We start from the raw sequence: 55,018 nt of genomic DNA on the forward strand, positions 1-55,018 counted from the left end.
CTGATTGCGAACCATCCTTACGGCATTCTAGACGGGCTAATGATGGGACACATCCTGTCTCAGACTCGGACAGACTTTCGCATTCTCGCCAATCATGTTTTTCGCAAAGCTGAAGACCTGAACAGCATCGTGCTGCCAATTTCGTTTGATGCCACAAAAGATGCGATGAAGCTGAATCTTGCGACTCGCAAAACCGCTCTGAACTACCTAAGCGATGGTGGTGCAATCGGGATCTTCCCAGGTGGCACAGTCAGCACTGCGGCCAAGCCATTTTCTCATCCGATGGATCCGGGCTGGCGGGGATTTACAGCGCGGATGGTTGCCAAATCCAATGCGACCGTTGTGCCGGTTTTCTTCGATGGTCACACCTCGCGTTTGTTCCAGATTGCCAGCCATCTGCACAACACTCTGCGGATGGGGTTGCTGATCAAAGAGTTCAAGAAACGTGTCGATACCCCCGTCCGCGTGGTTGTAGGAGACCCCATTGGGCGCGACATTCTGGACCCGCTGGGCAAGGATACGCGCAAGATGATGGATTTCCTGCGCAAAGCCACGTATGAGCTGTCTCCAGAGCCATTGAAGTCTTATGACTATGGCTATGAATTCGAGGAACGGCATCGCGCCTGAAGGGGCAAATGGCAGTAGGTATCTTTGATTCCGGATTGGGTGGTTTAACCGTCCTGAACGCCGCGCAGAAACGTCTGCCCGACGTTGATTTCCTTTATTTCGCGGACAGCGCGCATGCGCCTTATGGTGTGCGCGATGCCGAGGATATCTTTAACCTGACACGAAACGCTGTGCAGGACCTTTGGGATCGCGGTTGCAATCTGGTGATTCTGGCCTGCAATACCGCAAGCGCCGCCGCCCTGCGTCGGATGCAAGAAGCGGGCGTGCCAGAAGGAAAGCGTGTACTGGGCGTATTTGTGCCTTTGATTGAGGCGCTGACTGAACGGCAATGGGGCGACAACTCTCCGCCGCGTGAGGTTCAGGTGCAGCATGTTGCGCTGTTTGCGACGCCCGCGACAGTGTCGAGCCGTGCGTTTCAGCGGGAGCTGGCGTTTCGGGCGATAGGGGTTGATGTCGAAGCGCAAGCCTGCGGCGGGGTGGTGGACGCCATCGAAGAGGGCGACATGATCTTGGCCGAGGCTTTGGTACGCAGCCATGTGGATGCTCTGAAGCGCAAGATGCCGGAACCGCAAGCAGCCATTCTGGGCTGTACGCATTACCCGCTGATGGCAGAGACGTTTCAGCAGGCGCTCGGACCGGATGTGAAAGTCTATAGCCAGGGTGATCTGGTTGCGGAAAGCCTTGCAGACTACTTGCAACGGCATCCGAATATGCTGGGTGAGAGCACCGATGGCTTCCTGACAACGGGTAAGCCGGGCGTTGTGACGGATCGCGCGACTCAGTTCCTGCGACGACAAATCACCTTTGAAGCCGCCTGACCTAGGTCAAGGACGGCGCTTTTCCGATTCCGTAATTCGTTGACCGTCACAGCGGCGGTCACCCCATGTGACACATGAATGAAAGAGGTCTGACATGACCCACAAAATCGCAATTCTTGGCGCTTCTGGTTACACCGGCGCGGAACTCGTGCGGCTGATCGCCGGGCATCCGAGTATGGAAATCAAAGCTCTGGCCGCCGAACGGAAGGCTGGACAGACAATGGCGCAGGTATTTCCGCATTTGCGCCATATGGATTTGCCGGTGCTTTGCAAGATTTCCGAGATCGACTTTAGCCAAATCGACCTGTGTTTCTGCGCTCTGCCGCACAAGACCAGTCAGGAAGTCATTCGCGAACTGCCCAACACCTTGAAAATTGTTGACCTGTCAGCAGATTTTCGACTTCGCGATGGCGACGAATACAAGAAGTGGTATGGGAATTCACATGCCGCGCTTGGGCATCAGGAAGAGGCGGTTTATGGTCTGACCGAGTTCTACCGTGACGAAATCCGCGGCGCTCGGCTGGTTGCCGGGACCGGATGCAATGCCGCGACGGGTCAGTATGTGCTGCGTCCGCTGATTTCGGCGGGTGTGATTGATCTGGATGACATCATTCTGGACCTGAAATGCGCGGTCTCGGGCGCAGGTCGGGCGCTGAAAGAGAATCTATTGCACGCAGAACTCAGTGAAGGGGCGAACGCATATGCCGTTGGCGGGACGCACCGGCATCTGGGCGAGTTTGATCAGGAATTCACGGAACTGGCTGGACGGACGGTGCATGTGCAGTTCACACCGCACCTGATCCCAGCCAACCGGGGTATTCTGGCCACAACCTATGTAAAGGGTGACCCGCAGAGCGTGTATGAGACACTTCAAGCGGCCTATGAAGCCGAGCCCTTCATTGAGATGCTGCCATTTGGCGAGACGCCCTCGACCCACCATGTGCGGGGGTCGAACTTCTGCCATATCGGTGTCGTTGGAGATCGGATCGAACGCCGTGCAATCGTGGTGGCAGCATTGGATAACCTGACAAAAGGTAGCAGTGGGCAAGCCTTGCAGAACGCCAACCTGATGTTAGGTGAGGATGAAACCCTGGGTCTGATGATGGCCCCCTTGTTCCCGTGAGGACGGTATGAAAACGCTTAAGAAACGTCGTCGTGTACAAGTCATTCTAGTGGCTGTTGCGGCCCTGATACTGGCGACGGGTCTGATCGGATATGCGATGCGTGATGGCATCAACTTCTTCCGCTCACCCAGTCAGGTGATTGCAGAACCGCCGAAACCGAGCGAGGTGTTCCGCATAGGTGGATTGGTCGAAGAAGGTTCGATCATTCGCGGGCAGGGTGAGACTGTGCATTTCGTCGTGACCGACGGCGGTGAAAGCGTAAAGGTCGCTTTTACCGGTGTTCTGCCTGATCTGTTCTCGGAAAATCAGGGTATGGTGGGCACCGGAAGTTATGTGAACGGAGTTTTTGAAGCCACTGAAATCCTTGCGAAACACGATGAAACCTACATGCCAAAAGAGGTTGTGGACGCATTAAAAGAGCAAGGCGTTTATCAGGAATCAGGCGATAGCTGAATGCAGCATCGCTGAATGCCATCGGCGTCAAATTTCTAAACAGAAGAAGCGGGGCGTTGCGTGCGAGAGGTAGGCAGCGCCCTTTGTTTTGCAGTGGTGTTAACGAAATTGTCCGACCGTTTGCCAAAGTTTGGCATAGGGTTGACGATGTTGACGGTACGACAGATTGCAAAAGGGATCGTGGCGCGGGAAGGTGGTTTTGTGGATGACCCCGATGATCCCGGCGGTGCCACGAAATACGGGGTGACGATCCATACCATGCGCCGATTGGGTCTCGATCTGGACCGAGATGGTTCGGTGACGCAACAAGACGTGCGCATGCTTAGCAAAGCGCAGGCCGTCGATATTTTTCTGGAACACTATTTTGAGAAACCACGCCTTCAGGTGCTGCCGAACGCCGTACAGGCATCCGTGTTCGACATGTACGTCAATGCAGGAGCTCAAGCGGTGAAAATCCTGCAGAACCTGCTGCGGCAGATGGAGTATGACATTACGGTTGACGGGGTCATCGGCCCTCAGACTGCGCAGGCGAGCCGGGAGGCGGCTAGTCCAAAGCCTCTGGTGTTTCGTGATGCCTATGGGGTCGCAAGACGAAACTATTACTTCCGTTTAGCAGACCGGCGGATGGCTCTTCGTAAATATGCCAGAACACGCGCGGGCGGCAAAGGCGGATGGATCAAGCGTGCCGAAGAGTTTTTATCGCCCAAGTATCATCTGAGCGAGGACGCGTTTCAGAAAAGGGTTTCGGGATGGGTTTGATCTCGGGTTTGTTGGCGCTCTTGTTTGGCGGAGGTCGCAATGTGGTTCGCGAAACTGCGGAAATGTTTCGCGAAAATGTAGAAAGCGGTGCCGAGCGTTCTGTCGAACTGCGCAGTGCGGCCATGGCGCAATTCGGCACTGAATTCCAAGCCCCAAGCAAAACCAGATTTGATCGGTTCATGGACGGGCTGAATCGCCTTCCGCGACCGGCGCTGGCTTTGGGAACATTGGGTTTGTTTCTGGCCGCCATGATCGATCCGCTGTGGTTCGCAGCACGTATGCAGGGAATTGCGCTGGTGCCAGAGCCACTGTGGTGGCTGTTAGGGGTGATCGTGTCGTTTTACTTTGGCGCGCGGCATCAGATCAAAGCGCAGGATTTTCAAAGAGAAATCAGCGCGACAATGCTGAGGGCGCCTGAGGTGATCGCCAATCTTGAAACGATCCGCGGGTTGCGCGATGACAGTCCGGGTGTCGCCGATACTGGCTCGGACGCATCGTTGGCCGAAGCAGTCAACCAGCCGGATTCGAACCCTGCATTGGAGGACTGGAAGCGGCTACGAAAGACCTGAGGCGCGACATTATGTGCGGTGATCCGAGGCGAATGTGAATGGCACTTGCACCGGTGCCGCAGTATAAGCAGGCCATGATTACAGAACTCGGCCATTTCGCACTTATCTTAGCCTTCCTCGTCGCCATCGTCCAAACTGTGGTGCCGTTGATCGGGGCTGCCAACCGTTGGAACGGGTGGATGGTTTTCGCTGAACCGGCCGCCATCACGCAGTTCATTTTGGCCGCCTTTTCCTTTGGTGCGCTGGTCTGGGCGTTTACCACGTCTGACTTCTCGTTGCGGATCGTGGTCGAGAATAGCCATTCGGCAAAACCGATGCTCTACAAGATCACCGGGACCTGGGGAAACCATGAAGGTTCGATGCTGTTATGGGTCCTGATTGTAGCGATATTCGGCGCGATGGCCGCCATATTCGGCGCTGGCTTGCCTCCGACCTTAAAGGCGCGGGTGCTGGCCGTTCAGGCCGCGATCGGAGTTGCTTTCTATGCCTTTATCCTCTTCACATCGAACCCGTTTGACCGACTGCCTGTTCCTCCGTTCGATGGACGGGACCTGAACCCGCTGCTGCAGGACCCCGGTTTGGCCTTCCATCCGCCATTCCTGTATCTGGGCTATGTCGGCCTCAGCATGGCGTTCAGTTTTGCCGTTGCTGCATTGATCGAGGGCCGGGTGGACGCGGCTTGGGGGCGTTGGGTACGGCCTTGGACATTGGCGGCTTGGGTCTTCCTGACGATCGGTATCGCGCTTGGATCCTGGTGGGCCTACTACGAATTGGGCTGGGGCGGGTTCTGGTTCTGGGATCCTGTTGAGAACGCTAGCTTTATGCCTTGGCTACTGGCGGCCGCTCTATTGCATTCCTCCATCGTGGTGGAAAAACGCGAGGCGTTAAAAAGCTGGACGATCTTGCTTGCGATCATCGCGTTTGGGTTTTCTCTGATCGGTACCTTTATCGTGAGATCGGGGCTGCTGACTTCGGTCCATGCTTTTGCCAATGATCCCGAGCGTGGCGTATTTATCCTGTTCATCCTGATCATCTTTACCGGCGGTGCGTTGACCCTGTTCGCTGCACGCGCGCAGGCGATGGAGGCGAAGGGTGTCTTCGGAATGGTCAGCCGCGAAAGTGCATTGGTTCTGAACAACATCTTGTTGGCAGTTAGCTGCTTTGTCGTGTTTTTTGGCACAATGTGGCCAATGGTGGCCGAGATGGCGTTCGATAGAAAACTCTCGGTGGGCGCGCCGTTCTTCAATGCGGCATTTACCCCATTCATGGTCGCCCTCGGAATCGTTCTTCCCGTTGGCGCAATGCTGCCGTGGAAGCGGGGCAAGCTAAGCCGGGCGGCATGGTCTTTGCGCTATGCATTTGTGCTGGCGGTCACGATCGCGATACTGGTCTGGGTGATGCAGACCGGACGCAGCGCATTGGGACCCGTGGGTTTGTTCCTGGGGGCGTGGATCACCTTCGGCGCCATCGTCGATCTTTGGAGCCGCACTGGCCGCAAAGGCAGTCTTGGACGCCTGTTTCGACTGCCCGGCGCAGACTGGGGTAAGGCGGTGGCCCATAGTGGTTTGGGCGTCACCATGTTTGCCATCGCAGGCCTAACCGCTTGGGAAGTCGAGGATATTCGTGTCGCTCAACCGGGTCAGCCTTTTGAAGTGGGGCAGTTTACGTTGACGTTGCAAGATGTGCGTCAGGTACAGGGGCCGAACTATTTCTCAACCATGGCGGATGTGCTTGTTGAGAAGGACGGGCGCTATATCGCGACTCTTAACCCGGAAAAGCGCGACTACCCTGTGGCACGGATGCCGACAACTGAGGCTGCAATCGACTACCGCTTTCTGCGCGATCTATATGTTGTGATCGGGGATCAACAAGCTGATGGCGGCTGGGTGATGCGAACCTATATCAAACCTCTGGCCAACTGGATTTGGGGCGGATGTATCCTCATGGCTCTGGGCGGTGTGCTCAGCCTGTCGGATCGCCGTTTCCGTGTTGCAGCCGGTGCACGGAAAACGCCTGCAAGCGGGGTTCCTGCCGAATGAAGCGCCTGCTTGTTATCCTGCTGCTGATTGCAACCCCCATCATGGCTATTCAGCCGGATGAAGTGCTTGACGACCCGGCGCTCGAGACACGAGCACGGGATATCAGTACCGGTCTGCGCTGCTTGGTGTGCCGGAACGAAAGCATTGACGAAAGCAATGCCGAACTTGCGCGTGATCTGCGTATCTTGGTGCGAGAACGTCTGGTTGCGGGGGATACTGATCAAGAGGTTGTGGACTTCATCGTTGATCGCTATGGCGAATATGTGTTGCTGAAACCCACCGCGACCGGCGCCAATCTGTTGTTATGGCTGTCGGCCCCTGTCATGCTGCTGATAGCGGCCGGCATGGGGTGGAACTTTTTGCGCAAGCGTTCGCAGCATCAGGAAGTAGCGCATTCAGAAGGCCTTAGTGAGGAAGAACAAGAGCGTCTGCGCCGAATTCTGGAAGACTGACGCGCGGTTCTTCTTTTCCTTTTTCCGCATTTGCGTCAGTGTTTTGCAGAACGCTGCGCAGCTGAGGTTTTGCATGGAATACGAAGCGGTCCTTCTGGACATAACTGATAATTTGGCGGTTTTGACATTGAACCGGCCGGATAAGATGAATGCGTTGACGACGCAGATGCGGGCCGAGATCACCTACGCAATGAAAGATGCCGCGCAACACGCTCGCGCGATCGTCCTGACCGGTGCTGGACCTGCCTTTTGTTCGGGGCAAGATCTTGGCGACGCGTCGAGCACAGGAAAGATCGACCTCGAACGCGCGCTTCGGGACGAATATGAACCGATGCTTGAGGCTGTCTATGATTGCCCCGTGCCAACAATAGCGGCTGTTAACGGGCCTGCAGCGGGGGCAGGGGCCAACCTGGCACTTTGTGCCGATGTGGTGATAGCAACCGAGAGTGCCTATTTCCTGCAAGCTTTCGCTCGGATCGGTCTGCTGCCTGATGCAGGCGGCACCTGGTTCATGCCGCGTCAGATGGGGTTTGCCAAAGCGATGGGTGCAGCGCTGTTTGCAGACAAGATCAGTGCGCGACAGGCGGATGAATGGGGACTGATCTGGGAAGCGGTTGCAGATGATGAGTTCGACGCTCATTGGCGCAAGAGAGCTGCGTATTTGGCGAATGGCCCAACCTCTGGGTTTCGCGCGATCAAACAAGCGATCCGGGGAACTTACGATAGAACATTACCTCAGCAACTTGCAGCCGAAGCCCACCTGCAGGGCGAATGCGGACGTACCCGAGACTTTGCCGAAGGCGTCGTAGCCTTTCTGGAAAAGCGCCCTGCGAAATTCGAAGGGCGCTGATCATTCAATCAGGCCCGGCGGCGGCGACGAGTGCGCCGTTCGGGAACGGCCTCGTCCCCAGTGCCATCTGAGGCTGAGGTAAACGGACCAAGTGCCGATACGATCTGATCCAGGGTCGGGCGTTCGCCGCGCGGGCCGTTGTCTAACGCCTCGCGCATTTTGCGCAAATGCGCAGGCATGGTGCCACAGCAACCGCCAATGATCGTTGCACCTGCGTCGCGCGCCATGGCGGCGTACTGGCCCATCAGTTCAGGCGTTCCATCATAATGGATATGACCGTCCACATATTTCGGGATCCCTGCGTTGCCCTTGGAAATCAGTGGACGTTCGTTTCCTTGGGCAGCGAACCCTAGCACCGTCCGCAGTATATCCGAGGCACCAGTGCCGCAATTCGCCCCGAACGCAACCGGAGGATTGGGCAGAGTTTCCACGATCATTGCCAGATCAGAAGATGTAACACCCATCATTGTGCGGCCAGCCGTGTCAAAACTCATGGTGCCGCACCACGGCATATCTGCCAGAGCGAACGCTTCTGCCGCAGCCCGGAATTCTTCTGGCGCGCTTATGGTCTCAAGCCACAGAACATCTGCGCCTCCAGCCTTTAGCGCTTCAGCCTGTTCATGAAACATCTCGACGGCTTCGGCGTGCGAAAGGCTGCCGACAGGTTCCATGATCTCGCCGGTCGGGCCAACAGAGCCGGCCACGATGATCGGGCGACCTGCCTTGTCAGCGACTTCGCGACCCAGTTCAGCGCCAATACGGTTCAGCTCGGCCACGCGGTTCTGGGCTTCGTGTAACTTCAAACGCGCGGCTGTTCCACCAAATGTGTTTGTCAAAAACAGATCACTGCCGGCATCGACCGAGCCCTGATACAGAGCACGAATCTTGTCAGGCGCATCGACGTTCCACAATTCCGGCGCATCGCCTGATTGCAGGCCCATGTTGAACAGGTTCGTCCCGGTTGCGCCATCCGCCAGAATGACGTCAACGGTTTCCAGAAGGTTGCTGAGCGCGTTTGTCATTGGAGTATTCCAAAATTGGGGCCACAGCCCGTCAAAATATGAGACGCCCCGTGTCTCATGACCGGGGCGTCAAATCAAATTCATAAAACTCATGAAGATCATGAGTTTTGCAGCTCAGGCATCAGGACTCGGCTTCCGCCATCACCTGCTCTTTGGCTTCGACCAGAAGTTCGACCATCTTCTCGCGGATTTTAGCCTCATCCGCGAGATCACCGAGGTACCCTTTGACCGCCTCGACAACATCGTCTTCGCTGACATTCTGCAGGTCGGTGTGGACCAGTTCCTGCCCGTATTTACGCGCCTGTTCCACAGTCTCGCCTTTCAGCGCCGAGGCCCATACAGCCATAAATCGATTGCGGCGCATCCGGGCGATGAACTGCATCTTTTCGTCATGAGCGAATTTGTTTTCAAACGCGGCTTCACGTTCGTCGAATGTGGTCATTGGTTGGGGACCTCTTGGGTTAGATGTTCTTTTCTGATGATATGACTATACGACGCCCTGTGCGCAAGGTATTTGCGCTGCGTCAAAGCCTCTCGGGGTTGCGAACTTGCGGGAAAGCGGGGCTTGCACTATGAGGGCGCCAACGTGAAGGGACTCATTCCCTTTCCCCAGACTGGAAAGGTCGCTCATGGCGCGTCGCAAGAAGATTTACGAAGGTAAAGCCAAGATCCTGTATGAAGGTCCCGAGCCGGGCACCATCGTGCAGTACTTCAAGGATGACGCCACAGCTTTCAACGCCGAGAAGAAAGACGTGATCGATGGAAAGGGCGTTCTGAACAACCGGTTAAGCGAATTCTTCATGACCGGTCTGGCCCAGATCGGAGTTCCGACGCATTTCATTCGCCGTCTGAACATGCGAGAACAACTTGTGCGGAATTGTGAGATCATTCCACTGGAAGTGATCGTCCGCAACTATGCCGCCGGATCGATGTCCAAACGCCTCGGTATCGCCGAGGGTACTCAACTGCCGCGCCCGATTGTTGAATACTGCTACAAGGACGATGCGCTGGGTGATCCGCTGGTGACCGAAGAGCACATTGCGGCATTCGGCTGGGCGAGCCAGCAGGATATGGACGATATCCTGAGCCTTGCACTGCGCGTTAATGATTTCATGAGCGGCGTGATGCTGGCGGTTGGTATTCGTCTGGTCGATTTCAAAATCGAGATCGGGCGCGTGTTCGAAGGCGATTTCCAACGACTGATCATTGCGGACGAAATCAGCCCCGATAGCTGCCGTCTATGGGATATCGAAACCGGTCAGAAGCTGGACAAGGATGTGTTCCGCCGTGATCTGGGTAGTCTGACTGATGCATATTCTGAGGTCGCCCGCCGTCTTGGCGTTCTGCCCAAAAGCAATGTCACAAAACCAACGCTGATCAACTGATCCTGTCTCATATCGACAGGGTTGTCCGACAAGCCCAAGCGGGGTATCCCGCGCCCAACGAAACGGATCGATGCGCGGTCCATCAGTGGAGTTCTCGAAAATGAAAGCACGTGTGCATGTGATGCTCAAGAACGGGGTTCTGGACCCGCAGGGCGAGGCTGTGCGTCACGCATTGGGTGCGATGGGCTTTGATCAGGTCGAAGGTGTCCGTCAGGGCAAGGTGATCGATCTGGAACTGGCAGACGGCGCGACCGAGGCGGACGTAACCAAGATGTGCGAAAAGCTGTTGGCCAACACGGTCATCGAACGCTTCGAGATCGAACTGCTCTGAGTTTTCCGACCTAGGAGGGTCCGCCATGCGCGCAGCCGTCATCGTTTTTCCTGGTTCCAACTGTGATCGGGACCTTGCCGTCGCCTTCGAGCAGGCCGGTTTTTCCGTCGATATGGTCTGGCATAAAGATGCCGCGCTGCCCGAGGGCATAGATATTGTCGGTGTTCCGGGTGGGTTTTCCTATGGTGACTATCTGCGCTGCGGCGCGATTGCGGCCCAATCGCCCATTTGCAAAGCGCTGGCCGCGCATACCGAGCGTGGTGGCTATGCCGTCGGTATCTGCAACGGTTTTCAGGTTCTGACCGAAACCGGAATTCTGCCTGGCGCGCTGTTGCGCAACGCCGGTCTGAAATACATCTGCAAAACGATCGGACTGAAGGTCGAAACCAGCGATAGCGCCTTTACTGAAGGGTACAATGCCGGGGATGTGATCGATATCCCGATTGCGCATCACGATGGCAATTATTTCGCAGACGATGAGACCTTGGCCGAGTTGAAGGATCAGGATCGCATTGCCTTCACATATGCCGAAAATCCCAATGGTTCGCGCGACGATATTGCAGGGATTTTATCGCACAACCGGCGCGTGTTAGGCATGATGCCCCACCCCGAGCGGGCGGCGGATTCAGGCCACGGAGGCACCGACGGAACGGCGCTCTTCCGCGCATTGGCCGGGGTGCTGACGCCCGCGTGACTTGAGGTCATCAGTCGGGACGCGTAGCGTCAGTACATGAGCGCGGAAGATCAAGCAGACAGCAAAGGGTTTCTGAACCGGTTTCGCGGCGCGCCTATGGGCTGGCGGCTGCGTCTTGCCGTGTTTTTGTTGCTGCTTGCTACCGTCGCCACAGTTTGGATCACCAACAGTCTGCTAACCAGTCGCTTCACCGAATCGACCAGAAACCGCGCCGAACTGCGGTTAGCCTTGTATTCCGGCAACCTGCTGAGTGAGTTGCGGCGCAACGCCATCGTGCCGCAGTTGCTTGCCCGTGACCCCACCCTGATTTCGGCCCTGCAATCCAGCGATTACACGCTGTCGAGCCAGCGCCTGATCTCTTTCGTTGAAGAAATCGGGGCGGCCTCGCTGGTTTTGCTGGATGGGGATGGCCTGACACGTGCTGCAACCGACCGGAACCGGTTGCAGGAAAGCCACCGGAACTCGCCATACTTCATCGATGCTATCCGGTCGAATGCCACGATATTCTCGGTCATTCCACGTGAATCCGGCGGTTACAGCTTTGTCTACTCGCGGCGAATCGAGGCGAATGCAGAGATCCTTGGCGTGATCGTTGTCGAAGTTGATTTGCAGAAATTTGAACGCGCCTGGGCTGGTATTTCTGACGCGGTGATGGTCACAGACAGCACTGGTACGATCATCCTCTCGACCGAGCCTCAGTGGCGGGGTCTGGATGAAAGCGGTGCCATGTTGCGCCAACCCCCTCAGAACGCGATCCAGCGCGCAATCCGGGCCACAACCGATTGGAGTGCTTTGCCCCCGGATGCCTATCTTCAGGGCGAGGCTGTGATGCGGATGGAGACCCGTATTCCGTTCCGGGGCTGGCAAATGACCTCGTTCACCACCTATTCATCGATCCGCGAGCGGGTGAACAGCGTTCTGGCGCTTGAGATCATGGCATTTGCGATTCTTCTGGCGCTGACCTTCTATGCGCTCAGCCGCAGGGCGACGTTGCGCATGACCTTGTTCCAGCGCGAGTCGGCGGAGCTTCGCGCATTGAACGTAAGGCTGCAGCGGGAAATCGCTGAGCGTGAACGTGTTGAAAAGACGCTGGAAGTTGCCGAACAAACCCTTGCCCAGAGCTCAAAACTGGCAGCACTTGGCGAGATGTCTGCGGCAGTCAGTCACGAGTTAAATCAACCTCTGGCTGCGATGAAAACTTATCTGGCCGGCGCGCGTCTGCTTTTGCGTCGAAACCGGCCCGAAGAGGCGTTGGCCAGCTTTGGGCGGATCGACGGATTGATCGAGCGGATGGGAGCGATCACGCGCCAGCTCAAATCCTATGCGCGCAAAGGTGCAGATGCGTTTTCGCCAGTAAATCTTGGCGAAGCGCTGGCCTCGTCTCTGTCGATGATGGAACCGCAGCTGCGTCAGCGGCATGTGAAGATAACCCAGATTTTGCCCGAAGAACCTGTTATAGTGATGGGTGATCGGATGCGGATCGAACAGGTTATGGTCAATCTCTTGCGCAATGCGCTGGATGCGACCAAGTCTGTGGATGAGCCGGATGTCGAGATCATTCTCGCTGCAGGTGAAACTGCGGTACTGACCGTGCGGGACAATGGCCACGGGATCGAGGATATCGAAAACCTGTTCGAGCCGTTTTATACGACCAAACGCCCGGGGGACGGCGTTGGTCTGGGGCTTGCCATCTCGTCCGGGATCGTGAACGACCATGGCGGACGGCTGACCGCGCGCAACGGCCAACAGGGTGGCGCGGTGTTTGAGATGCAATTGCCCATATTGGGAAGCGACGGCCTTGAGGCCGCGGAATAGAGGAAGTGACTATGGCACAGGCCATGAAAATCGCCATCGTGGATGATGAACAGGACATGCGCCAGTCGATCAGCCAGTGGCTGGCTTTGTCGGGGTACGACACCGAAACCTTTTCAAGCGCCGAGGATGCGCTCAAGGTCTTGGGGCCAGAATACCCCGGGATCGTGATTTCTGACATCAAGATGCCTGGAATGGATGGCATTCAACTGCTGAAAAAGCTGATGGGGGCCGATAGCACGCTTCCGGTGATCATGATCACGGGACATGGCGACGTGCCAATGGCCGTAGAGGCGATGCGTGTCGGGGCGTTCGATTTCCTTGAAAAGCCGTTTAACCCCGATCGCATGTCCGAACTGGCCAAACGCGCCAGCAATGCGCGTCGTCTGACGCTCGACAACCGAGCCCTGCGGCGTGAGCTGTCTGGCGGTACGCAGATCATGAACAAGCTGATCGGTGCCAGCCCCGTCATGGAGCGGTTGCGTGAAGATATTCTGGATCTGGGGCAGGCGGATGGTCATGTCCTGATCGATGGGGAAACCGGAACCGGAAAGACTTTGGTGGCGCATGCATTGCACGCGGTTGGTAGCCGGGCGGGTAAGAAATTCGTCCTGGTTTCTTGCGCAGCACTTGAGGAAGAAGCGCTGTCGAAACGCCTGTTTGGCCCGATGTTGCCCGAGGACACGCAGTTGCCCGCCATCGAAGAGGCCCGCGGCGGTACGCTGGTTCTCGAGGATGTCGAAGCCCTGAGTGATACGCTGCAGGCCCGTCTCTTGAGCGTTATGAATGAGCAGGGCACCCCTGCGGAAACGCGGATCGTTGCGATTTCGAACCTGCAGGAAGCGGGCAAAACCTCAGAAGATGTATTGCGTCCCGATCTGTTCTATCGGTTGGCGGCGCTGCGCATCACCATGCCTCCGCTGCGACAGCGGGGTGAGGACATCCTGACGCTGTTCACCCGTCTGAGCGAACAGTTCGCAGAGGAATATGGCTGCGACGCGCCTCAGGTCAGTGCGCAGGAAGCGGCTCAGCTGCTTCAGGCCCCGTGGCCCGGGAATGTGAGGCAGTTGATCAACATTGCTGAGCGTGCGGTGCTGCAGTCGCGGCGCGGGTCGGGGACAATTGCTTCGCTGCTGATGTCGGATCACGAAGAGATGCAGCCTGTGATGACAACTGAAGGCAAGCCGCTGAAGGAATATGTTGAAGCCTTCGAGCGGATGCTGATCGACAATACGATGCGCCGTCACAAGGGATCGATCGCCTCGGTGATGGAAGAACTCTGCCTGCCACGCCGGACACTGAACGAAAAGATGGCGAAGTACGGGTTGCAGCGTTCGGATTACCTGTGAAAGCGGAGGAGGGGGCTGGCCCCCTCTTGAGCCTGCGGTTCAATTCAACCCCTGGATATTTCTGAACAGATGAAGGGACTCTTCGGCGCGTTCTTGGGTCGCGATGCAGTTTGCCCATTGTCTTTTCCACAGGACTGCTTTTATTGTGATCGAACGGGCCGGGTATTTTGTGCCTGCAAGCCCCGTGTTTTGAGTTTCGCTGCTGAGCTGATGGTGAGGATAGATCCCGCGCGGCGCGGCAGACCGATTATGCCCCAATGGGGCAGATGAACGCCTGAACCCGTCTATGCGGGTGAAAGGAATAAATGGGCGGGCCGCATTTAGACGCGCCTGTCGGAGAAGAACCGCGATGACGCGCGCGCAACGATTGAGTATACGGGCAGGGGGCCAAAGCGCCAGACCCTGCCGCGCGCCGTCCGATATCGCCCGTACAAGACACCTCCCCAAAAGCGCCTGTCCGCCTGGACGGGTCAGGACAACGCGTTTGGCGCGGTGCACCAAGGACACATGGCTAAGAAAATGCTTATCGATGCCACCCACGCGGAGGAAACCCGCGTTGTGGTGGTCGACGGAAACAAGGTTGAGGAATTTGACTTTGAATCCGAAAACAAACGCCAGCTTGCTGGCAACATCTATCTTGCAAAAGTAACACGGGTTGAGCCGTCGCTACAGGCGGCATTTGTGGACTACGGCGGGAACCGGCACGGGTTTCTGGCGTTTTCTGAAATACATCCCGACTATTACCAGATCCCCGTCGCCGACCGTGAGGCGCTGATGGAGGAAGAGCGCGCCTATGCCGAGGCGATGAAGGCGCGGGATGAGGCCGAGGAAACAAAGCCCAAGAAGCGCCGGTCGCGTTCGCGCTCGAAGGCCGCTGACGTCAAGACGGACGATCCGGTTGAGACGCTGGAGGTTTCCTCAGAGCCGACCGGAATGGAAACCATCGATCTGGATGACGGTGAAGAGACGGAGGTGCCCGAAGGGACGTCTCCGATGGAAATCGTTGCCGAGACGCCGGTGGAAGAGCCAGAGGATGCCGCCGAGCCTGTTGCTGAAGAAGCTCCGACCGAAGAAGCCAAGTCCGAAGATGTAGATCAGCAGGCGGAAGCGCCAGAAGAGACTGCTGAGGTAGCGGAAGACGCGCCTGTCGAAGCAACTGATACCGACCAAGAAGAACCTTCGGATGAGGTCGAAGCCAAGTCTGACGAAGAAGAGGCGGAAGCTTCTGGTGACGAGCCCGAGGCGGATGGCGAGACAGAAAGCAAAAGCGCTGACGCGGCTTCGAAAGACGATACCATCGAGTCGGTCGCAGACGAAGACGATAGCGAGGATATCCGTCCTCCGCGCAAGCCACGCCCGCGCCGCTACAAGATTCAGGAAGTTATCAAGGTGCGTCAGGTCCTGCTGGTGCAGGTGGTCAAGGAAGAGCGCGGCAACAAGGGTGCGGCACTTACCACGTATCTGTCTTTGGCGGGTCGGTACTGCGTACTGATGCCCAATACCGCACGGGGCGGCGGAATTAGCCGCAAGATCACCAATGCCGCTGACCGGAAGAAACTGAAAGACATTGCCGCTGAAATCGACGTGCCCACGGGCGCGGGTCTGATCGTGCGCACGGCCGGAGCCAAACGGACAAAATCAGAGATCAAGCGCGACTATGAATACCTGCAACGACTGTGGGAGCAGATCCGCGAGCTGACGTTGCAATCCATTGCGCCTGCGAAAATTTATGAAGAAGGCGACCTAATCAAACGCTCGATCCGCGACTTGTATAATCGCGACATCGATGAGGTTCTGGTTGAAGGCGAGGGCGGGTATCGCATCGCCAAAGACTTCATGAAGATGATCATGCCGTCGCACGCCAAGAACGTGAAGCGATACGAAGACGCACTGCCGCTATTCGCGCGATATCAGGTGGAAAGCTATCTGGCCGGGATGTTCAACCCGACGGTTCAGCTGAAATCCGGTGGCTATATCGTGATCGGGGTGACCGAAGCGCTGGTGGCGATCGATGTGAACTCGGGTCGGGCGACCAAAGAAGGTTCGATCGAGGAAACCGCGTTGAAGACCAATCTGGAGGCCGCCGAAGAAGTGGCGCGCCAATTGCGTCTGCGCGATCTGGCCGGTCTGATCGTGATCGATTTCATCGATATGGACGAGCGCAAAAACAACTCGGCCGTTGAGAAGCGACTGAAGGACAAGCTGAAAACGGATCGTGCCCGTATTCAGGTGGGCCGGATTTCGGGCTTTGGACTGCTCGAAATGAGCCGTCAGCGTCTGCGTCCTGGAATGCTTGAGGCGACGACCCAGCCATGCCCGTCTTGCCATGGTACCGGCCTGATCCGGTCGGACGACAATATGGCACTGTCAATCCTTCGCCAGATTGAAGAGGAAGGCACTCGCCGCCGTTCGCGTGAGGTATTGGTGCGTTGCCCGGTTAGCATCGCCAACTTCCTGATGAACCAGAAACGCGAACACATCGCGCAGATCGAAGCGCGGTATGGTTTGTCGGTTCGGATCGAAGGGGACGTTCATTTGGTCAGCCCCGACTTCTCGATGGAGAAGTTCAAGACCGCTAGCCGCGTTGTTCCTGAAGCAACTGCGCCGGTGGTATCGGTTGATGCGTCGCTGATGGATATGGTCGACGCCACGGATGAGGACGAAAACGAAGAAGAAACTGCGGTTCAGACCGAGGAAGAGACTAAGCCCAAGCGTAAACGGCGTCGGCGCCGGCGCAAGAAGAGTTCGGGCAATGGTGACGCGCCGGATGGCAATGCAGACGAGTCTGACGCAGACAGTGTAACCGACTCGAGCAACGAAGCTGAGAGCGTCGATACCAAGCAGACCGAGGCTGAGCCTGTTGCTGAGGAAGATGCTGAGAAAGCGGCCAAACCGAAAAAGCGCCGGGCACCGCGTCGACGCAAAAAGGATACTGAGGCCACAGTCGAAGCAAGCGAGACGCAGACCGAAGCGGATAATGCGAACTCCGATCCGCAGAAAGAGCCGGTCAATGCTGAGGCCGCCGAGGCTGAACAGCAAGAGCCAGCCGATGAGTCTGAAAGCATCGAACCAGCCGCTGAGCCCGATAGTGCTGATGCACCATCAGAACTTGAGATCGCCGAAGCAACGTCGGCTTCTGAAGTCGATGAAGAAGTGCCAGAGGAACCTGCTGAAGCGCCTGAACCGGTTGCCGAAGTAGCCGAAGAATCGACCGTGGCAGCAGAACCCGAAGTCATTGAAGCAGCCACCCCAGAGCCGGTCTTGGAGGCAGTGGCGGACGAACCCGAACCCGCGCCGGCCAAGCCAAAGCGCCGAGGGTGGTGGTCATTGGGACAGTAAGAAAAAGGCGGGCCAACTGGCCCGCCTTTTTCATTAGGGTGCGTTCCAAAGAATCCTCAGGCCGATTTTTGGATCACATATATCTGATGACCATCCACTGTATCTTGCGAGACAAGTGTATGGCCAGATTCGGTACAGAAATGCGGTACGTCGATAATCGCGGCAGGATCATCGGCCAGCACGCGCAGCATACCCCCCGCAGGCAAGGATTTCAGGCGCTTCCGAGCCTTCAAAACAGGCAAGGGGCACAACAATCCCAACGCATCCAGTGTTTCAATCTCATTGGTCATGGGGCTGAGATATTTCTAACGAGCGATACTGTCCAGCGCGCAACCACGAGGATGTGACCGAATGGCCTCGTGACGAAACCCGCGCGATACCATATGTGCTGAGTCATGTTCGGAATTGAGATCATAGACGCGGGCCTTCTGCCTGCCATGTTTATCGCCATGCTGGGCGGGTTGATAAGTTTTCTGTCTCCCTGCGTGCTGCCGATTGTGCCACCGTACCTCGCGTATATGAGCGGTGTGACTATCAACGAGATGCAGGATGAGGCGCGCGCGCGGCGCAAGGCGACCCTGGCGGCACTGTTTTTTGTTCTGGGTCTGTCGACCGTGTTCCTGCTGCTAGGCTTTACAGCCTCGGTCTTTGGGGCGTTTGTTCTTCAGAATCAGGTGCTTTTCGCCAAACTCTCGGGCGCTGTCGTCATTGTCTTTGGCCTGCACTTTCTGAACGTGTTCCGTATTCCTTTGTTGGATCGTGAGGCACGCGTTGATACGGGTGACTCCAGCGGATCTGTGTTCGGGGCATATATTCTGGGACTGGCCTTCGCCTTCGGTTGGACGCCGTGTATCGGCCCACAATTAGGTGCAATCTTGTCGCTGGCCGCCTCCGAAGCATCAGTCACGCGTGGCACCGTATTGCTTGGCGTATATGCGGCAGGCCTGGGCATTCCATTCTTGCTGGCTGCGATGTTCCTGAACCGCTCGATGGCGGTTATGAACCGCATCAAACCGCATATGGGCACAATCGAGAAGGTGATGGGCGGGCTGCTGCTTTTTGTCGGCATCATGCTTGTCACCGGTTTGTTCACCGAATTCAGCTGGTGGCTGCTGGAAACATTTCCGGCTTTGGCAAACCTCGGTTAACCCTCTGGCTTTAAACACGGATGGATAGACGCCAGGTCTTACCTTGGCGTCAACGCTGCGCTAATCTTTGGCGCAGAGGGCCGGGTAATGAGCAGTCAGCAATCCAATCCGCAGGTGCGCAAACGCCGGGTGTTTTACATTCCCGGCTACGACCCGATTCATCCGCGCCGATATCGAGAGCTCTACCGCAAAGAGGGGGGCGCCCAGGCTGAGATATCGGGATACCAGATCGATATTAGCGCTAGGACGGGCGAAGGTCCCTACGGCTGGCAGGTGACTTCTCAGCAGGACGGCAGTCCTGTTGATGCAGATGTTCAGGTTCTGGTCTGGTCGGATATCGTGCGTGACAGCATGGCTCAATCGATACCGGCAACCTATCTGCAACTGGCGAGAACCGCCTGGATATATATCTCGACCGGTACGCTTTGGCGGCTGATGCAGCTGCGCAAGGGGCCCGTAATTGCGGCGCTATACCCGGTGGCAATGCTGCTGCTGCAGCTTTTTGCATCGTTGTTGATTGCTTGGGGTTTAGTCTCTGTATTGAAACCACTCGTTGGGTGGTGGTCTTTGGTACCTGCTGCCGGGGTAATCTATGCTCTGATGCAATGGTTCCGAAAGATCGATAATCGACTATTCGCTTATTACCTTATGCATGACTATGCCCACTCGGCGAAGCTATACGGCGCGTATTCGCAAGATCTGCAATCGAGGCTGCGGGAGTTTTCTGACCTGATCACCGAGACGCTGGACACAGACACCGATGAGGTGCTGGTCGTGGGTCACAGCTCTGGCGCCCATCTTGGTGTGTCGGTGTTGGCAGATGTTTTACGACGACGGGGCGGTGTACAGGATAAGCCAGTCTTATCCTTTCTGACCTTGGGACAGGTGGTGCCAATGGTTTCGTTTCTACCGCAGGCACACACGCTTCGCGCTGATCTTAAATATCTATCCGAACGCGCGGATATGACTTGGATCGATGTCTCTGCACCGGGAGATGGCTGCGCGTTTGCGTTGTGCGATCCGGTCGCGGTCAGCGGCGTCGCTGGCCCCAAAAAATGCGGGCCGCTGGTTCTTTCTGCCGCCTTCACCCAAACACTGTCCCCCGCGCGATGGCAGCAATTGCGTTGGCGCTTTTTTCGCCTGCACTTTCAATATCTTTGTGCGTTCGATCAACCTGGACTTTATGACTATTTCCGCATCACCGCAGGTCCTGAAACATTGAAGCAGCGGTTTGAAGGGCGCGCGCCATCTCGGTCGCGCATTGAACGGTCGGTTTCGAAATACATTGCGGTGGAAGCATGACGCCCCCAAAGCCCGAAGCACGACCGGATAAAGTCTCGCTGTGGCGGTATCTACGTCTGTTTCGGCAAGACTTGCTGTCTGCTCAGCCCCAGCGTCTATATCGAGCATGGATGGCTGAATTCCGAACGCCGTTCTTTCGCTCATATATGGTCAACCAACCCGATCTGATCCGCGCTGTTCTGAAAGAGCGCCCGGATGCGTTTCCAAAATCAAATCGCATCAGCGAAGGCTTACGCCCCTTATTGGGCCGGTCCGTGTTCCTGACCAATGGCGAAGTCTGGAAACGGCAGCGCAGGATCATTGATCCCGCCTTTGAAGGCGGACGTTTGAAAGATACGTTTCCTGCAATGTTAAATGCGGCGCAGGCTTGTGCGGATCGGCTTTCTGGCAGGGTTGGGCAGAAGGTGGAATGTGAAGAAATCACAAGCCATGTCGCGGCGGATGTGATTTTCCGCACCCTGTTTTCGGTTCCCATCGAACATGAGGTTGCCGCGCAGGTCTTCGATAAATTCAGAATCTATCAGCGCGAACAGCCCTTGCTGAACCTGGCCGCATTCGTTCCGGTTCCAAGCTGGATGCCCCGATTTCATTCTCGCAAAACTCGCCAAACCGCCAGCGAGATTCGGGATCTGATCAGCCGATTGACGGATGCACGCGCTATAGCAATCGAAAACGGGTCGGCCCCCGATGATCTGGCCACCAAGATCATGACGACAACAGATCCGGAAACTGGAGACCGGTTTGATGCGCAGGAAATGGTCGATCAGGTCGCCATCTTCTTTTTGGCGGGGCATGAAACCAGCGCGTCTGCACTGGCTTGGACGCTCTATCTGATAGCGATGTATCCGGACTGGCAGGAAAAGCTGGCTGAGGAAGCGAAAGCTCTGGACATGCCCGAGTTTTCAACCATGTCCCAACTAAAACTTAGCCGCGATGTGTTTCGTGAAGCTTTACGCCTGTATCCACCAGTTCCAATGATGGTGCGCGAGGCGACATGTCCTGAACGCTTCCGTGATCGGGATATTTTGCAGGGTTCTCAGATCGTTGTAAGCCCCTGGCACTTACATCGGCACGAAAGGCTTTGGGACCGGCCGGACGATTTCGACCCCACGCGATGGACGACGGAAAACGGAAAGAAATGCCAGCGCGAGGCCTATATTCCCTTTTCGGCTGGCCCCCGGGTCTGCACGGGCGCAGGGTTCGCGATGGTAGAAGGTCCTTTGATCTTATCGATGCTCTTGCGTCGTTACCGATTCGAAACAATACCAGACGAAACGCCGGTACCGGTCGCGCATTTGACCGTTAGATCGAAAGACGGAATTTGGTTGCGCTTGGTTGAGCGCTAACAAACTACCATCGCTCTTCGGCATGCTGTATGCGGATTGAAAACGCGGAATCATATTGAACGGGATTGAGTTATGTCGAAAGCAGAACAGCGCGCGCAGATGTCCGAAGGCGCAGGATTTATCGCAGCACTAGACCAAAGCGGCGGTTCAACCCCCAAAGCGCTGGCTTTGTATGGTGTTGAAGCATCGGATTACGGATCAGACGAAGAGATGTTCGGCGAGATTCAGAAGATGCGCGCGCGGATCATTCTGGCTGACGATTTCACCAAGGATAAAGTGATTGGCGCGATCCTGTTCGAACGGACTTTGGGTGAAGAAATCGACGGCAAGAAGGTTGCGGATTACCTTTGGTCCGAAAAAGGCATCGTGCCGTTCCTGAAAATCGACAAAGGACTTGAGGATCAGGCCAACGGTGTTCAGATGATGAAGCCAATTCCGGGGCTGGCTGAGACGTTGGCCAAGGCGGATGGTGTTTTTGGCACCAAGGAACGCTCAGTTATCCACGAAGCAAATGCTCAGGGCATTGCCGACGTTGTCGCGCAGCAGTTCCAGGTCGCACGCGTGGTCACTGATGCGGGAATGGTCCCAATTGTCGAGCCTGAGGTAAACATCCACTCGGAAACCAAGGCCGAGGCTGAGGACATTCTGAAATCAGAAATTCTGAAGAATCTGGATCAATTGGTCGAGGGGCAGGAAGTGATGCTGAAGCTGACCATCCCCAGCCAGGCCAACCTTTATGATGAGGTGGCGGATCACCCGCGCGTCCTGCGTGTTGTGGCGCTGTCCGGCGGATACTCGACCGAGCAGGCCTGCGACCTGCTTGGCCAAAACAGCAAGATGATCGCGTCGTTTTCGCGCGCACTGACCGAAGGGCTGTCCAAGCAGCAATCAGACGCGGAATTCAATGCAGCGCTCGGCGGGAATATCGACAATATCTTCCGCGCCTCGATCTGATCGTGGGGTAATCTATCCAGGTTTGATGAAATCGCGGCGCAATTGCGCCGCTTTTTCGCGCATAACACATCCGTTGGCGTGATCATTGATCAACCCCATGGCCTGGATAAAGGCAAAGATCGTGGTGGGGCCTACGAATTTCCAACCGCGTTTTTTCAGATCTTTCGACATCGCAATGGATTCTGCCGACGTGGAAGCGCTTTGCGGGGCGGGTGGCGCCGTAGGCTCGTACCTCCAGACATAAGCGGCCAATGATCCTTCGGAAGCGATTAGGTCCTGCACGCGGCAGGCATTGTTGATAACAGCTTCAATCTTGCCGCGGTGTCGCACGATGCCTTTGTCGTTCAGAAGTCGATTGATATCTGCATCAGAAAATTCTGCTATCTTGTTGAAATCAAAGTTTCTAAACGCTGCCCTGAAATTCTCGCGTTTTGACAGAATGGTGCGCCAACTCAAGCCTGACTGAAAGCTCTCGAGGCACAGTTTCTCAAACAATCGTCTGTCATCGGAAACCGGATATCCCCATTCGTTATCATGATAGTGAAAGAATTCGGGGGCGGCGTTGCACCACGAACACCGAGGTTTTCCATCTGGGCCCGTTGCCAAATCGTTCATGAATGTACCCTTTTTGTTCTCCGCGAGGATAAGCGACGCGATTGTTTGAAATCAAGTACTCAATCGGTTTGTCGATACCAATTCAGAATGAAGACACGAATGGCCGAAGCCAGTCCGGTTTCCGGGTCGCGCTCTGCATCAATATTTGCCGCCAGGACATTGATTGGGATATCTTTTTCCCGCGCGATATCACGGAAGGCTTGCCAGAACTCATCCTCAAGCGAAACGGATGTTCGATGACCTTGCAAGGTCAGGGAGCGTTTGACAGGACGTCCACTCATTCGTCGACCTTGTGACCGTCAAGGTCCCGGCGCTGCCGGTCTTGCTGCAGCTTTACAACGGTCCTGTCGGCTTTGGATTGTCCGTGTTTCGCAGCGTTTGCATCCGCGCGGGCCTTTTTTTCAGCCCGCGCTTTTTCTTTTCGAAACCGGTTCAGGTTAACCGGTTTACCCATCAGTCCTTGGGTCCAATCATATGCTCGGGCCGTACAACCGCATCAAACGTCGCCTCGTCCACAAAGCCCAACGCAATGGCTTCTTCCTTAAGTGTTGTGCCGTTCTTGTGCGCTGTTTTGGCGACGGTCGTGGCGTTGTCATACCCGATTGTCGGTGCCAGGGCAGTCACCAGCATCAGGGATTCCTTCATCAGCTTGTCGATGCGTGGCTCGTTGGCTTTGATGCCCAACAACATCCGCTCCGTAAAGCTGTCGGTTGCATCGCCGAGCAGCTGGATCGACTGCAGCAGGTTATAGGACATCATCGGGTTGTAGACGTTCAACTGGAAATGGCCCTGCGAGCCTGCAAACTTCATTGCTGCGTCGTTGCCCATCACATGCGCGGCCACCTGAGTCAGCGCTTCGGCCTGTGTCGGGTTCACCTTTCCGGGCATGATGGAGGAACCGGGCTCGTTTTCGGGCAGGATAAGCTCACCCAATCCTGAGCGGGGCCCCGAACCCAACAGACGGATATCGTTGGCAATCTTGTAGCAGGAACCGGCAATCGTGGCCAAAGCGCCCGACAAAAAGACCATGGCATCATGTGCGGCCAGAGCTTCGAATTTGTTCGGCGCGGTCACAAAGGGCAGGCCGGTGATATCGGCCATATTCTTGGCGACAGCCTCATCCCAGCCGCCATGCGTGTTCAAACCGGTACCCACAGCAGTACCGCCTTGAGCCAGTTCATGGATACCGGGCATTGCAGCTTCTACACGCGCAATGCCCTGACGAATTTGATGCGCATACCCGCCGAATTCCTGTTCCAACGTCAACGGCGTGGCATCCTGCGTATGGGTGCGGCCGATCTTGATGATACCGGCAAACTCTTTTGCCTTGGCTTCCAGCGCCGAGGCGAACTTCTCAAGCCCGGGCATCAACACATCCCGCACACTCATCGCTGTGGCGATGTGCATCGCGGTGGGGAAAGTATCGTTCGAGGATTGACCCATATTGCAGTGATCATTCGGGTGAACGGGATCTTTCGAGCCAATCTCGCCACCCATAATCTCAATCGCGCGGTTCGCAATGACCTCGTTCGAGTTCATATTGGATTGCGTGCCCGAGCCGGTTTGCCATACGACCAGAGGAAAGTTGTCGTCAAACTTGCCTTCGAACACTTCACCGGCCGCTTGTATGATCGCGTCGGCGATCTTGGCGTCCAGCTTGCCGATGGCTTTGTTTTCAATTGCACAGGCCTTTTTGATCACACCCAACGCGCGCACGATGGCGACGGGCTGCTTTTCCCAGCCGATGGGGAAGTTCATGATCGAACGCTGCGTTTGCGCGCCCCAGTACTTATCGGCAGGCACCTCAAGCGGGCCAAAGCTGTCGGATTCAGTGCGGGTTTGAGACATCGGTCGCTCCGGTCTGGTATGCAGTCGTATGCCGTTTACCCGCAGCAAGGCTGTGGCGCAATCGGCCAGTTGAGCGCACCTTAAACTTGGGCCGCGCAAAGGTATAGACGCGGCACAGCTACAAATAATTTCTGTTAGCGAAAACAGTGCCATTGTACGTCGGCGGGCTAAAGTTAAGATGGGACAATAACCCTGACGGAGGCAACCATGCGCGTGTCACTTCTCAAAAGCCCTTTGTATACGCTTGCGTTATTGTTTGCCGCGAGTTTTTGGCTGGCAGTATTTGTGCAACACGCTCAGGCGACGGGAATCGAGCCGTTCGTGGGCGACTATACCGGTTCGGCCGACGTTGTTGATGCGGATGGTACGGCGACCCCTCGGGATATGAGCGTTTCAATTCAGGAAATCAAAGGGGGCTTCAACGTGAGTTGGACCACCACGACTTACAAAGCCGACGGTCGCATCAAGGATGAGAAATACTCGGTTGATTTTCAAAGCTCGGATCGGCCCGATGTTTATTCTGCGGCCATGAAGCGTAATGTTTTTGGCCACGAGGTGCCGCTTGACCCGATGAAAGGGGAACCCTTTGTTTGGGGGCGGATCGAAGGCGATACTCTGACGGTGTTTTCGTTGTTCATAGCCGAAAACGGTGGCTATGAGCTTCAGCAATTTGATCGGACACTAGCTGATGGCGGGCTCGAGCTGTCATTTTCCCGGTTTCGCGATGGGGTTAAGTCGCGCTCGGTCGAGACATTCCTTCAAAAAGATTAAACCCCGCATCAAGCGGGGTTTTCTGATCATTTCCGGAAGCTGTCCAGCGAGACCACGTCCGCATCATGCTGCGGTTCTGCCTCTTCGGCCTCAAGCTCAATCGGGGCCTCTTCCGTCACATGGATCTCTTCGTCCTCGTCTTCCGGGCTTTCAAAGCGCAAGCCAAACTCAACCGAAGGATCCACGAAGGTTTTGATCGCCAGATAGGGGATGTAAAGCGGTTCCGGCGCATCCCCGAAATTCAGCGTAATCGAAAAGCCATCGTCACCGACTTCGAGGTTTTCGAACCAGTGCTGCATGACAATCGTCATCTCGCCTGGATAGCGCTCACGCAGCCAATCGGCCAACTCAACGCCCTCATGCCGTGTATCAAAAGTGATAAAGAAATGATGCGAACCGGGCAGGCCGGTTTCGGACACGTCGGTCAGGACGGTCTTGATCAGGCCTCGCATGGCCGTGTGCATCAGATTCCCGTAGTCGATGTCTTGCGACATGGTTGATCCTCGAAAGTGGTTAATCCCAGCATAGTTCATTCGGACGGAAACGAAAGGCTGTGCTGGGCTGTATTGATTACAAAATCTGCATGCCTAGTCCGGCCAGAACCATGATACCAAGTGTGGTTGCTAAACCGGATTTCATACGGAAAATCAACAGGCCAGCCAGAACGGTCAACACAAGTGCGCTGAATTCAAGCGACGAAGGGTCGGGTAGGGGGAGAGAAACTGGTCCCCAATGCCACCCCGGAATTGAGGTGAACAAGACGTTTAGCCCGAACCACACGGAAAGGTTGAGAATCACTCCGACGACCGCAGCTGTGATTCCGTGCATCGCGGCCCCAAGACGCGGACGCTCGGCGATTCTGTCCAGATGCGGGGCTGCAAGAAAAATCCACAGAAAACACGGTACAAACGTCGCCCATAAAGCGACAATGCCCGCCGCAAACGCCAGCGAGGCGCCTCCGGCAATCTGACCGCTAAGCATGGCCACAAACTGAGTCACCAGAATCAGCGGCCCGGGCGTCGTTTCGGCCAGCCCCAGCGCGTCGATCATCTGGTCCGTGCTGATCCATTGGTAGGTCTCGACCACAGTCTGGGTCATATAGGCCAGCACCGCATAGGCCCCGCCAAAGGTAACAACCGCGAGCCGGGCAAAGAACCAACCCAGATCGCTGAGCAGTTCCTGACCCGTCAGAGACAGCACGAACAACGGCCCCAGCCAAAGAACAAGCCAGAAAACCGCAGTGCGAACGGGATTGGCAAGCGTTGGGCTGGTTTGAACGGCGGCTGGTGCATGGTCCTTCGAAGTGGCGAACCCCCAAACGGCGGCGCACAGGATGATCAGCGGGAAGGGCAGGTTGAAGACAAAAATCCCTAAAAAGGCGAGGCCCGCGATCATCCGATGCTCAACATCTGTCAGCGCTTTTTTCGATAGGTTCCGTAGCGCCTGAAGGACGATGATGATCACGGTGGCCTTGATGCCCAGAAATCCGGCCTGAACCAAAGGCAATGTGCCATAGGCCGCATAGAGCAAAACCAACAGCGCGATCACCAGAGCCCCCGGCAGCACAAACAAGCTGCCCGCGATCAACCCTCCGGCTACGCCGCGCAGCCGCCAGCCAGCATAAGTGGCAAGCTGCATGGCTTCGGGACCCGGCAACAGCATGCACAGCGAAAGCGCGCGTAGATAGGTCTGTTCGTCCAACCAGGGGCGCTTTTCGACCAGTTCCTGATGCATGAGTGAGATTTGGGCGGCGGGGCCGCCAAATGACAAAAGCCCGATGCGCCCAAACACCCTGATCAACTCTTGATATGAAGGGGTCATCTGCCGTGACCCGCGGGCCAATCATGCGTCTCGCTAGAGCCATCGCGCGCCCAGCGATAGAGTGCATCATAGATGTGCATTCCAGCCTGCAATTGTTGTTGGTCATCCCGATACTGGCGCGACAAGCCGACCGAAAGGGCCAGCACCCCGGCGGCCTCAGGCGCCAGATCGTGCCTGTTTGTATCGGCGGCACGTATGATCGTCGCCATGCGGTCCAGAGGCTCAGATCGAAGCTTGAAGTCATCCAGCATCGTATCAAAGGTGCAATTGTCGCCGCGATGGCTCCAATCAGTTCCTTCAACATCAAAGGGTGTGGCAACGAAGTGCTCGGCAACCCCCTGAATTTCATCCGGTGCTACAAACAGGAACCGAGCGCGCCTGTCGACAAACCTGCGGATCAGCCAGGGGCACGCGATGCGATCAATCTTGGGGCGGTGCCGCGTCACCCAGACCGTGTTGCCTTTTGCAACTGCAGGAAGGGCAGGCACAGGCACGACCATTGCGCCCGGCATAGCGCGCCAGGCGAACATTCCACCTTCCAGAATTTCTGCCACCACCCCTTCAGCCTGCAGCCATGAAACAACGCCCTGACTCAGCTTTTTGCCTTTCTGGCAAATTACTACGCAAGAATGATCGCCGGTATGATTTCTTATGCCATCAACATTTTGATATGGCATTCGGAATGCGCCGGGTATGAGGGAGGGATCATCGTCGAAATCCCCATCTGTTCGCACATCAAACAGGATAGGAGCCTGAGGCGTACCGATCAGGCGCAAGAGTTGTCGGGGTGTAATTGCATTGGGGGCAGCCATTGCATGTTTCCTTATTGCTTTGGATACATGCGAACTTGGGCTGCCGCCTCACGGGGTGTTCGCAAGCTTACCCCTTGATCCTCTGCTAGCGCGCAAATGCGGGATGGGTCAAGCTTGCGGTCAAGTTTATCAGGCCCAGTCCAACCTTTGCCCGGTCATGCAAACCGGAAGGGTATCCTGTGGGAACTGCCCCAGTTGTTCAAAAAGTGTAATGAAATCAAACTGATTATAGGCCTCGACCATCTTGTCCCCTTTGAAGCGCGCCATGACTTGTCCGGTAACTTCAAGCGGGGCACCGTTATCGGCCCGGAAGGTGCGGACATGCAGAATACCAGAGACCCAATCACCATTTTCGATGATCTTCGGCAGTTCGACTGTGATCTCGCCCAGAACATGACGAAACGCCATGACCAGATCGCGAAAGTCGTCCGCGCCAACCTGCATTTCGGGTATCAACCCTTCGGCCATCGTATCCGGGGCAAAAAACTGATCGATTGCATCGGTATTGCCTTGTTCCCAGACCTCTGAATACCATGCCCTAAGCCTGTCAGAATTCGTCATCTCAGCCCTCCTGTCGCTTGTTCAGGAAGATGGATCAGAGAAATGAATAAACCCTGAATCCCAGGTGAGTTATGGGCATGGAGCAGACATAATCGGTAAAATGCAGGTTTCTGTTGCCAGGTACCTGCGAACCCCGCCTTACGCGGCTAGGCGCAAGGGCTTAAGTTTCGGTCTTGCTACTGCTTACGCAGCAACTGCAACCGGAGCACGATTGTCGTTTGCAATTGTACTAGTTTCGCCGATAACGGTGGCAGACAGCCGAGACAAAGCTAACCCCTTTAGACGTTCGTCGATCCTGTTTCGGCCCCAAAATCCCCAAACGAAGGATGATTGGTGGAGCCGCCGGGTACCGCCCCCGGGTCCGATCCGCTTATTACGAGCGCGTTTATGTCCATAGTCCCGAAGGACCCCTCATATATAGGTTAGGACGTGGTCGGATGCAAACCCGGAATTCTAAGGTTTACTTATATCAAATTCAATAAGTTAAGCAGCTCTGTTCATGTTGGCGAGAATAAGCCAAAGGGCCAGAACAAGCTCGATTCCACCAAAAGTCAGCGCCTTGACGAACGGGGGATTATCCAGCGCCAAAGACACAAACCGACCCAACGCCGCCCCTGCATAAACAACGCCCAGCATGGCATATGCCATCGGTGTGTTGAGCCAGAGAACCACGGCACCTGTCACCACGAACAACCCGCCAACCGAGGCTCGCATCTCACTAAGTCCCATGGTGCTTTTGGTGGGGGCTAGGTCCAGCGCGTTGGCTGTGTAGGCCGGGGCCAGAAATCCGAACAAACCAAAGCCGATGGTCAGCAAGGCGGCAATCACGTTAAGGGCTGTGATCATGGACTTTTTCCCTTTCTGCTCTGCCCGCAGAGTCTAGCGCAGCACTATGTAAAGAAAAGCATCTAAATCGCTGACCACAAACCTATAACTCCGACCGCGATCAGGCTGAGAGCCCAGACAAGTTCCAGATTGAACCAACTGCGTGACAGAAATTGAAGGCCCAGCCAGCGATAGACGGCGAAGGCCAGAATGCCCCCGCCAAGGATCATGGCGGCTGTGTGAAGTGCAGCGACCGTCAGAACGAGCAGGCCATTGCTCGCCATGATCTGAGAGACTGCGATCTGGCCCGTTTCCAACTCGTCTGATCCACACAATCCAAGATAAATCGGAACCAGCATCAACGCCGCGCCGTGTGCCAGCGCAACGAGGAACGACCAAAGTGCCAATTTGCTTGGCGGTACGCGCGACAACATCCGGGGATGCCGGCGTGTTATGGCGATGTAAACACCCATTGTGATCACAATCAGCGCAGCACCGATACGAATTTCGCGTTGATATTCAACCAGAACTGCCATCATAGCAAATGGCAGTAGGACCCCCAGCATGGCGACGAAATGACCACCAGCCAGGGCGGTCAATGCGCGCCACAAAGCTGATGGCCGTTGTTCCATCAGCGCCGAAGATACCGCAAGCGGCCAGCCCATTCCGGGATTCAGGCCATGATAAGCGCCGCTAATCACAACGGCCAGCCAGAGACCAGCCGTTGATGTCATCAGAGTTTCCAACTCAGACCGATGGGTAGCAGAAACTATCGGTAGAACAGTCTCCACCCTCAAGCCGGATTTGGTGGGCCCGATATCCGTCGGGGAAGTCGACCCAGAACTTCGGATCCAATGTCAGGCCTCCGTTTTCGCCAACATCCGCCTTGACCATCGCAGCCCCGCGTTCACCGGGATAGAACTGATCATCCCAAGTGGAATAAAGCGAATTGGTCCAATATACCCGCTTTCCGTCGCGGCTGATTTCAACCATCTGCGGCCCGTAACCAAAGTCTTGCCCGTTGGGATGTTTTGTTTTCTTGACGATCCCCCCGATCTCGACTTTGCCCGCAAGGGTCGGGTTCATCGGATCAGAGACATCGTATTGATGCATCTCACCCGTGCCCCAACAGGCCACATAAAGGTATTTATCGTCCAAGCTGAGATCGATATCCGTGACCAGTGGCGGAACGGCAGAGAAGCCTTTCAGCAATTCAGGCAAGTCATCTGGATCAGCGGGCTGCGGATCGATCGTGATAGTCTTCTTGGCCTCGAAGGTGCCATCATCATTACGCCACCAAGTAAAGATCGCGCCCTGCAGGTTGGTCGTGTCAACCACCACACCACAGAACCCATATTGTTTGACCGGATCGTGAGCGGGCCGGATTTCCAGGGCCATCTGGTGATTTTCACCTAGATCGATGGTCTGAATATTTGTCCGGCTGCGTAGGTTCCAGAAATGGATGCTGTGCCCGTATTTGTTCGAAAGCAGATCCTCGGCCACGATGCCGTTTTCGAATTGCGGAGGCAGTCCCCATTCCGAACTGACCATATAGTCGCGTGGCAGGTTCCACCAGAAATCGTAGTGTTTGTCTTGGATACCTCGCTCGATCTCGTAGCGCCCAATGATCTCGAAGCTCTCGCAATCCATGATGAAAATGCCCGGTGGGCCGTCCGTGCCGTCTTCGCCACCGCCTCCAAGCGTGCTCACGTAGATCCCCTCCGGTCCGCAATGGATCGTGTGCGGGCGGGAATATCCAGTTTTTGCAAAAACTTCTTCGGGTTCGATGATCTTGTGTATCTTGGCCTCAAGCGGGTTCTTGACGTCGATAATGTAGATCCGGCTTGATCGTATGCCAGGAACAATGAGGTAGCGGCGTTCCAGAAACGCATGGCCACTAAGCGGTGACAGCGCAGAGGAACAAGCGTTCCACCCAAAATGGTGAAACTCATCGCCTTTCTCTGGCATGATCACTTGATGGACAATTTTTCCGTAATCATCCGAAGTCGGATCCACGTTCACGACGGCCAAACCGTCTGGTTGGGAAAAATCAGGGCTTAGCATCAACGTGAATGCAAGCGTTTCAGTGGGGCCCTCCATCGCCAGTTTGGCTGATGGGTAAAAGGTTGGGTCCGGTCTTTGGTTCATAACGTCCTCCCGTAAGTCATTGATCTTCAATACATGTTGGAAGTTCCGGTCTTAACGCCGGATGTCATGCTGCCTGCTCGGGCACCTCGCCGTCCTTCGTTCCTTTTTGCCTGTGGTCAGGCGGGTTTGCGTCGTCTTTCGGCCACGTCCTGCGCCAGTTGCCGTGTGTAGGCCTCAAGTTTGATCAATGCTGCATCGACCGAGCTGGCATCACGCGCTTCTAGTGCGTCTGTGATGTCACTGTGGAGGGCGATGATCTCTTCGCGGGATCGGGCCGTGAACGTAATCATGTTCATCAGAGGTTGCATAGCCTCGACCGCGCCGGCCAATTGGTAGGACAGAACGGGGTTGCCCGCGCCATCCACAAGCGCGCGATGAAAGGCGACGTCGGACGCGCAGAAAGCCTCATCTGTGAGACCTGGTTGCGCCTGACGAAAAATCTCGGCCCGCATGGTGGCAAGTTGATCCGCGGTACGACGTTGTGCCGACAAAGCAGCGCATGCACGTTCGAGCGCATAACGCGCTTCGCATGCGGTGTCGAAACTGACTGCGTTCATCGACAGCAGCAGTGTCGAGGTTGTGACTTGTTGGGAATAGGCGTCCTCAAAACTCAGTCGGTTCACAAACGCACCACCCGATGCCCCGCGTTGCGTGCGGATAAGGGACTGCGCTGCCAGACGTTTCAATGCTTCGCGAACCGTAGGCCGTGATACTTTGAACTGATCGGCCAACTCAGATTCTGAGGGCAGACGCTCATCTACGATTAGCCGACCCGAAATAATGGCGTCGCGGATTGCCTGAGCAATTTGAGCGGACAGATCTGCAGTACTCTGAGGGTCGATTTTCATGGTTGTTTTCGGCGATGCGTAATTTTTATTTGTCTGACATTTAAAAGTCTGACATTTGAAAAGCAAGAGAGTTGAGTCGGGAGGAGCAAGTGAGTCGCTCAATTTTCCGCAGCGCGCTTTGGTTGGGCTTCTACATCACGATCCTTTGGTCGTGGTGGATGATGGTCTCGATGAGCCGCGATATGGACGTGGACTGGATCGGTCGACCCGGACCGATGGGTCAGGCGATGGCGGCCATGGATCCGCGTATGGACATGTATATGCCCATGGCCGAGTTCGGCCCACTTTTCTGGATGTGGGCGATCATGATGGCGGCCATGATGCTGCCGACTTTGGTGCCCACGTTGCGCAGTTATGATGATCTGATCCGCAGCGCGAACGGTACGCGGGCAGGGTGGCTGGGCGTTCTATCCGGATACTTCATAGTTTGGGTGGGCTTTGCTGCGCTGATCACCGGCCTGCAATTGGCGCTGCTGTTTGGCGGCGCGGTCGATATGTTGGGAATCGCTAAATCGCCATATCTGGCCGCCGGCCTGTTGATCGCCGTGGGTGCCTTTCAGTTTTCTCGGGTGAAAGAAGTCTGCCACGGTGTTTGCCATGCACCGATGACGTATTTTCTGGGCCACTGGAAAACCGGATTCGGCGGCGGTGTACGCATGGGCGTTGGACTGGGTGCGTTCTGTGTCGGTTGCTGCTGGGGCTTCATGGCGTTGGGCTTTGTCGGCGGCGTCATGAGCCTGCTCTGGATGGGGCTGGCGACCCTGTTCATGGTATTGGAAAAACTTCCCCAGATCGGGCACGCCGTGACCCGTCCTATGGGATTCGTCTTGATTGCGGGTGGTTTTGCACTGCTCGCTCATCACATTGTTTACGGAGGATAAGCCGATGGCTAAAAACAGAAAACCGGATGCAGACAAGCTGCCGGTCAGTCAAAGAATTGACAGCCGGATGCCAAATCCCAAGCGGCGTGAGATGAGCCCGACCGATTGGGCGGTTAAGGGTGAACTGATCCTGAACTGTTCGTGTGACGTATTCTGCCCATGCGTGGTTTCGCTGGGTGCACACCCTCCGACCGAAGGGCATTGCCATGCGTGGATGGGTATCGCGATCGACGAAGGCCATTACGAAGGCGAAGACTTGTCCGGTCTGAATGTAGGTCTGCTGGTTGATATCCCCGGACGCATGGGCGAAGGCCAGTGGAAAGTCGCGGCTTATGTGGATGAACGTGCCAGCGGCAAGGCTTATAATGGACTGTTGCAGATATTCAGCGGTCAGGCAGGTGGCACAACCGGGCTGTTCACTATGTTGGTCAGCGAGATCATAGGGGCTGAACGTGCACCGGTTCAGATCGAAAGGGACGGCACCAAACGCCGGATCATGATAGGGCGCAAGATTCAGGGTGAGATCGAAATGCTTGCGGGCAAAGACCCAGAGCACCCAGTGATGGTTTCAAATTCGAAATACTGGATGGGGCCGGACATCATTGTAGCAAAAGGTACGAAATCCAAGGTGCGCGACTATGGTCGCGTATGGGACTTCGGCGGCAAGTCAGCCGAGATCTGCCCGATTGACTGGCACGGGCCTAAGTAATGATAACCGGTGCCTATGCCCGTGAAATGGCGCGATATAACCACTGGCAAAACAACCAGTTAAAGAGCTTTCTCAAAGCTCTTTCAGACGAAGAATTGGCACGGGATCGCGGCGCTTTTTTCGGGTCGATCATGGGAACTGCCAATCATTTGCTTTGGGGGGATTGGATCTGGATTTCCCGGTTTGACAAGGGACCGGGGCCAGGTGGCGGCATTCCTGAGAGTGTCTCGATCTGCACTGGCATGGCCGACTGGCTGCCGCTGCGCGATACGATTGACGCCCGTATTGCCAGATGGGCCAATACGTTGGGGGATGATGTCCTGAGCGGTTCGTTCACGTGGTACTCGGCTGCAAAAGAGAACGACGTAACAAAGCCTTACGGGCAATGCGTCATTCATATGTTCAATCATCAGACGCATCATCGCGGACAATTGCACCAAATGCTGACCGAGGCTGGTTCGCAGGCACCTGTCAGCGATCTTGTCTTTCTGCCAGAGGATTTCTGACATGGCAGTCATCTCACCGAACCGGCGCGTGCGCAAAACCCCATTCACTCCGGGCGTCGAGGCCGAAGGCGTCACAGGGTATACCGTTTATAATCACATGCTGCTTGCGACGGTTTTTGAAAGCATCGAGGCTGATGCGGCGCATCTGAAACAGCATGTTCAGGTCTGGGATGTCTCGTGTGAGCGGCAGGTACAGATCAAAGGTCCGGATGCGTTGCGGCTGATGAAGATGCTCAGCCCGCGCGATATGGACAAAATGCAGGCGAACCAGTGCTATTATGTGCCGATAGTAGATCACAATGGCGGCATGCTGAATGATCCTGTTGCGATCAAACTGGCGGATGATCACTATTGGTTGTCGGTTGCCGATGGTGACCTTTGGCAGTTTGCTCTGGGAATCGTGATTGCGCTGGGGCTGGATGTCGATATTTCTGAGCCGGATGTGTCGCCCTTGGCGGTACAAGGCCCCAAGGCGGACGAGCTGATGACGCGCGTCTTTGGTGATGAAGTCAGGGATATAAAGTTCTTTCGATATAAACGGTTGGCGTTTGAAGATACATCATTCGTCGTCGCCCGGTCTGGCTGGTCAAAACAAGGCGGGTTCGAGATATACGTCGAAGGGACGGATTATGGCATGCCACTATGGGACACGCTGTTTTCTAATGGCCGAGACCTGAACGTGCGGGCAGGTTGCCCAAACGGGATAGAGCGTGTTGAAAGCGGTCTGTTGAGTTTCGGGTCGGACATGCGGCGCGAGAATACGCCCTATGAATGCGGGCTAGCACGGTTCTGCAATTCTCCGCTGGATTACATCGGCAAAGCCGCTTTGGCGGATCAGGCGAAAAACGGTCCACCCCGGCAGATCCGTCCGCTTGTCATTGAAGGTGAGATCGGACCGTGCACCGAATCTTGGCCGCTGATGGCCGGGGGCCGGCAGGTCGGGCAGGTGGCTTCGGCTGCGTATTCACCCGAGTTTGGAGTGAATGTAGCCATTGGAATGGTCGACCGGTCCCATTGGGCGCCAGGTACACGGATTGAATTGATGACCGAACATGGAATGCGATGGGCCGAGGTGCAGGAAAAATTCTGGCGCTAAGCCCTTGTTTCAGGAACACAGCCGATTGAGGCAATAGAAGGAGTAAGTTCATGTTTAATGCACTTGTCGTTGAAAAAGATGAAGAAAGTGGCCTCGCAAGCGCTTCGGTGAAGCAGATTTCTCTGGATACGCTGCCGGATGGAGAAGTGACGATCGCCGTTGAATATTCAACGGTGAACTACAAGGACGGTCTGTGCATGTCGCCCAAAGGCGGTGGTCTGGTGCGTAGCTATCCTCATATTCCGGGCATCGATTATGCGGGCACGGTCGAGCAGTCCTCGGATGCACGCTACAAACCTGGCGACAAGGTCGTGCTGACGGGCTGGCGCGTAGGTGAAGCGCATTGGGGCGGCTATTCACAAAAAGCAAACGCGCGGGCAGATTGGCTGGTGCCGTTGCCGGATGGGTTGGATACACGGCAGGCGATGGCAGTTGGCACTGCCGGGTTCACCGCTATGCTGGCCGTCATGGCGCTGGAGGATCAAGGTTTGCAGCCGGGTCATGGCCCGGTGTTGGTCACAGGTGCCGCAGGAGGTGTCGGCTCGGTCGCGACGGCCATTTTGGCCCATCTGGGCTATGAGGTTGCAGCTGTGACCGGGCGTCCTGAAACCGAAGAATACCTGAAATCACTGGGTGCAACCACAATTGTCCCGCGTGACGAGTTGAACGAGACCACCAAGCGTCCGCTGGAAAGTGAAACTTGGTCCGGATGTGTTGATGCGGTGGGCGGAGCGATGCTTGCCCGCGTGCTGGGGCAGATGAAGTATGGGGCCTCGGTCGCTGCGGTTGGCCTTGCCGGTGGTGCGGCGCTGCCCGCAACCGTGATCCCATTCCTGCTGCGCGGTGTAAATCTGTTGGGCATCGACAGCGTGATGCAGCCATATGACAACCGGGTCCGTGCCTGGACGCGTATCGCAACCGATCTGCCTATGGATAAGCTTGAGGCGATGGTCCATTCAGCAACCCTTTCTGATCTGCCCCAGTTGGGAGCGGACATCCTGCAAGGTCAGGTAAAAGGGCGCGTCGTGGTAAACGTGAACGCTTGATAGACAAAACAGACAACGGATCGGCCGGAGCATGCATCCGGCCGACCCAATTGTCGGGAATGAGGCCGAAATGCCGGAAACAGTTCTGGCCATTGCCACATTTCGTGACCATGATTGCTATACATCCCATTTGTGATGGCTTAAGACCCATCCGAACATCACCTGAAGACGGGGAGTGAGCAGCATGTCTGATGATTTCGAACTCGACACCGATGATCTGAAACGCCGTATGGACGGCGCGATGGCCAACCTCAAAACCGAATTCGCCTCGCTGCGGACCGGGCGTGCCTCGGCCTCGATGCTTGAGCCCGTTATGGTCGATGCTTACGGCGCGATGACTCCGATCAATCAGGTTGGTACCGTGAACGTCCCTGAACCGCGCATGGTAACCGTGAATGTTTGGGACAAGGGCCTCGTCGGCAAAGTTGAAAAGGCCATTCGGGAAAGCGGTTTGGGTATTAACCCGCAACTGAATGGTACCATCATCATGCTGCCGATTCCCGAACTGAACGAAGAACGCCGTCGCGAGCTCGGCAAGGTCGCGGGTCAATATGCAGAAAGCGCACGGGTTTCGATCAGGAATGTGCGCCGTGATGGCATGGACCAGATCAAAAAGGCCAAGGCAGACGGCATGTCCGAGGACGATCAGAAATTCTGGGAAACCGAGGTTCAGGAGCTGACGGATACCATGATCAAATCCGTCGATGATGCGCTCGAGACCAAACAAGCCGAGATCATGCAGGTCTGAGCCTCGGATATGCCAAAGGATCCCGATACCTCTCCGATTGCAGGGCCGCGCCACGTTGCTATCATCATGGACGGCAACGGTCGCTGGGCACAGTCGCGCGGGCGGCCTCGATTGTTTGGCCATCATGCAGGTGCGCGCCGCGTCCGTGAGGTGGTCGAGGCCTGCCCGGGTTTAGGGATCAAGTATCTGACAGTATTTGCGTTTTCGACTGAAAACTGGAAACGCACTCAGGTCGAAGTTGCAGGCCTGATGAGCTTGTTTCGCCGTTACATCGTCAAAGAGACCAAGACCTTGAAAGATAACGGCATTCGGGTCCGTTTCATTGGGGATAGAGTTCGGCTGGATGCCAAGCTGACCGAGCTGATGGATACGCTTGAACGCGAAACACAGAACAACGACCTGGTTCATCTAACCGTTGCCTTGAACTATGGCGGACGTGACGAGGTGGCGCGCGCGACCAGACGTTTGGCACGTGACGTGGCCGAGGGCGTACTGCGACCCGAGGACGTGGACGAGGAAACTCTGCCCAAATATCTGGACACGCGCGTTCTGCCTGACCCCGATTTGGTGATCCGTACCAGTGGTGAAGCGCGGATTTCGAATTTCCTGCTGTGGCAGTCTGCCTATTCCGAATACGAATTCATCGATACTTTGTGGCCTGATTTCACCGCTGCAGAACTGGAACGGCTGTGCCGCAACTATGGATCGCGTGAACGGCGGTTTGGAGCGGTCCCGGCATGAGTGATGGCCGATGGTCTGATCTGACTGCCCGGGTTTTGTCGGCTTCGGTTCTTGTGACTATTGCGGCAGTCGAAGTTTGGCTAGGCGGCCTGTGGTTTGAGATATTTATCGGCACCGTCTGCGGTCTGATGATATGGGAACTGATCCGGATGATCGACCCAGAACGTCAGGGTGTCGCGATTCAGCTGGCGATACTGACCGGGTTCGCCGTGGTCCTAAGCTATCATCTACCACCGCTATACAAGCTTCCATGTTTGGTGGCCCCGGCATTGGTAGGAGCAGGACAGATCAACCGTGCGCGCGGGATATACGTCCTGTTTGCCCTTTGGATCGCGATGTCGGGGCTGGGATTCATATCGATCCGAGAAAACCTGGGATTTGGATGGATGGTTTGGCTGATCCTTGTGGTCGTGGCCACGGATGTCGCCGGGTATTTTGTGGGCAAAACGCTTGGCGGACCTAAGTTCTGGCCCAGAGTTAGCCCCAAGAAGACATGGTCCGGTACGGTTGGAGGCTGGGTGGCCGCCGCGCTGGTCGGAACAGTTTTTGCGCACTATGCCGGTTTCGGCATTGCTTTTATCGTTGTCTCGGTTCTTGCCTCTATGGCCAGCCAGATCGGTGATATTGTTGAAAGCGCGACAAAACGTGGCTTCGGCGTTAAGGACAGCTCAAACCTTATACCCGGTCATGGCGGGTTTCTGGATCGGTTTGATGGGATGATGGGCGCGTCAGTCTTTGTGTTGCTCGCAGGGCTGTTTTACGCGCCCGGAGGTATGTGATGCGAAGGGTATCCATATTTGGTGCGACTGGTTCCATTGGCCAGAATACGATTGATTTGATCGCAAGAAATCCGAATGCCTATGAGGTGGTTGCGCTGACCGGTGGACGCAACGTCGCGCAGCTTGCACGCGATGCGGTGCGCCTGGATGCAGACGTGGCGGTGACTGCGTTTGATGACAAATTCGATGATCTGCGTGACGCATTGGCCGGCAGCGGAGTGCGAGCGGCTGCGGGGCAGGCCGCTCTGATCGAGGCCGGGGCGCGACCGGCGGATTGGGTGATGTCTGCAATTGTCGGTTCCGCAGGACTGGCTCCGGGGATCGAAGCGTTGAAACAAGGGGCGACACTCGCGCTTGCCAACAAGGAAACGCTGGTTTGTGCCGGGCCGCTGGTTCTGGAAACGGCTCGGGCGCATGGCGCCACGCTATTACCCGTGGATAGCGAACATTCGGCAGTTTTTCAGGCGCTGGTGGGCGAGGATATGACAAGCGTCGAACGGATCATTATCACCGCAAGCGGTGGAGCGTTCCGGGATTGGCCGCTTGGCGATCTGGCCAAAGCAACTGTTGAACAGGCATCGAGTCATCCGAACTGGAACATGGGACAGCGGATAACGATCGACAGCGCATCTATGTTCAACAAGGCGTTGGAAGTTATAGAAACCAAAGAATATTTTGGCGTTAACCCATCGAATATCGAAGTCCTCGTGCACCCCGAATCCATCGTTCACGCACTGGTCGGATTTCAGGACGGCGCCTTGATGGCGCATCTGGGGGCTCCGGATATGCGCCATGCCATCGGGTACGCGCTGCATTGGCCCGAACGGCGCGATTTACCTGTTGCGCGTCTGGATCTCGCGCAACTGGGTCAGTTGCGATTTCATGCACCGGATGAAGCGCGTTACCCGGCTTTGCGTCTTGCCCGCGAAGTGATGCAGCGCGGCGGCTTGTCCGGTGCGATCTTCAACGCCGCCAAAGAGCGCGCATTGGACCACTTTATAGAAAACCGGATACGTTTTTTGGATATGGCAGACACGGTGTCGGCCGTGTTGGAGCGTTTTGAGGCTTCAGACAGCCTGATTGATGCACCATTGACCCTTGATAATGTACAGCAAACGGACCATCTCGCACGTCAGTGGGTCGATGAAACCGTATTGGAACGAGCAGGATAGAACTTTTGGACATACTCTCTTTGATCCCGCAATTTGGCAATCTGCTCTACACGATAATAGCCTTTGTTATTGCGCTTTCAGTGATTGTCGCGGTGCACGAATACGGCCACTACATCGTTGGTCGGTGGTCTGGCATTCATGCCGAAGTGTTCTCGATCGGTTTTGGCCCGGTTCTATGGAGCCGTGTAGACAAGCGCGGCACTCGCTGGCAGGTCGCGCTGCTGCCATTTGGCGGTTATGTCAAATTCCTGGGAGATGCCAATGCCGCGTCCGGCAAAGACGTAGACGCGATGAGTGAGATCTCTGCACAAAGCCCGGAAGAGCTGCGCCGCACCATGCACGGTGCCCCGCTTTGGGCGCGTGCGGCTACTGTTGCGGCAGGGCCGGTCTTTAATTTCGTGATGTCGATATTGGTGTTTGGCCTGATTTTCTGGTCGCAGGGTGTTTCCCGTGAACCTTTGACTGTTGGCGCACTGCAGCCGTTGCCTGGTACAATTCAGGGTCTGCAGGAGGGCGATGAGATTATCGCCATCGCAGGCATTCCAACACCGGATTTCGATGACGCAAGCAACTGGTCCGATTTCATCAATTCGCTGCCTGTAGAACCAGAGCTGGACTATACGGTTATCCGAGATGGAGAGACCACTGATGTCGTGGCACCTTGGCTCTTTCCACCGCTAATCCAACAGGTTACGCCGCGCAGTGCAGCGATGGACATACAGTTGCAGCAAGGCGACGTAATCACGGCGGTAGACGGTGAACCGATCTTTGCGTTCGAGCAGCTTAAGGAACATGTCGAAGGATCGAACGGGCGCGTATTGCTGCTGGATGTATGGCGCGACGGGGCGGATTTAGAATTTGCACTTGCGCCCCGACGCACCGACGAGCCGACGTCCGATGGTGGTTTCATCACCCATTGGCGCATCGGTATCGTAGGCGGCATGATGATCGATCCCGAAACCGTTCCAGCGGGCATTTGGGATTCGATCGAAGGTGGCGTGGTCCAAACCGGGCGCATCATCGAAGGCTCACTGTCGGGAATGTGGCACATGATCACCGGAGCGATCAGCACCTGCAACATTTCCGGGCCGATCGGTATTGCCGAAACCTCGGGTGCTATGGCCAGCCAGGGGGCACAGAACTTCATCTTCTTCATCGCCGTATTGTCAACGGCGGTCGGGTTGCTGAACCTGTTCCCGATCCCAGCCTTGGATGGGGGGCATTTGCTATTCTACGCTTATGAAGCTGTGTCTGGCAGACCACCCAGTGATAAAGCGCTGAGGGTACTGATGGGGGTCGGTGTCACACTGATCCTGTCATTGATGCTTTTCTCGGTCAGTAATGATCTGTTCTGCTGATTAAGGCGATCTTGGCACCGTTCCGACGCAAAATTGCCGCAATTCAAGCCTATCTTATTGGGGTGCATCGATAAGTGTAGGCTTGAGTTCAATGACCAAGGCGTTTCAAAAATCCTATCAGAGTGTCAGTGTCCTGTTCCAGTTGAACTGGGATATGCTGCTTAGCTTTGCCGTGACCGCACTGGCCCTAGCTGTTGGTGGTTATCTGCTCGGTTTGTGATTCTCCAGAACATGTCTGACTTACATGCAACGGCCTGATGGGCCGTTTTTGCTTTTTCGTCTTTTGACATGGCCTCACAATCGGGCTACTCAGCAGCTAAAGGCTGAAAATTCTGGGTAGTGATAAAAATGACTGACAGCAGGCGCACGGGCACATACTGCGGCTCGCGGGGGCGGAAAAGCAACATTTTGTGGCAGGCACTAACGTTCTTTTTCCTTTTTGCTACACCGGGTTTACTGGTTCTGACGCAGCCCGCGCAGGCGCAATCCTACACCATCAACAGCTTCGAGGTTGAGGGCAATCGACGGATCGAGACTTCGACGATTATCGCCCGCACCGGAATCGAACCGGGGCAGACTGTTACGGCAGGACAATTGAATGATGCCTTCCAGCGTTTGCTTGACAGTGGTGTTTTTGAAACAGTCGAACTTACACCGCGTGGCAGTACGTTGGTCATCGCGGTCGAGGAATACCCGACCATCAACCAGATTAGCATCGAGGGCAATCGCCGCGTAAAAGATGATCTCCTGCTCGAAGCGATATCGTCCCAAACCCGCCGCGTATTCACGCCTCAACAGGCCGAAGCGGACGCTGACCTGATTGCCGAAGTATATTCGGCGCAGGGCCGCGTATCCGCGACGGTTATCCCGCGCATCATTCGTCGCAGCGATAACCGTGTCGATCTGGTGTTCGAAGTCGCCGAGGGAACGACAATCGAGGTCGAGCGAGTCAGTTTTGTAGGAAACCGCGCGTTTTCGGACCGTCGACTGCGCCGCGTGCTTGAAACAAAGCAGGCGAACATTCTGCGGACCTTCCTTCGCGGCGACACCTTCATTGCCGACAGAATCGAATTCGACAAACAGGTGATCCGTGATTTCTACCTGTCACGCGGTTATATCGATTTTCGCGTCAATAGTGCCAATGTCGAATTCACCCGCGAACGGGATGCATTCTTTCTGGTTATGAACGTCACAGAAGGACAGCGGTTCTCGTTCGGTCAGATTACGACCGTCAGTGAGATCCCGGGTGTGGACCCGGCGCCTTATCAGGCGGCTCTGAAAGTCAAACCAGGTGTAATTTACTCTCCGACGGTGCTTGAGAACTCGATCGCGCGGATGGAGCGTCTGGGGCTGAAAAACGGCGTTGATTTTCTGCGGGTCGAGCCCCGGGTAACGCGTAATCCCCGCGATCTGACATTGGATGTCCAGTTCGTGCTGACCCGTGGCCCGCGTATCTTTGTGGAACGCATCGATATCGAGGGCAACACAACCACCCTGGACCGTGTGATCCGCCGCCAATTCGATACCGTTGAAGGCGACCCCTTCAATCCCCGCGAAATCCGCCAGAGCGCCGAACGTATTCGCGCCTTGGGTTTCTTCTCGGTCGCTGATGTGGAAACCCGCGAGGGATCGTCGCCAAGCCAGGTTATCGTGGACGTGGATGTCGAAGAACAACCAACCGGTTCGTTGAGCCTGGGTGGTAGCTACTCGGTCTCGGACGGTTTCGGGATCGCAATCGGATTGAATGAATCGAACTTCCTCGGCCGCGGGCAAAACCTGGGTATCACGTTGTCGACAGCTCAGGATTCTGAACAGTACGTTATCAACTTTACCGAGCCTTATCTGCTGGGCCGTAAGCTACGCTTTGATCTTGGGCTTGGCCTGGCCAGCACCAATTCGAGCTTTGCCAGCTACGACACAAAAACAGTGTTCTTCCGCCCACAGCTGAGCTACGCGATCGGTGAATTGTCGGCGTTGCGTCTTCGCTATGGTTGGGATCGCAGCGAAATGACCCAGCAGAGCAATGAGCGGAACGGCGCTGTCATCTCATCAGAGATCGATCAGGGGAAACGAACCAGCAGTTCTCTGGGTGTGTCCTACGTATACGATAGCCGTATTGGTGGCCTGAACCCCACAGCGGGCGTCCTGTTCGAAGTCGGCGTGGATGCTGCTGGTCTTGGCGGGGACAATGAATTCTTCAAAACCACGGCGCGGGCGATCGCGCAGAAACGCGTCCTCAACGAAGAAGTCGTATTGCGCGCGACGCTTGAATTGGGTGCACTGAACTGGACCGGGGACGATTTCAGCCGCACGCTCGACCGGTTTGTTCTAGGTCCTAGCACATTCCGCGGGTTTGAGCCTGCTGGTATCGGGCCGCGTGACCTTTCGAACGGGCAGGACGATGCCATCGGCGGCAACTACTACTGGGTTGCTCGTTTCGAATCGGACTTCCCGCTGGGGCTGCCCGAAGAACTGGGGCTGCGTGGCGGCGTCTTCTATGATGTTGGCAACCTCTACAATCTCAACAACGTCAACACCGCTGGCGCTGATATTGTTGGTGAAAGCGGTTCGATCCGGCATGTTGTAGGGGTATCCGTGCTGTGGGAAACACCGTTTGGTCCGCTTCGCTTCAACTTCTCGCAGGCCCTCAAGAAAGAGGACTTCGATAAAGAGCAAAGCTTTGACCTGACCGTTCAAGCCAGGTTCTGATCGCGAATGATCACCGAAGTTAAGAACATCCTGCAGGGCCCGCTAAGGGCCCTGTGCGTTTTGGTACTTGTAGCTGTAGCAATGCCGCTGGGTGCGCAGCAATTGGGCGTGCCGCAAACAGACGTTCTGACAATCTCCAGTGAGCGTTTGTTTGCAGATTCCGCCTTTGGGCAGCGGGTCTTTCGCGAGATTGAAGCCGAAAGCACCCTTTTGGCCGAAGAAAACGAAAGGATTGTGGCGCAGTTGAGCAAGGAAGAAAAAGATCTGACCGAAAAGAGGTCAGATCTTTCGGCGGACGAGTTTCGCCCGCTTGCCGAAGCTTTTGACGAGAAAGTTCAATCACACCGTGACGGCCAGCGCGCCAAACTGGACGCATTAGCGCGGCGCGGCGAAGAGGCGCGCGGTCAGTTTTTTGAAATGGCGCAACCGGTGCTGATCGAACTGCTGCGCGAATTTGGCGCCTCGATTGTGATCGAGCGGTCCAATGTGGTTCTAAGCACGGACGCCTCAGATATTACCAACGCTGCGATCGCCAGGATCGATGCCGCAATCGGCGACGGCGCTACACTTGAAAACAATAACAACGAATAGGCTGGCTTGCCCTTGGGTACGGGTATTGCTAACCACGCTTAAAAGAGACATCCAGAACAGGACATCCGCACCATGACCACGGAAACCAAGAGCGCCGACATTCAGCTGATTCAGCGTATATTGCCGCATCGCTATCCGTTTTTGCTGGTCGACAAGGTTGTGGATATCGATGGCTATCAATCAGCGGTGGGCATCAAGAATGTCACCATGAACGAGCCGCACTTTCAGGGCCATTTCCCCGGAACTCCGATCATGCCTGGCGTGACCATTGTCGAGGCGATGGCGCAGACTGCAGGGGTTATGCTGGGTGTCGGCATGGATGTAATCGACAGCGAATTGCTGATCTATTTCATGAATATCGACAAATGCAAATTCCGCCGCAAAGTCGTACCTGGCGATGTTCTCGAAATGCATGTCGAAACTGTACGCGGTAAGAAAGGTGGCAAGATCTTCAAGTTCAGCGGCCGCGCGACAGTCGAGGGCGAGGTTGCTGCCGAAGCTGAATTTTCGGCCTATGTCGACTGGGACATGGAAAAAACAACATGAGCGGTATTCATCCCAGCGCCATTATCGAAGACGGTGCGCAGATCGGGCAGGGTTGTACGATTGGTCCATTCTGCCATATCGGTCCGCAGGTCCGTCTGGGCGATCGGGTCGAATTGAAATCCCATGTCGTGGTCACCGGCGATACGTCAATTGGTGATGACACAGTGATTTTCAGCTTTGCTGTTGTCGGGGAAATTCCGCAAGACAAGAAATTCGGTGGTGAGAACACGCGCCTTGAAATCGGTGAGCGCAACCGTATCCGCGAACACGTCACTATCAACACCGGCACGGATGGCGGCGGTGGTATCACCCGGATTGGCGATGACTGCTTACTGATGGCCGGTGTCCACGTGGCGCATGATGTACAAATCGGCAACCGGGTCATTCTGGTGAATCACGCTGGCGCGGCTGGTCACTGTATTATCGAGGATGACGTCATCGTTGGCGGAATTTCGGGCTTACATCAGTTCGTGCGCGTAGGTCGCGGTGCCATCATTGGCGCGCTTACGATGGTCCCGAATGATGTGATCCCATATGGGCTTGTTCAGGCGCCTCGGGGCGAGCTGGATGGCTTGAATCTGGTCGGTTTGAAACGGCGTGGTGTAACGCGTGCGGATATCTCGGCATTGCGCGCGGCCTTCAAGGAACTGTCAGAAGGAGACGGCACCTTCATGGATCGCGCCACCCGGCTGGGTGAGGATGCTGACAACGAATATGTGCGCCAGATCGTCGAATTTGTGACGGGGCAAACAGACCGTTCGTTCCTGACCCCGAGGAAGTAGGCCAATGCTGGCATTGATCGCAGGAACTGGCGCTTTACCAGACGAGGTGGTCACTTGTCTGCCAAACCGCCCGCTAATCTGCGCTCTGGAAGGGTTTGAGCCCGATACACTGACCACCGACTTGGTTTTTCCATTGGAGCAACTGGGTAGCTTCATCGCCGATCTCAAAGCCCGCGGCGTGACCGAGATTTGCATGGCAGGGGCAGTGCGTCGTCCGACTGTCAATCCAGCTCGCATTGATGCGGCAACGATGCCGCTGGTGCCGATCCTGCAAAAGGCCATCATGGCCGGTGACGACGGCGCATTGCGCGCGGTCATTGGTATATTTGAGGATGCCGGTTTGACGGTCCGTGCGGCGCATGAGATCGCGCCGGATTTGCTGCCGCCGCTTGGCTCATTGACCGAAGCCCAGCCTTCTGAAGCTGATCACGCCGACGCAGATCGAGCGGCAGGAATCCTGCGCAACATGGGGGCGGCGGATATCGGTCAGGCTTGCGTAGTACTGAAATCCCAAGCGTTGGCGATCGAGGGCATCTATGGCACCGCATGGATGCTGCAATCCTTGACACAGCGCCCCGACGCGGGCGGTGGCATTCTGTACAAAGGTCCAAAGCCGGATCAGGACCGGCGCGCAGATATGCCTGCCATCGGACCCGACACCGTGTCAGCAGCCGTCGCTGCGGGCTTGTCTGGCATTGTCATTGAAAAGGGCGGCGTCATCGTTTTGCAACGCGATCGCGTGATTGAAGAATGCAATCGCCTTGGTCTGTTTCTTTATGTCCGCGAGCGCACGGTCTGATGCGCGTTTTTCTGGTCGCCGGTGAACCTTCGGGCGACCGTTTAGGAGCCGCGTTGATGGAAGGTCTGCGTACCCTTTTGCCAGAGGTGCACTTTGATGGGGTTGGCGGGCCGCTAATGCAGGCGCAGGGGCTGACCAGCCGATTTCCCATGTCTGAACTCAGCATTATGGGGTTGGTCGAGGTTCTGCCCAAGTTCTTTCACCTGAAACGCCGTATCGCTGAGACTGCTCAGGCAGTTCTAGATACGAAGCCTGATGTACTGATCACTGTCGACAGCCCGGATTTCTCGTTGCGTGTGGCTAAGCTGGTAAAGGCCTCCAGCGAGATTCGCACTGTCCACTACGTTGCCCCCAGCGTCTGGGCCTGGAGACCGGGGCGCGCAGACAAGATGGCGAAAGTAATCGATCACGTCCTTGCGCTGTTACCCTTTGAACCGCCTTATATGGAGCGGGCAGGGATGGAGTGTGACTTTGTCGGCCATCCGGTTGTGAACGAACCCATTGCGTCCGATCAGGATATCCAGCGATTCCGCGCGGCTCACGATCTGGGCGACGCGCCCATCGTGCTGGCTTTGCCCGGCTCTCGACGGGGTGAGGTCGAGCGGCTGGCTCCGATCTTTGGCGCTGCTTTGCAGGAATTTCTGAAAGACCGTCCCGGTATGCGCGTGGTCGTGCCCGCAGTTGCACATATGGTTGATGCGGTCGTCGAACAGGTTCGGAACTGGCCGGGGAATCCGATAGTTGTCGATCCGCGGGAATTGCCCTCGGACGACGCGCAAGCGCAGAAACGGGCAGCGTTTGCCGCAGCTGATCTTGCATTGGCTGCATCCGGCACGGTCTCATTGGAACTGGCCGCGCAGGCAACACCGATGGTGATCGCCTATAACCTCAACTGGCTGACCACGCTGATCGCAAAACGAATGGTTAAGCTGGACACCGTCACACTGGTCAATCTGGTCTCGGAGACACACGCAGTACCCGAATGTCTGCTGGATGAATGCCAACCGGACAAGATCGCTTCGGCGTTGGAACAGGTGGCCGCCACCCCCGACGCCCAACATCAAGCCATGGCGACGACGATGGAGCGTCTTGGTCGCGGTGGCGAAGCACCGGGTTTGCGTGCGGCAAGGTCCGTTTTGGACAGAATGAAATCGTGATGCTGGATCATGTGATCTTTGCTGCTTCTGCCTTCATGGCGCAGGTTTTGACCAATCTCGACAACCTTGCAGCTCTTGTAGCGTTGATGATGGTGTCTGGTCCGCGCCGGACCGTTGCGGGGTTCCTGCTGGCGCAGATGTTAATCATCGCTGCCGCCTTATTGTTGGCCTTGGGTGTCGATGATGTGGTGCCACATTGGGCTGGATATCTGGGCGTGATACCACTTGGCCTCGGGCTGATCGGAGTTATCCGTCAGTTCCGCGGATCGGAGACCGAGGAGGCCCCTCAAATATCCACGGGTGCTTCGACATTCGTCACCATGCTGCTGTTCATAAGTCTGTCGATGGACACGTTCGCTGTGCTTGCGCCGCTATTGGCCGACTCAGCCCCCAGCTATAGGATTGCGGGTGTCACCGGCGCGGTGGCAGCAGCGCTGACGCTGACCATGCTGGGGCTTTGGGGTGCACAATCCCCAATCATGACTGGCGGTTTCGCACGTCGGCTTGAGAAACTGGTGCCTTACGTAATGATTTGTGCCGGGATCTATATCCTCAGCAACTCGTGGACTGACGCGATTTAGTAACCGCGCCAGATCCAGCCGCCGCCAAAGATACGGCTGCCATCGGTTTCGTAGAACACACAAGCCTGACCCGGAGAGATACCTTCCTCGGGCGTCAGCAATTCAACCTCGGCTGTTGTGTCCGAAAGGGGGCGAATAATCGCCTCACGCGGCGGGCGGGTCGAGCGGACTTTGACCGAAACATGCCATTCGTTCTTTGACGTGAACGGTTCGTCACCCAGCCAATTGATCTCGCGCACGGGAACGGTTCTTGTGGCCAACATCTCTTTGGGGCCGACAACAACCTGTTTCTTGTCCACATCCAGCTTGACCACATACAAAGGTTCGCTGAGACCACCGATACCGAGCCCACGACGCTGACCGATCGTATAGTGAATCACCCCGTTATGCTGCGCCAGAACGCGGCCATCGGCGTGTACGATCTCACCGGGTTCTGCGGCTCCGGGGCGCAGTTTTTCGATCACGCTGGCATAGTTTCCGTTGGGCACAAAACAGATGTCCTGACTATCCGGCTTGTCCGCAACGGCCAGCCCATATTGTGCCGCCATCTCGCGCGTGGCGTCTTTGGAGGGCAGGTGGCCTAGCGGGAAACGCAGGAAATCCAACTGTTCCGGTGTGGTCGAAAATAGGAAATAGGACTGATCGCGATTTGCATCCTCAGCGCTATGAAGCTCGGCGCCTTTGGGGCCCATCTTGCGCTGAATATAGTGGCCGGTGGCCATGCAGTCGGCCTCAAGGTCCTTGGCGGTCTCAAGCAAGTCCTTGAACTTCACCCGTTCATTGCAACGGATGCAGGGCACCGGAGTCGCGCCGGCAAGATAGCTGTCGGCGAATTCGTCGATTACAGCGTCCTTGAAGATATTTTCATAGTCCAAGACGTAGTGAGGGAACCCGCGTTCTTCCGCCACGCGACGCGCATCGTGGATGTCGATCCCCGCACAGCACGCGCCTTTCTTGGCCAACGCCGCACCGTGATCGTAAAGCTGCAGAGTAACACCTACGACATCATAGCCTTGATCAGCGAGATGGGCCGCCACAACAGAGCTGTCCACACCGCCGGACATGGCCACGACAACCCGCGTTTCCGAGGGTGGTTTGGCAAAGCCAAGCGAGTTCAGCGGGGTCTCGGTATCGAGGGCCATAGGCGGTTCCTGTCCGGGTTAAGAAAGACCGGCAGAATATAAGAAAATTCTACACACTCTCAAGGGGCGGTTTCACGCCCTTTTAAGTAGGCTGGGTGCAGCTTTGTCGCAGCAGTAGAAGGTATGAGAGATGTATTTGCACAAAGTGGAAGGTCCAAGGTCGGTCACCCTGCCGGACGGGAGCGTGCTGACACGCGCCGATTTACCTCCTGCGGACACGCGGCGCTGGGTGGCGTCGCGCAAGGTGATCGTCGTGCGTGGTGTACTTTATGGGTTGATTTCGTTGTCCGAAGCCAAAAAGCGCTATGGCATCAGCGATGAAGAGTTCAACTCGTGGGTCTCAGCAGTTGCTGAGCACGGGATCGATGCATTGAAGGTGACGGCCTTAAAAAAATATCGACAACTTAAAGGTGAAAGTGAATAAATGATTCAACGGTAACGTCAGATTAACCATTTTTATTCAGGCTCAAATCAGTTGAAGAATTTGACCTAAATTGGAGCAGTGAACATGCGCATACTTCTTGTCGAGGATGATCCAACCACGTCCAAAAGCATCGAACTGATGCTGACACACGCCAATCTCAACGTGTATGCGACGGACCTTGGCGAAGAAGGCATCGATCTGGCCAAGCTATATGATTACGACCTCATCCTGTTGGACTTGAATCTGCCGGATATGAACGGCCATGAAGTGTTGCGCCAACTGCGCATAGCACGGGTAGAGACACCGATCCTGATTCTGTCGGGCGCTGATGACACCGAAAGCAAGATCAAGGGATTTGGATTTGGAGCAGACGATTATCTGACCAAACCTTTCCATCGCGAAGAGCTGGTGGCGCGCATTCATGCGATTATCCGCCGCTCTAAGGGGCATTCTCAATCCGTGATTCACACCGGGCAGGTCGCCGTAAATCTAGATGCCAAAACCGTAGAGGTGAACGGAAAAACCGTACACCTGACAGGCAAGGAATATCAGATGCTGGAACTTCTGAGCCTGCGGAAAGGGACAACACTGACCAAAGAAATGTTCCTGAACCATCTCTACGGCGGCATGGATGAGCCCGAGCTCAAGATTATCGACGTCTTCATCTGCAAGTTACGCAAGAAACTCAGCAATGCGACCGGTGGTGAGAATTATATCGAGACGGTCTGGGGCCGTGGATATGTCCTGCGTGATCCGCAAGCCAACAACATGGGTGAAACCCGCATGGCCGTGGGCGCTTGACCTGATCTGATAGCTGCCGTCGTTGGTCTGGGGCGGTAATTCCACTCGCGTTTCAGCACAACACTGGACCTGACCATGGCCTCGTCCTATCACTGGTTTTCAAGACGATGTGACAGGGCGGGGCCATGAGCGATACCACAGCAATCGCAGATCTGACAGAAGATGAAGCACGGGAAGAATTGGCCCGGCTCGCCAACGAACTGCTGCGGGCAAACCAGCTTTATCACACTGAAGATGCTCCAGAAATTTCGGATGCCGACTATGATGCTCTCAAGCGTCGCAATGCCGAGATCGAGGCGCGATTCCCCGAACTGAAACGCTCCGACAGCCCTACTGAACAAGTGGGCGCACGCGTTTCAGATGGGTTTGCAAAAGTGACTCACGCCGTGCGTATGATGTCACTAGGTAATGCGTTTGATGACACGGATGTTGCCGATTTTGACCGCTCGATCCGCAAATATCTGGGACTGGGAGATGAGGCACCGCTCGCCTATACAGCTGAGCCCAAAATCGACGGCCTGTCATTATCCCTGCGGTATGAGCAGGGTGAACTGATGCAGGCTGCAACACGTGGTGATGGTGAGACCGGTGAAAACGTTACCGCAAATGCGCGTACGCTTTCCGATATTCCACACCGAATTGAGGGTGCACCAGACGTTCTTGAGGTTCGCGGCGAGGTATACATGTCTCACCATGATTTCGAGGCTTTGAACGCACGTCAGGTCGAAACAGGTGGAAAGACCTTTGCAAATCCGCGCAATGCTGCGGCTGGTTCGCTCCGTCAACTGGATTCCGAAATAACACGATCTCGCCCGCTGAAATTCTTTGCCTACGCCTGGGGTGAATTGTCTGCACCGCTGGCTGAGACTCAGTTGGGCGCAATTGATCGCCTCAAAACCTTGGGGTTCAAGGTCAATGCGCTGACAAGGCGTTGCTCAACGACCAATGAGATGTTGGAACATTACCGTCAGATTGAAGCTCAGCGCGCGACCTTGGGCTATGACATTGATGGGGTCGTATACAAGGTCGATGATCTGAGTCTGCAGGCCCGGCTGGGTTTCCGATCTACCACGCCCCGCTGGGCAATTGCGCACAAGTTTCCTGCCGAACTGGCTTGGACGCGGCTTGAAGCCATCGACATTCAGGTGGGTCGTACAGGCGCGCTTAGCCCGGTAGCGCGGCTGCATCCGGTAACCGTTGGCGGGGTAGTTGTCTCGAACGCGACCCTACACAATGAAGATTATATTGCAGGGCGGGACGCCAAAGGCGGAGTCATTCGTGAGGGCAAGGATATTCGCGTTGGAGATTGGATTCAGGTCTATCGGGCCGGGGATGTGATCCCGAAAATCTCGGATGTTGATCTGTCGAAACGACCCGATGATGCGCGGCCCTTTGCTTTCCCGACGAAATGCCCGGAATGTGACAGCGACGCGATCCGGGAAGAGGGGGATGCGGTCCGCCGCTGCACAGGGGGGCTGATATGTCCCGCGCAGGCGGTTGAAAAACTCAAACATTTCGTATCGCGCAAGGCGTTCGATATCGAAGGGCTTGGCGCAAAACAAATCGAGATGTTTTATGGCGATCCTCTTCTGCCAATAAACACACCCGCTGATATATTTACATTGAAAAATCGCGACACTGAAAACCTGGCCCGGTTGAAGAACCGCGACGGCTGGGGCGAGACATCGGCAAGCAACCTGTTTGCAGCGATCGATGACAAGCGAACCATACCGTTTGCCCGTCTGTTGTTCGCTCTGGGGATTCGTCATGTGGGCGAAGTTGGTGCACGAGATTTGGCGTTGTTTTATCGGGAATGGGATGTAATGGCGGCCTCCATTGATACGGCCCGGCCTGCCGCGCTTGCGCAGCGTGCAGCCGATGAAGCGGAAGACGCCGAGAGGATCGCGGCTACTGCAGAAGCGAGGCGTGCGAAAGTTAAAGAAGTTCGGGACGCGGCTTTCGCGCGAATGGATGTTTCGACAGATGCCGCCAGCGCCTGGGCTGATCTGATTGGTATCGACGGAATCGGCGCCACGCTCGGGTTGTCACTATCTGATGCGTTTGCCAATTCGGAGGAACGCCAAGCATTTGATGATCTGCGTAAACATCTGACGGTTGTTCCACCAGAGGCTCCTGCGTCAGACAGTCCAGTCGCAGGAAAAACCGTCGTGTTTACAGGAACGCTTGAAAAGATGACACGCGCCGAGGCCAAGGCCCGCGCCGAAGCGTTAGGGGCCAAAGTGTCCGGCTCAGTCAGCCAGAAAACCGATTTGCTGGTCGCGGGTCCGGGCGCAGGGTCCAAGGCGAAAAAAGCGGCTGATCTGGGCATCGAAACCTTGGATGAAGATAGCTGGCTTCAACTGATTGGCGATCTATGAGCGGTAGGCCTGAACAGCTCTTTCCGCTGTTTGCGGGTCTTGAAACACTAGATGGTGTGGGGCCGAAGACCGCGCAGCTTCTGGGCCAATTAGGGATCGATTCACCGCGCGATGTATTGTTTTCGCTACCCTATGCGGTGATTGACCGGCGGCGACGCGATACGATTCAGGGCGCCGACCTTCCGACGACTCTGACTGTTGAGGTGACGATCGGCGCGCATCGAGCACCGCGGAACAAAGGGGGCGCATATCGCATTCATGTTGAAGACAGTCAGGCGGATTTCCAACTGGTGTTTTTTCATGCCCGAGGGGACTATCTGAAGAAGCTGTTGCCGGAGGGCGCACGCCGGGTGGTATCGGGAAAGCTTGAGCTGTTCGATGGCATGGCTCAGATGGTACACCCCGATCATATGGTCGCGCCTGAAAACGCAGGCGAATTGCCCGAGTTTGAACCGGTTTATCATCTGACGCAGGGTGTGACGCAAAAAACTGCCTATAAAGCTGCTCAAAGTGCGTTGGCGCGAGTACCTGCATTGGCCGAATGGGCCGACCCCGCTCAGGTGGCACAACAGAATTGGCCAGATTGGACAACAGCAATTCACGCTGCGCATCACCCGCAGGGGGCGGACGACGTAGCACCTTTTGCGCCTGCGCGGGAACGTCTGGCTTACGATGAGCTGCTCGCACATCAATTGACGCTGGCCCTGGCACGACAGCGTGAGCGTAAAGCGCGGGGGATCGTCAGTCTCGGCACCGGTGCTTTGCAATCCAAGGTGCTGGCAAGCCTTCCATATCGACCAACCGGAGCGCAGACATGCGCGATCGAGGAAATCTCGGCAGATATGGCCGCTGAGACGCGGATGAACCGGTTGCTTCAGGGCGATGTGGGGGCAGGAAAGACTCTGGTAGCATTTGTTTCGCTGCTTATAGCCGTCGAAGCTGGCGGGCAGGGGGTGATGATGGCCCCTACCGAAATCCTTGCCCGGCAGCATCTTGAAGGGCTGCGACCATTGGCAGAAGAAGCCGGAGTTGTGCTGGAAATCCTGACCGGGCGCGACAAGGGGGCTGAGCGTCGAGCGAAGCTGGCTGCGCTGAAGCAGGGAGATATTCAGATATTGGTCGGTACCCACGCGGTGTTTCAGGACGATGTTGAATTCAAAGCCCTAAGGCTGGCCATCGTTGATGAGCAGCACCGTTTTGGCGTCCGCCAACGCATGGAGCTGTCCGAAAAGGGCCAACGCGCTGATGTGCTGGTGATGACCGCTACGCCCATCCCGCGCAGTTTGGCGCTTGCGCAGTACGGCGATATGGACGTTTCGGTGCTGGATGAAAAGCCGCCGGGTCGTAAACCGATCAAGACCGCAGTCGTCAGCACGCAACGCATGGATGAAGTTGTGACCCATCTGCGCGGTGCGATTGATGCAGGCAAACAATGCTATTGGGTGTGCCC

Annotated in this window: 58 protein-coding genes and 1 other RNA gene (2 of these 59 cut by a window edge); 42 read left to right on the plus strand and 17 right to left on the minus strand. The window is 56.0% G+C overall.

What is annotated here, in order from left to right; translation table 11 throughout:
- The 9 genes from ACR0CZ_RS10470 to ACR0CZ_RS10510 form a co-directional block, all read left to right on the plus strand.
- Nucleotides 1–627: the 3' portion of a lysophospholipid acyltransferase family protein gene (locus ACR0CZ_RS10470; RefSeq protein ID WP_170393174.1), read on the plus strand. 252 nt of this gene lie to the left of the window's left edge; 627 of the gene's 879 nt are visible here — the last part of the coding sequence; its start codon lies off the left edge, out of view; the stop codon is at nt 625–627.
- 8 nt (nt 628–635) lie between these two features.
- Entirely contained in the window at nt 636–1,445 is an 810-nt protein-coding gene (gene murI, locus ACR0CZ_RS10475) for a glutamate racemase (protein ID WP_170393173.1), read from the plus strand.
- A gap of 94 nt (nt 1,446–1,539) precedes the next feature.
- Nucleotides 1,540–2,568 (plus strand): N-acetyl-gamma-glutamyl-phosphate reductase, encoded by a 1,029-nt coding sequence (gene argC, locus ACR0CZ_RS10480; RefSeq protein WP_170393172.1) that lies wholly within the window; start codon nt 1,540–1,542, stop codon nt 2,566–2,568.
- A gap of 7 nt (nt 2,569–2,575) precedes the next feature.
- Entirely contained in the window at nt 2,576–3,022 is a 447-nt protein-coding gene (ccmE, locus tag ACR0CZ_RS10485; RefSeq protein ID WP_170393171.1) for a cytochrome c maturation protein CcmE, read from the plus strand.
- Between the two features lie 147 nt (nt 3,023–3,169).
- Nucleotides 3,170–3,781: a holin-associated N-acetylmuramidase gene (locus tag ACR0CZ_RS10490; RefSeq protein WP_170393170.1), complete on the plus strand. Its 612-nt coding sequence runs from the start codon at nt 3,170–3,172 to the stop codon at nt 3,779–3,781.
- On the plus strand, nt 3,772–4,350 hold the full coding sequence (locus ACR0CZ_RS10495; protein WP_170465392.1) for a holin family protein: 579 nt from the start codon (nt 3,772–3,774) through the stop codon (nt 4,348–4,350). Before ACR0CZ_RS10490 ends, ACR0CZ_RS10495 begins: the two co-directional genes overlap by 10 nt.
- A gap of 74 nt (nt 4,351–4,424) precedes the next feature.
- Complete coding sequence (locus ACR0CZ_RS10500; RefSeq protein WP_170393700.1) at nt 4,425–6,389, plus strand: heme lyase CcmF/NrfE family subunit; 1,965 nt, start codon at nt 4,425–4,427, stop codon at nt 6,387–6,389.
- The gene (locus tag ACR0CZ_RS10505; RefSeq protein ID WP_480536951.1) at nt 6,386–6,841 is read left to right on the plus strand and encodes a cytochrome c-type biogenesis protein; all 456 of its coding nucleotides are present in this window, start codon (nt 6,386–6,388) and stop codon (nt 6,839–6,841) included. The genes ACR0CZ_RS10500 and ACR0CZ_RS10505 overlap by 4 nt, the downstream gene beginning before the upstream one ends.
- Nucleotides 6,842–6,914: 73 nt before the next feature.
- Nucleotides 6,915–7,691: an enoyl-CoA hydratase-related protein gene (locus ACR0CZ_RS10510; RefSeq protein WP_170393167.1), complete on the plus strand. Its 777-nt coding sequence runs from the start codon at nt 6,915–6,917 to the stop codon at nt 7,689–7,691.
- Between the two features lie 8 nt (nt 7,692–7,699).
- Here ACR0CZ_RS10510 and bmt read toward each other — a convergent pair whose 3' ends face one another.
- Entirely contained in the window at nt 7,700–8,713 is a 1,014-nt protein-coding gene (bmt, locus tag ACR0CZ_RS10515) for a betaine--homocysteine S-methyltransferase (RefSeq protein ID WP_170393166.1), read from the minus strand.
- A gap of 121 nt (nt 8,714–8,834) precedes the next feature.
- On the minus strand, nt 8,835–9,155 hold the full coding sequence (locus ACR0CZ_RS10520; protein ID WP_170393165.1) for a DUF1476 domain-containing protein: 321 nt from the start codon (nt 9,153–9,155) through the stop codon (nt 8,835–8,837).
- 187 nt (nt 9,156–9,342) lie between these two features.
- Here ACR0CZ_RS10520 and purC point away from each other — a divergent pair, with 187 nt between their 5' ends.
- The 6 genes from purC to ACR0CZ_RS10550 all read left to right on the plus strand — a co-directional run bounded on the left by purC (nt 9,343) and on the right by ACR0CZ_RS10550 (nt 17,623).
- Nucleotides 9,343–10,098 (plus strand): phosphoribosylaminoimidazolesuccinocarboxamide synthase, encoded by a 756-nt coding sequence (gene purC / locus ACR0CZ_RS10525; protein ID WP_170393164.1) that lies wholly within the window; start codon nt 9,343–9,345, stop codon nt 10,096–10,098.
- Between the two features lie 100 nt (nt 10,099–10,198).
- On the plus strand, nt 10,199–10,429 hold the full coding sequence (gene purS / locus ACR0CZ_RS10530; protein ID WP_010439914.1) for a phosphoribosylformylglycinamidine synthase subunit PurS: 231 nt from the start codon (nt 10,199–10,201) through the stop codon (nt 10,427–10,429).
- A gap of 25 nt (nt 10,430–10,454) precedes the next feature.
- Nucleotides 10,455–11,123: a phosphoribosylformylglycinamidine synthase subunit PurQ gene (gene purQ / locus ACR0CZ_RS10535; protein ID WP_170393163.1), complete on the plus strand. Its 669-nt coding sequence runs from the start codon at nt 10,455–10,457 to the stop codon at nt 11,121–11,123.
- Between the two features lie 36 nt (nt 11,124–11,159).
- Entirely contained in the window at nt 11,160–12,938 is a 1,779-nt protein-coding gene (locus ACR0CZ_RS10540) for a sensor histidine kinase (RefSeq protein WP_370644429.1), read from the plus strand.
- Nucleotides 12,939–12,949: 11 nt separating this feature from the next.
- The gene (locus tag ACR0CZ_RS10545) at nt 12,950–14,284 is read left to right on the plus strand and encodes a sigma-54-dependent transcriptional regulator (RefSeq protein ID WP_170393162.1); all 1,335 of its coding nucleotides are present in this window, start codon (nt 12,950–12,952) and stop codon (nt 14,282–14,284) included.
- 507 nt (nt 14,285–14,791) lie between these two features.
- A complete protein-coding gene (locus ACR0CZ_RS10550) occupies nt 14,792–17,623 on the plus strand; it encodes an Rne/Rng family ribonuclease (protein WP_170465390.1) in 2,832 nt (943 codons plus the stop codon).
- A gap of 56 nt (nt 17,624–17,679) precedes the next feature.
- On the opposite strand, the gene ACR0CZ_RS10555 is transcribed toward ACR0CZ_RS10550, so the two are convergent.
- Nucleotides 17,680–17,913, minus strand: coding sequence for a sulfurtransferase TusA family protein (locus tag ACR0CZ_RS10555; RefSeq protein ID WP_170393161.1), 234 nt, complete (start codon nt 17,911–17,913; stop codon nt 17,680–17,682).
- Nucleotides 17,914–18,018: 105 nt separating this feature from the next.
- Here ACR0CZ_RS10555 and ACR0CZ_RS10560 point away from each other — a divergent pair, with 105 nt between their 5' ends.
- From ACR0CZ_RS10560 to ACR0CZ_RS10575, 4 genes are all read left to right on the plus strand, one after another.
- A complete protein-coding gene (locus ACR0CZ_RS10560; protein ID WP_170393160.1) occupies nt 18,019–18,771 on the plus strand; it encodes a cytochrome c biogenesis CcdA family protein in 753 nt (250 codons plus the stop codon).
- A gap of 87 nt (nt 18,772–18,858) precedes the next feature.
- On the plus strand, nt 18,859–20,073 hold the full coding sequence (locus ACR0CZ_RS10565; protein WP_170465388.1) for a hypothetical protein: 1,215 nt from the start codon (nt 18,859–18,861) through the stop codon (nt 20,071–20,073).
- Entirely contained in the window at nt 20,070–21,419 is a 1,350-nt protein-coding gene (locus ACR0CZ_RS10570; protein WP_170393158.1) for a cytochrome P450, read from the plus strand. The genes ACR0CZ_RS10565 and ACR0CZ_RS10570 overlap by 4 nt, the downstream gene beginning before the upstream one ends.
- Nucleotides 21,420–21,491: 72 nt before the next feature.
- Nucleotides 21,492–22,373: a fructose bisphosphate aldolase gene (locus ACR0CZ_RS10575; RefSeq protein ID WP_170393157.1), complete on the plus strand. Its 882-nt coding sequence runs from the start codon at nt 21,492–21,494 to the stop codon at nt 22,371–22,373.
- A gap of 12 nt (nt 22,374–22,385) precedes the next feature.
- On the opposite strand, the gene ACR0CZ_RS10580 is transcribed toward ACR0CZ_RS10575, so the two are convergent.
- The 4 genes from ACR0CZ_RS10580 to fumC are packed head-to-tail and all read right to left on the minus strand — an operon-like array spanning nt 22,386 to nt 24,836.
- A complete protein-coding gene (locus ACR0CZ_RS10580; protein ID WP_170465385.1) occupies nt 22,386–22,988 on the minus strand; it encodes a DNA-3-methyladenine glycosylase I in 603 nt (200 codons plus the stop codon).
- Between the two features lie 59 nt (nt 22,989–23,047).
- Nucleotides 23,048–23,269: a ribbon-helix-helix domain-containing protein gene (locus ACR0CZ_RS10585; RefSeq protein ID WP_170393155.1), complete on the minus strand. Its 222-nt coding sequence runs from the start codon at nt 23,267–23,269 to the stop codon at nt 23,048–23,050.
- Nucleotides 23,266–23,442, minus strand: coding sequence for a DUF4169 family protein (locus tag ACR0CZ_RS10590; RefSeq protein ID WP_170393154.1), 177 nt, complete (start codon nt 23,440–23,442; stop codon nt 23,266–23,268). Before ACR0CZ_RS10590 ends, ACR0CZ_RS10585 begins: the two co-directional genes overlap by 4 nt.
- Nucleotides 23,442–24,836, minus strand: a complete 1,395-nt coding sequence (gene fumC / locus ACR0CZ_RS10595; protein ID WP_170393153.1) for a class II fumarate hydratase — start codon at nt 24,834–24,836, stop codon at nt 23,442–23,444. Before fumC ends, ACR0CZ_RS10590 begins: the two co-directional genes overlap by 1 nt.
- 207 nt (nt 24,837–25,043) lie before the next feature.
- Between fumC and ACR0CZ_RS10600 the strand changes: the two genes are divergently transcribed.
- The gene (locus ACR0CZ_RS10600; protein WP_170393152.1) at nt 25,044–25,607 is read left to right on the plus strand and encodes a hypothetical protein; all 564 of its coding nucleotides are present in this window, start codon (nt 25,044–25,046) and stop codon (nt 25,605–25,607) included.
- A gap of 26 nt (nt 25,608–25,633) precedes the next feature.
- Here the strand turns inward: ACR0CZ_RS10600 and ACR0CZ_RS10605 are convergent, their stop codons facing one another.
- From ACR0CZ_RS10605 to ACR0CZ_RS10645, 9 genes are all read right to left on the minus strand, one after another.
- Complete coding sequence (locus ACR0CZ_RS10605; protein ID WP_170393151.1) at nt 25,634–26,101, minus strand: SspB family protein; 468 nt, start codon at nt 26,099–26,101, stop codon at nt 25,634–25,636.
- A gap of 76 nt (nt 26,102–26,177) precedes the next feature.
- Nucleotides 26,178–27,428: a chromate efflux transporter gene (chrA, locus tag ACR0CZ_RS10610; RefSeq protein WP_170393150.1), complete on the minus strand. Its 1,251-nt coding sequence runs from the start codon at nt 27,426–27,428 to the stop codon at nt 26,178–26,180.
- Nucleotides 27,425–28,240, minus strand: coding sequence for a sulfurtransferase/chromate resistance protein (locus tag ACR0CZ_RS10615; RefSeq protein WP_170393149.1), 816 nt, complete (start codon nt 28,238–28,240; stop codon nt 27,425–27,427). The genes chrA and ACR0CZ_RS10615 overlap by 4 nt, the downstream gene beginning before the upstream one ends.
- A gap of 129 nt (nt 28,241–28,369) precedes the next feature.
- Nucleotides 28,370–28,801, minus strand: coding sequence for an ester cyclase (locus ACR0CZ_RS10620; protein ID WP_170393148.1), 432 nt, complete (start codon nt 28,799–28,801; stop codon nt 28,370–28,372).
- Between the two features lie 99 nt (nt 28,802–28,900).
- Nucleotides 28,901–29,248: a transfer-messenger RNA gene (ssrA, locus tag ACR0CZ_RS10625) on the minus strand.
- Nucleotides 29,249–29,284: 36 nt separating this feature from the next.
- A complete protein-coding gene (locus tag ACR0CZ_RS10630) occupies nt 29,285–29,647 on the minus strand; it encodes a DUF4345 family protein (protein ID WP_170393147.1) in 363 nt (120 codons plus the stop codon).
- A 62-nt stretch (nt 29,648–29,709) separates the two neighbouring features.
- Nucleotides 29,710–30,360, minus strand: a complete 651-nt coding sequence (locus ACR0CZ_RS10635) for a hypothetical protein (protein WP_170393146.1) — start codon at nt 30,358–30,360, stop codon at nt 29,710–29,712.
- A 13-nt stretch (nt 30,361–30,373) separates the two neighbouring features.
- Entirely contained in the window at nt 30,374–31,774 is a 1,401-nt protein-coding gene (locus ACR0CZ_RS10640) for a selenium-binding protein SBP56-related protein (RefSeq protein WP_170393145.1), read from the minus strand.
- A 116-nt stretch (nt 31,775–31,890) separates the two neighbouring features.
- Nucleotides 31,891–32,622, minus strand: coding sequence for a GntR family transcriptional regulator (locus tag ACR0CZ_RS10645; RefSeq protein WP_170393144.1), 732 nt, complete (start codon nt 32,620–32,622; stop codon nt 31,891–31,893).
- 89 nt (nt 32,623–32,711) lie between these two features.
- Between ACR0CZ_RS10645 and ACR0CZ_RS10650 the strand changes: the two genes are divergently transcribed.
- From ACR0CZ_RS10650 to ACR0CZ_RS10735, 18 genes are all read left to right on the plus strand, one after another.
- Nucleotides 32,712–33,503: a DUF2182 domain-containing protein gene (locus ACR0CZ_RS10650; RefSeq protein ID WP_170393143.1), complete on the plus strand. Its 792-nt coding sequence runs from the start codon at nt 32,712–32,714 to the stop codon at nt 33,501–33,503.
- 4 nt (nt 33,504–33,507) lie between these two features.
- Nucleotides 33,508–34,212, plus strand: coding sequence for a DUF1326 domain-containing protein (locus tag ACR0CZ_RS10655; protein WP_170393142.1), 705 nt, complete (start codon nt 33,508–33,510; stop codon nt 34,210–34,212).
- Entirely contained in the window at nt 34,212–34,718 is a 507-nt protein-coding gene (locus ACR0CZ_RS10660) for a DinB family protein (RefSeq protein WP_170393141.1), read from the plus strand. Before ACR0CZ_RS10655 ends, ACR0CZ_RS10660 begins: the two co-directional genes overlap by 1 nt.
- 1 nt (nt 34,719) lies before the next feature.
- Nucleotides 34,720–35,814: a dimethylsulfoniopropionate demethylase gene (locus ACR0CZ_RS10665; RefSeq protein WP_170393140.1), complete on the plus strand. Its 1,095-nt coding sequence runs from the start codon at nt 34,720–34,722 to the stop codon at nt 35,812–35,814.
- Between the two features lie 50 nt (nt 35,815–35,864).
- Nucleotides 35,865–36,860, plus strand: a complete 996-nt coding sequence (gene acuI, locus ACR0CZ_RS10670; RefSeq protein ID WP_170393139.1) for an acryloyl-CoA reductase — start codon at nt 35,865–35,867, stop codon at nt 36,858–36,860.
- A 184-nt stretch (nt 36,861–37,044) separates the two neighbouring features.
- Nucleotides 37,045–37,608 (plus strand): ribosome recycling factor, encoded by a 564-nt coding sequence (gene frr / locus ACR0CZ_RS10675; protein WP_480536950.1) that lies wholly within the window; start codon nt 37,045–37,047, stop codon nt 37,606–37,608.
- Between the two features lie 9 nt (nt 37,609–37,617).
- Nucleotides 37,618–38,349, plus strand: a complete 732-nt coding sequence (locus ACR0CZ_RS10680) for an isoprenyl transferase (protein ID WP_170393137.1) — start codon at nt 37,618–37,620, stop codon at nt 38,347–38,349.
- Nucleotides 38,346–39,128 carry a phosphatidate cytidylyltransferase gene (locus tag ACR0CZ_RS10685; RefSeq protein WP_170393136.1) on the plus strand — a complete coding sequence of 261 codons (783 nt, stop codon included), beginning with the start codon at nt 38,346–38,348 and terminating at the stop codon, nt 39,126–39,128. The genes ACR0CZ_RS10680 and ACR0CZ_RS10685 overlap by 4 nt, the downstream gene beginning before the upstream one ends.
- Nucleotides 39,128–40,300, plus strand: coding sequence for a 1-deoxy-D-xylulose-5-phosphate reductoisomerase (gene dxr, locus ACR0CZ_RS10690; RefSeq protein ID WP_170393135.1), 1,173 nt, complete (start codon nt 39,128–39,130; stop codon nt 40,298–40,300). Before ACR0CZ_RS10685 ends, dxr begins: the two co-directional genes overlap by 1 nt.
- A gap of 5 nt (nt 40,301–40,305) precedes the next feature.
- Nucleotides 40,306–41,658: an RIP metalloprotease RseP gene (rseP, locus tag ACR0CZ_RS10695; RefSeq protein ID WP_170465377.1), complete on the plus strand. Its 1,353-nt coding sequence runs from the start codon at nt 40,306–40,308 to the stop codon at nt 41,656–41,658.
- A gap of 91 nt (nt 41,659–41,749) precedes the next feature.
- Nucleotides 41,750–41,878, plus strand: a complete 129-nt coding sequence (locus ACR0CZ_RS10700) for a hypothetical protein (RefSeq protein ID WP_255612105.1) — start codon at nt 41,750–41,752, stop codon at nt 41,876–41,878.
- Nucleotides 41,879–42,006: 128 nt separating this feature from the next.
- Complete coding sequence (gene bamA, locus ACR0CZ_RS10705) at nt 42,007–44,367, plus strand: outer membrane protein assembly factor BamA (RefSeq protein WP_170393133.1); 2,361 nt, start codon at nt 42,007–42,009, stop codon at nt 44,365–44,367.
- A gap of 6 nt (nt 44,368–44,373) precedes the next feature.
- A complete protein-coding gene (locus tag ACR0CZ_RS10710) occupies nt 44,374–44,958 on the plus strand; it encodes an OmpH family outer membrane protein (RefSeq protein ID WP_170393132.1) in 585 nt (194 codons plus the stop codon).
- Between the two features lie 72 nt (nt 44,959–45,030).
- Nucleotides 45,031–45,504 (plus strand): 3-hydroxyacyl-ACP dehydratase FabZ, encoded by a 474-nt coding sequence (fabZ, locus tag ACR0CZ_RS10715; RefSeq protein ID WP_170393131.1) that lies wholly within the window; start codon nt 45,031–45,033, stop codon nt 45,502–45,504.
- Nucleotides 45,501–46,286: an acyl-ACP--UDP-N-acetylglucosamine O-acyltransferase gene (gene lpxA / locus ACR0CZ_RS10720; protein WP_170465375.1), complete on the plus strand. Its 786-nt coding sequence runs from the start codon at nt 45,501–45,503 to the stop codon at nt 46,284–46,286. Before fabZ ends, lpxA begins: the two co-directional genes overlap by 4 nt.
- 4 nt (nt 46,287–46,290) lie before the next feature.
- Nucleotides 46,291–47,085 carry a UDP-2,3-diacylglucosamine diphosphatase LpxI domain-containing protein gene (locus ACR0CZ_RS10725; protein ID WP_170393129.1) on the plus strand — a complete coding sequence of 265 codons (795 nt, stop codon included), beginning with the start codon at nt 46,291–46,293 and terminating at the stop codon, nt 47,083–47,085.
- Nucleotides 47,085–48,242 (plus strand): lipid-A-disaccharide synthase, encoded by a 1,158-nt coding sequence (lpxB, locus tag ACR0CZ_RS10730; protein ID WP_170393128.1) that lies wholly within the window; start codon nt 47,085–47,087, stop codon nt 48,240–48,242. Before ACR0CZ_RS10725 ends, lpxB begins: the two co-directional genes overlap by 1 nt.
- Complete coding sequence (locus ACR0CZ_RS10735; RefSeq protein WP_170393127.1) at nt 48,242–48,823, plus strand: cadmium resistance transporter; 582 nt, start codon at nt 48,242–48,244, stop codon at nt 48,821–48,823. Before lpxB ends, ACR0CZ_RS10735 begins: the two co-directional genes overlap by 1 nt.
- Here ACR0CZ_RS10735 and mnmA read toward each other — a convergent pair.
- The gene (gene mnmA, locus ACR0CZ_RS10740) at nt 48,820–49,965 is read right to left on the minus strand and encodes a tRNA 2-thiouridine(34) synthase MnmA (protein WP_170393126.1); all 1,146 of its coding nucleotides are present in this window, start codon (nt 49,963–49,965) and stop codon (nt 48,820–48,822) included. The two genes, ACR0CZ_RS10735 and mnmA, sit on opposite strands and share 4 nt — an antisense overlap.
- Nucleotides 49,966–50,095: 130 nt before the next feature.
- Here mnmA and sciP point away from each other — a divergent pair, with 130 nt between their 5' ends.
- The 4 genes from sciP to recG all read left to right on the plus strand — a co-directional run.
- On the plus strand, nt 50,096–50,389 hold the full coding sequence (sciP, locus tag ACR0CZ_RS10745) for a CtrA inhibitor SciP (RefSeq protein ID WP_170393125.1): 294 nt from the start codon (nt 50,096–50,098) through the stop codon (nt 50,387–50,389).
- Between the two features lie 84 nt (nt 50,390–50,473).
- The gene (gene ctrA / locus ACR0CZ_RS10750) at nt 50,474–51,190 is read left to right on the plus strand and encodes a response regulator transcription factor CtrA (RefSeq protein WP_170393124.1); all 717 of its coding nucleotides are present in this window, start codon (nt 50,474–50,476) and stop codon (nt 51,188–51,190) included.
- Nucleotides 51,191–51,315: 125 nt separating this feature from the next.
- The gene (ligA, locus tag ACR0CZ_RS10755; protein ID WP_480536949.1) at nt 51,316–53,568 is read left to right on the plus strand and encodes an NAD-dependent DNA ligase LigA; all 2,253 of its coding nucleotides are present in this window, start codon (nt 51,316–51,318) and stop codon (nt 53,566–53,568) included.
- Nucleotides 53,565–55,018 carry the 5' portion of an ATP-dependent DNA helicase RecG gene (gene recG / locus ACR0CZ_RS10760; RefSeq protein WP_170393122.1) on the plus strand. 637 nt of this gene lie beyond the right edge of the window, so 1,454 of the gene's 2,091 nt are visible here — the first part of the coding sequence; the start codon lies at nt 53,565–53,567; its stop codon lies beyond the right edge, outside the window. Before ligA ends, recG begins: the two co-directional genes overlap by 4 nt.

This window comes from Ruegeria sp. H9 (assembly GCF_056532915.1).

What these genes read in the sequence shown, in the direction of transcription:
- murI (WP_170393173.1), top strand. Translation starts at nt 636, where the DNA reads ATGGCAGTAGGTATCTTTGATTCCGGATTGGGTGGTTTAACCGTCCTG.
- argC (WP_170393172.1), top strand. Translation starts at nt 1,540, where the DNA reads ATGACCCACAAAATCGCAATTCTTGGCGCTTCTGGTTACACCGGCGCG.
- ccmE (WP_170393171.1), top strand. Translation starts at nt 2,576, where the DNA reads ATGAAAACGCTTAAGAAACGTCGTCGTGTACAAGTCATTCTAGTGGCT.
- ACR0CZ_RS10490 (WP_170393170.1), top strand. Translation starts at nt 3,170, where the DNA reads ATGTTGACGGTACGACAGATTGCAAAAGGGATCGTGGCGCGGGAAGGT.
- ACR0CZ_RS10495 (WP_170465392.1), top strand. Translation starts at nt 3,772, where the DNA reads ATGGGTTTGATCTCGGGTTTGTTGGCGCTCTTGTTTGGCGGAGGTCGC.
- ACR0CZ_RS10500 (WP_170393700.1), top strand. Translation starts at nt 4,425, where the DNA reads ATGATTACAGAACTCGGCCATTTCGCACTTATCTTAGCCTTCCTCGTC.
- ACR0CZ_RS10505 (WP_480536951.1), top strand. Translation starts at nt 6,386, where the DNA reads ATGAAGCGCCTGCTTGTTATCCTGCTGCTGATTGCAACCCCCATCATG.
- ACR0CZ_RS10510 (WP_170393167.1), top strand. Translation starts at nt 6,915, where the DNA reads ATGGAATACGAAGCGGTCCTTCTGGACATAACTGATAATTTGGCGGTT.
- bmt (WP_170393166.1), bottom strand. Translation starts at nt 8,713, where the DNA reads ATGACAAACGCGCTCAGCAACCTTCTGGAAACCGTTGACGTCATTCTG.
- ACR0CZ_RS10520 (WP_170393165.1), bottom strand. Translation starts at nt 9,155, where the DNA reads ATGACCACATTCGACGAACGTGAAGCCGCGTTTGAAAACAAATTCGCT.
- purC (WP_170393164.1), top strand. Translation starts at nt 9,343, where the DNA reads ATGGCGCGTCGCAAGAAGATTTACGAAGGTAAAGCCAAGATCCTGTAT.
- purS (WP_010439914.1), top strand. Translation starts at nt 10,199, where the DNA reads ATGAAAGCACGTGTGCATGTGATGCTCAAGAACGGGGTTCTGGACCCG.
- purQ (WP_170393163.1), top strand. Translation starts at nt 10,455, where the DNA reads ATGCGCGCAGCCGTCATCGTTTTTCCTGGTTCCAACTGTGATCGGGAC.
- ACR0CZ_RS10540 (WP_370644429.1), top strand. Translation starts at nt 11,160, where the DNA reads ATGAGCGCGGAAGATCAAGCAGACAGCAAAGGGTTTCTGAACCGGTTT.
- ACR0CZ_RS10545 (WP_170393162.1), top strand. Translation starts at nt 12,950, where the DNA reads ATGGCACAGGCCATGAAAATCGCCATCGTGGATGATGAACAGGACATG.
- ACR0CZ_RS10550 (WP_170465390.1), top strand. Translation starts at nt 14,792, where the DNA reads ATGGCTAAGAAAATGCTTATCGATGCCACCCACGCGGAGGAAACCCGC.
- ACR0CZ_RS10555 (WP_170393161.1), bottom strand. Translation starts at nt 17,913, where the DNA reads ATGACCAATGAGATTGAAACACTGGATGCGTTGGGATTGTTGTGCCCC.
- ACR0CZ_RS10560 (WP_170393160.1), top strand. Translation starts at nt 18,019, where the DNA reads ATGTTCGGAATTGAGATCATAGACGCGGGCCTTCTGCCTGCCATGTTT.
- ACR0CZ_RS10565 (WP_170465388.1), top strand. Translation starts at nt 18,859, where the DNA reads ATGAGCAGTCAGCAATCCAATCCGCAGGTGCGCAAACGCCGGGTGTTT.
- ACR0CZ_RS10570 (WP_170393158.1), top strand. Translation starts at nt 20,070, where the DNA reads ATGACGCCCCCAAAGCCCGAAGCACGACCGGATAAAGTCTCGCTGTGG.
- ACR0CZ_RS10575 (WP_170393157.1), top strand. Translation starts at nt 21,492, where the DNA reads ATGTCGAAAGCAGAACAGCGCGCGCAGATGTCCGAAGGCGCAGGATTT.
- ACR0CZ_RS10580 (WP_170465385.1), bottom strand. Translation starts at nt 22,988, where the DNA reads ATGAACGATTTGGCAACGGGCCCAGATGGAAAACCTCGGTGTTCGTGG.
- ACR0CZ_RS10585 (WP_170393155.1), bottom strand. Translation starts at nt 23,269, where the DNA reads ATGAGTGGACGTCCTGTCAAACGCTCCCTGACCTTGCAAGGTCATCGA.
- ACR0CZ_RS10590 (WP_170393154.1), bottom strand. Translation starts at nt 23,442, where the DNA reads ATGGGTAAACCGGTTAACCTGAACCGGTTTCGAAAAGAAAAAGCGCGG.
- fumC (WP_170393153.1), bottom strand. Translation starts at nt 24,836, where the DNA reads ATGTCTCAAACCCGCACTGAATCCGACAGCTTTGGCCCGCTTGAGGTG.
- ACR0CZ_RS10600 (WP_170393152.1), top strand. Translation starts at nt 25,044, where the DNA reads ATGCGCGTGTCACTTCTCAAAAGCCCTTTGTATACGCTTGCGTTATTG.
- ACR0CZ_RS10605 (WP_170393151.1), bottom strand. Translation starts at nt 26,101, where the DNA reads ATGTCGCAAGACATCGACTACGGGAATCTGATGCACACGGCCATGCGA.
- chrA (WP_170393150.1), bottom strand. Translation starts at nt 27,428, where the DNA reads ATGACCCCTTCATATCAAGAGTTGATCAGGGTGTTTGGGCGCATCGGG.
- ACR0CZ_RS10615 (WP_170393149.1), bottom strand. Translation starts at nt 28,240, where the DNA reads ATGGCTGCCCCCAATGCAATTACACCCCGACAACTCTTGCGCCTGATC.
- ACR0CZ_RS10620 (WP_170393148.1), bottom strand. Translation starts at nt 28,801, where the DNA reads ATGACGAATTCTGACAGGCTTAGGGCATGGTATTCAGAGGTCTGGGAA.
- ACR0CZ_RS10630 (WP_170393147.1), bottom strand. Translation starts at nt 29,647, where the DNA reads ATGATCACAGCCCTTAACGTGATTGCCGCCTTGCTGACCATCGGCTTT.
- ACR0CZ_RS10635 (WP_170393146.1), bottom strand. Translation starts at nt 30,360, where the DNA reads ATGACATCAACGGCTGGTCTCTGGCTGGCCGTTGTGATTAGCGGCGCT.
- ACR0CZ_RS10640 (WP_170393145.1), bottom strand. Translation starts at nt 31,774, where the DNA reads ATGAACCAAAGACCGGACCCAACCTTTTACCCATCAGCCAAACTGGCG.
- ACR0CZ_RS10645 (WP_170393144.1), bottom strand. Translation starts at nt 32,622, where the DNA reads ATGAAAATCGACCCTCAGAGTACTGCAGATCTGTCCGCTCAAATTGCT.
- ACR0CZ_RS10655 (WP_170393142.1), top strand. Translation starts at nt 33,508, where the DNA reads ATGGCTAAAAACAGAAAACCGGATGCAGACAAGCTGCCGGTCAGTCAA.
- ACR0CZ_RS10660 (WP_170393141.1), top strand. Translation starts at nt 34,212, where the DNA reads ATGATAACCGGTGCCTATGCCCGTGAAATGGCGCGATATAACCACTGG.
- ACR0CZ_RS10665 (WP_170393140.1), top strand. Translation starts at nt 34,720, where the DNA reads ATGGCAGTCATCTCACCGAACCGGCGCGTGCGCAAAACCCCATTCACT.
- acuI (WP_170393139.1), top strand. Translation starts at nt 35,865, where the DNA reads ATGTTTAATGCACTTGTCGTTGAAAAAGATGAAGAAAGTGGCCTCGCA.
- frr (WP_480536950.1), top strand. Translation starts at nt 37,045, where the DNA reads ATGTCTGATGATTTCGAACTCGACACCGATGATCTGAAACGCCGTATG.
- ACR0CZ_RS10680 (WP_170393137.1), top strand. Translation starts at nt 37,618, where the DNA reads ATGCCAAAGGATCCCGATACCTCTCCGATTGCAGGGCCGCGCCACGTT.
- ACR0CZ_RS10685 (WP_170393136.1), top strand. Translation starts at nt 38,346, where the DNA reads ATGAGTGATGGCCGATGGTCTGATCTGACTGCCCGGGTTTTGTCGGCT.
- dxr (WP_170393135.1), top strand. Translation starts at nt 39,128, where the DNA reads ATGCGAAGGGTATCCATATTTGGTGCGACTGGTTCCATTGGCCAGAAT.
- ACR0CZ_RS10700 (WP_255612105.1), top strand. Translation starts at nt 41,750, where the DNA reads ATGACCAAGGCGTTTCAAAAATCCTATCAGAGTGTCAGTGTCCTGTTC.
- bamA (WP_170393133.1), top strand. Translation starts at nt 42,007, where the DNA reads ATGACTGACAGCAGGCGCACGGGCACATACTGCGGCTCGCGGGGGCGG.
- ACR0CZ_RS10710 (WP_170393132.1), top strand. Translation starts at nt 44,374, where the DNA reads ATGATCACCGAAGTTAAGAACATCCTGCAGGGCCCGCTAAGGGCCCTG.
- fabZ (WP_170393131.1), top strand. Translation starts at nt 45,031, where the DNA reads ATGACCACGGAAACCAAGAGCGCCGACATTCAGCTGATTCAGCGTATA.
- lpxA (WP_170465375.1), top strand. Translation starts at nt 45,501, where the DNA reads ATGAGCGGTATTCATCCCAGCGCCATTATCGAAGACGGTGCGCAGATC.
- ACR0CZ_RS10725 (WP_170393129.1), top strand. Translation starts at nt 46,291, where the DNA reads ATGCTGGCATTGATCGCAGGAACTGGCGCTTTACCAGACGAGGTGGTC.
- lpxB (WP_170393128.1), top strand. Translation starts at nt 47,085, where the DNA reads ATGCGCGTTTTTCTGGTCGCCGGTGAACCTTCGGGCGACCGTTTAGGA.
- ACR0CZ_RS10735 (WP_170393127.1), top strand. Translation starts at nt 48,242, where the DNA reads ATGCTGGATCATGTGATCTTTGCTGCTTCTGCCTTCATGGCGCAGGTT.
- mnmA (WP_170393126.1), bottom strand. Translation starts at nt 49,965, where the DNA reads ATGGCCCTCGATACCGAGACCCCGCTGAACTCGCTTGGCTTTGCCAAA.
- sciP (WP_170393125.1), top strand. Translation starts at nt 50,096, where the DNA reads ATGTATTTGCACAAAGTGGAAGGTCCAAGGTCGGTCACCCTGCCGGAC.
- ctrA (WP_170393124.1), top strand. Translation starts at nt 50,474, where the DNA reads ATGCGCATACTTCTTGTCGAGGATGATCCAACCACGTCCAAAAGCATC.
- ligA (WP_480536949.1), top strand. Translation starts at nt 51,316, where the DNA reads ATGAGCGATACCACAGCAATCGCAGATCTGACAGAAGATGAAGCACGG.